This window comes from Streptomyces sp. NPDC044984 (assembly GCF_040646935.1).
Taxonomy (GTDB): Bacteria; Actinomycetota; Actinomycetes; order Streptomycetales; family Streptomycetaceae; genus Streptomyces.
In genome coordinates this window covers 1-51,095 of the sequence record NZ_JBEZBE010000045.1, presented here as the reverse complement: position 1 = coordinate 51,095, position 51,095 = coordinate 1, and the positions used below count along the sequence as shown (strand labels likewise).

At 72.1% G+C, this 51,095-nt stretch carries 41 protein-coding genes and 4 pseudogenes; 29 read left to right on the top strand and 16 right to left on the bottom strand.

Translation table 11 applies throughout. The features are described from left to right. The 8 genes and pseudogenes from AB0A94_RS33970 to AB0A94_RS33935 all read left to right on the top strand — a co-directional run. A pseudogene (locus tag AB0A94_RS33970) lies at positions 1 to 135 on the top strand (ABC transporter substrate-binding protein); the annotation flags it as partial. A gap of 69 nt (positions 136 to 204) precedes the next feature. Continuing rightward, a complete protein-coding gene (locus tag AB0A94_RS33965) occupies positions 205 to 1,404 on the top strand; it encodes an LLM class flavin-dependent oxidoreductase (protein ID WP_361750200.1) in 1,200 nt (399 codons plus the stop codon). A 20-nt stretch (positions 1,405 to 1,424) separates the two neighbouring features. Continuing rightward, on the top strand, positions 1,425 to 2,801 hold the full coding sequence (locus AB0A94_RS33960) for an NtaA/DmoA family FMN-dependent monooxygenase (protein ID WP_361750198.1): 1,377 nt from the start codon (positions 1,425 to 1,427) through the stop codon (positions 2,799 to 2,801). 153 nt (positions 2,802 to 2,954) lie between these two features. After that, a pseudogene (gene ssuE, locus AB0A94_RS33955) lies at positions 2,955 to 3,381 on the top strand (NADPH-dependent FMN reductase); the annotation flags it as partial. Then, positions 3,381 to 3,596 (top strand): annotated as a pseudogene (locus AB0A94_RS33950) (alkanesulfonate monooxygenase); the annotation flags it as partial. The pseudogenes ssuE and AB0A94_RS33950, both read left to right, overlap by 1 nt. 92 nt (positions 3,597 to 3,688) lie before the next feature. After that, positions 3,689 to 4,146: pseudogene (locus AB0A94_RS33945) on the top strand (TauD/TfdA family dioxygenase); the annotation flags it as partial. Positions 4,147 to 4,630: 484 nt separating this feature from the next. Beyond that, complete coding sequence (locus tag AB0A94_RS33940; protein ID WP_361750196.1) at positions 4,631 to 5,533, top strand: glutathione S-transferase C-terminal domain-containing protein; 903 nt, start codon at positions 4,631 to 4,633, stop codon at positions 5,531 to 5,533. A 922-nt stretch (positions 5,534 to 6,455) separates the two neighbouring features. Then, positions 6,456 to 7,895 (top strand): Yip1 family protein, encoded by a 1,440-nt coding sequence (locus tag AB0A94_RS33935; RefSeq protein WP_361750194.1) that lies wholly within the window; start codon positions 6,456 to 6,458, stop codon positions 7,893 to 7,895. Between the two features lie 13 nt (positions 7,896 to 7,908). Here AB0A94_RS33935 and AB0A94_RS33930 read toward each other — a convergent pair whose 3' ends face one another. Together AB0A94_RS33930 and AB0A94_RS33925 are read right to left on the bottom strand one after the other, a co-directional pair. Next, positions 7,909 to 9,045, bottom strand: a complete 1,137-nt coding sequence (locus AB0A94_RS33930) for a hypothetical protein (protein ID WP_361750192.1) — start codon at positions 9,043 to 9,045, stop codon at positions 7,909 to 7,911. A 745-nt stretch (positions 9,046 to 9,790) separates the two neighbouring features. After that, positions 9,791 to 10,873, bottom strand: a complete 1,083-nt coding sequence (locus tag AB0A94_RS33925) for a hypothetical protein (RefSeq protein ID WP_361750190.1) — start codon at positions 10,871 to 10,873, stop codon at positions 9,791 to 9,793. A 95-nt stretch (positions 10,874 to 10,968) separates the two neighbouring features. Between AB0A94_RS33925 and AB0A94_RS33920 the strand changes: the two genes are divergently transcribed. Then, positions 10,969 to 12,672, top strand: coding sequence for a LuxR family transcriptional regulator (locus AB0A94_RS33920; RefSeq protein WP_361750188.1), 1,704 nt, complete (start codon positions 10,969 to 10,971; stop codon positions 12,670 to 12,672). A gap of 30 nt (positions 12,673 to 12,702) precedes the next feature. On the opposite strand, the gene AB0A94_RS33915 is transcribed toward AB0A94_RS33920, so the two are convergent. Continuing rightward, positions 12,703 to 15,276, bottom strand: a complete 2,574-nt coding sequence (locus AB0A94_RS33915; protein ID WP_361750207.1) for a CHAT domain-containing tetratricopeptide repeat protein — start codon at positions 15,274 to 15,276, stop codon at positions 12,703 to 12,705. 166 nt (positions 15,277 to 15,442) lie between these two features. Between AB0A94_RS33915 and AB0A94_RS33910 the strand changes: the two genes are divergently transcribed. Genes AB0A94_RS33910 through AB0A94_RS33900 form a run of 3 tightly spaced genes read left to right on the top strand, consistent with a single transcriptional unit; the run spans position 15,443 to position 17,975 of the window. Beyond that, complete coding sequence (locus tag AB0A94_RS33910) at positions 15,443 to 16,873, top strand: S8/S53 family peptidase (RefSeq protein ID WP_361750186.1); 1,431 nt, start codon at positions 15,443 to 15,445, stop codon at positions 16,871 to 16,873. 59 nt (positions 16,874 to 16,932) lie between these two features. Further along, the gene (locus tag AB0A94_RS33905; protein WP_361750184.1) at positions 16,933 to 17,508 is read left to right on the top strand and encodes a sigma-70 family RNA polymerase sigma factor; all 576 of its coding nucleotides are present in this window, start codon (positions 16,933 to 16,935) and stop codon (positions 17,506 to 17,508) included. Positions 17,509 to 17,513: 5 nt separating this feature from the next. Then, positions 17,514 to 17,975 (top strand): hypothetical protein, encoded by a 462-nt coding sequence (locus AB0A94_RS33900; protein WP_361750182.1) that lies wholly within the window; start codon positions 17,514 to 17,516, stop codon positions 17,973 to 17,975. Positions 17,976 to 18,182: 207 nt separating this feature from the next. Here AB0A94_RS33900 and AB0A94_RS33895 read toward each other — a convergent pair whose 3' ends face one another. Next, positions 18,183 to 18,980: an N-formylglutamate amidohydrolase gene (locus AB0A94_RS33895; RefSeq protein ID WP_361750180.1), complete on the bottom strand. Its 798-nt coding sequence runs from the start codon at positions 18,978 to 18,980 to the stop codon at positions 18,183 to 18,185. Positions 18,981 to 19,076: 96 nt separating this feature from the next. Here AB0A94_RS33895 and AB0A94_RS33890 point away from each other — a divergent pair, with 96 nt between their 5' ends. Beyond that, positions 19,077 to 19,418 (top strand): DUF5713 family protein, encoded by a 342-nt coding sequence (locus tag AB0A94_RS33890; protein ID WP_361750178.1) that lies wholly within the window; start codon positions 19,077 to 19,079, stop codon positions 19,416 to 19,418. A gap of 78 nt (positions 19,419 to 19,496) precedes the next feature. Here AB0A94_RS33890 and AB0A94_RS33885 read toward each other — a convergent pair whose 3' ends face one another. From AB0A94_RS33885 to AB0A94_RS33875, 3 genes are all read right to left on the bottom strand, one after another. Beyond that, positions 19,497 to 21,716, bottom strand: a complete 2,220-nt coding sequence (locus AB0A94_RS33885; protein WP_361750176.1) for an NADP-dependent isocitrate dehydrogenase — start codon at positions 21,714 to 21,716, stop codon at positions 19,497 to 19,499. A gap of 146 nt (positions 21,717 to 21,862) precedes the next feature. Continuing rightward, entirely contained in the window at positions 21,863 to 22,972 is a 1,110-nt protein-coding gene (locus AB0A94_RS33880; protein WP_361750174.1) for a mechanosensitive ion channel domain-containing protein, read from the bottom strand. Between the two features lie 211 nt (positions 22,973 to 23,183). After that, positions 23,184 to 24,086: a YbhN family protein gene (locus AB0A94_RS33875; RefSeq protein ID WP_361750205.1), complete on the bottom strand. Its 903-nt coding sequence runs from the start codon at positions 24,084 to 24,086 to the stop codon at positions 23,184 to 23,186. Positions 24,087 to 24,257: 171 nt separating this feature from the next. Between AB0A94_RS33875 and AB0A94_RS33870 the strand changes: the two genes are divergently transcribed. Continuing rightward, positions 24,258 to 26,135 (top strand): ABC transporter ATP-binding protein, encoded by a 1,878-nt coding sequence (locus tag AB0A94_RS33870; RefSeq protein ID WP_361750204.1) that lies wholly within the window; start codon positions 24,258 to 24,260, stop codon positions 26,133 to 26,135. 86 nt (positions 26,136 to 26,221) lie between these two features. Here the strand turns inward: AB0A94_RS33870 and secD are convergent, their stop codons facing one another. From secD to AB0A94_RS33850, 4 genes are read right to left on the bottom strand one after another with little or no spacing between them, the layout of a single operon-like run. After that, the gene (gene secD, locus AB0A94_RS33865; protein ID WP_361750172.1) at positions 26,222 to 28,537 is read right to left on the bottom strand and encodes a protein translocase subunit SecD; all 2,316 of its coding nucleotides are present in this window, start codon (positions 28,535 to 28,537) and stop codon (positions 26,222 to 26,224) included. 43 nt (positions 28,538 to 28,580) lie between these two features. Further along, positions 28,581 to 28,976: a hypothetical protein gene (locus AB0A94_RS33860; RefSeq protein WP_361750170.1), complete on the bottom strand. Its 396-nt coding sequence runs from the start codon at positions 28,974 to 28,976 to the stop codon at positions 28,581 to 28,583. Continuing rightward, positions 28,973 to 29,659 carry a response regulator transcription factor gene (locus tag AB0A94_RS33855; RefSeq protein WP_361750168.1) on the bottom strand — a complete coding sequence of 229 codons (687 nt, stop codon included), beginning with the start codon at positions 29,657 to 29,659 and terminating at the stop codon, positions 28,973 to 28,975. Before AB0A94_RS33855 ends, AB0A94_RS33860 begins: the two co-directional genes overlap by 4 nt. Further along, a complete protein-coding gene (locus AB0A94_RS33850) occupies positions 29,656 to 30,633 on the bottom strand; it encodes a sensor histidine kinase (protein WP_361750167.1) in 978 nt (325 codons plus the stop codon). The genes AB0A94_RS33855 and AB0A94_RS33850 overlap by 4 nt, the downstream gene beginning before the upstream one ends. A gap of 270 nt (positions 30,634 to 30,903) precedes the next feature. Here AB0A94_RS33850 and AB0A94_RS33845 point away from each other — a divergent pair, with 270 nt between their 5' ends. The 6 genes from AB0A94_RS33845 (at position 30,904) to AB0A94_RS33820 (ending at position 35,522) form a co-directional block, all read left to right on the top strand. Continuing rightward, positions 30,904 to 31,227 carry a TraR/DksA C4-type zinc finger protein gene (locus tag AB0A94_RS33845; protein ID WP_361750165.1) on the top strand — a complete coding sequence of 108 codons (324 nt, stop codon included), beginning with the start codon at positions 30,904 to 30,906 and terminating at the stop codon, positions 31,225 to 31,227. A 43-nt stretch (positions 31,228 to 31,270) separates the two neighbouring features. Beyond that, the gene (locus AB0A94_RS33840; protein ID WP_361750163.1) at positions 31,271 to 31,639 is read left to right on the top strand and encodes a TraR/DksA C4-type zinc finger protein; all 369 of its coding nucleotides are present in this window, start codon (positions 31,271 to 31,273) and stop codon (positions 31,637 to 31,639) included. Then, on the top strand, positions 31,636 to 32,439 hold the full coding sequence (locus AB0A94_RS33835; RefSeq protein WP_361750161.1) for a hypothetical protein: 804 nt from the start codon (positions 31,636 to 31,638) through the stop codon (positions 32,437 to 32,439). The genes AB0A94_RS33840 and AB0A94_RS33835 overlap by 4 nt, the downstream gene beginning before the upstream one ends. Positions 32,440 to 32,483: 44 nt before the next feature. Beyond that, positions 32,484 to 33,107 carry a hypothetical protein gene (locus tag AB0A94_RS33830; RefSeq protein WP_361750159.1) on the top strand — a complete coding sequence of 208 codons (624 nt, stop codon included), beginning with the start codon at positions 32,484 to 32,486 and terminating at the stop codon, positions 33,105 to 33,107. 407 nt (positions 33,108 to 33,514) lie between these two features. Then, the gene (locus tag AB0A94_RS33825; protein WP_361750157.1) at positions 33,515 to 34,504 is read left to right on the top strand and encodes a glycoside hydrolase family 11 protein; all 990 of its coding nucleotides are present in this window, start codon (positions 33,515 to 33,517) and stop codon (positions 34,502 to 34,504) included. A gap of 25 nt (positions 34,505 to 34,529) precedes the next feature. Further along, positions 34,530 to 35,522 carry a polysaccharide deacetylase family protein gene (locus AB0A94_RS33820; RefSeq protein WP_361750155.1) on the top strand — a complete coding sequence of 331 codons (993 nt, stop codon included), beginning with the start codon at positions 34,530 to 34,532 and terminating at the stop codon, positions 35,520 to 35,522. Between the two features lie 47 nt (positions 35,523 to 35,569). On the opposite strand, the gene AB0A94_RS33815 is transcribed toward AB0A94_RS33820, so the two are convergent. Together AB0A94_RS33815 and AB0A94_RS33810 are read right to left on the bottom strand one after the other, a co-directional pair. After that, entirely contained in the window at positions 35,570 to 36,211 is a 642-nt protein-coding gene (locus tag AB0A94_RS33815; RefSeq protein WP_361750153.1) for a dienelactone hydrolase family protein, read from the bottom strand. Between the two features lie 14 nt (positions 36,212 to 36,225). Then, positions 36,226 to 36,621, bottom strand: a complete 396-nt coding sequence (locus AB0A94_RS33810) for a DUF2267 domain-containing protein (protein ID WP_361750151.1) — start codon at positions 36,619 to 36,621, stop codon at positions 36,226 to 36,228. 230 nt (positions 36,622 to 36,851) lie between these two features. Here AB0A94_RS33810 and AB0A94_RS33805 point away from each other — a divergent pair, with 230 nt between their 5' ends. Then, complete coding sequence (locus tag AB0A94_RS33805) at positions 36,852 to 37,130, top strand: DUF6343 family protein (RefSeq protein ID WP_361750202.1); 279 nt, start codon at positions 36,852 to 36,854, stop codon at positions 37,128 to 37,130. 321 nt (positions 37,131 to 37,451) lie between these two features. On the opposite strand, the gene AB0A94_RS33800 is transcribed toward AB0A94_RS33805, so the two are convergent. Both AB0A94_RS33800 and AB0A94_RS33795 read right to left on the bottom strand, forming a co-directional pair. Then, positions 37,452 to 37,772: a DUF2795 domain-containing protein gene (locus AB0A94_RS33800; RefSeq protein ID WP_361750149.1), complete on the bottom strand. Its 321-nt coding sequence runs from the start codon at positions 37,770 to 37,772 to the stop codon at positions 37,452 to 37,454. Between the two features lie 79 nt (positions 37,773 to 37,851). Further along, positions 37,852 to 38,865, bottom strand: a complete 1,014-nt coding sequence (locus AB0A94_RS33795) for a LacI family DNA-binding transcriptional regulator (RefSeq protein ID WP_361750147.1) — start codon at positions 38,863 to 38,865, stop codon at positions 37,852 to 37,854. Positions 38,866 to 39,167: 302 nt separating this feature from the next. On the opposite strand from AB0A94_RS33795, the gene AB0A94_RS33790 reads away from it, so the two are divergent. The 4 genes from AB0A94_RS33790 to AB0A94_RS33775 all read left to right on the top strand — a co-directional run bounded on the left by AB0A94_RS33790 (position 39,168) and on the right by AB0A94_RS33775 (position 44,012). After that, positions 39,168 to 40,475: an extracellular solute-binding protein gene (locus AB0A94_RS33790; RefSeq protein ID WP_361750145.1), complete on the top strand. Its 1,308-nt coding sequence runs from the start codon at positions 39,168 to 39,170 to the stop codon at positions 40,473 to 40,475. Between the two features lie 93 nt (positions 40,476 to 40,568). Then, on the top strand, positions 40,569 to 41,564 hold the full coding sequence (locus AB0A94_RS33785) for a sugar ABC transporter permease (protein WP_361750143.1): 996 nt from the start codon (positions 40,569 to 40,571) through the stop codon (positions 41,562 to 41,564). A gap of 12 nt (positions 41,565 to 41,576) precedes the next feature. Continuing rightward, positions 41,577 to 42,500, top strand: coding sequence for a carbohydrate ABC transporter permease (locus tag AB0A94_RS33780; RefSeq protein WP_361750141.1), 924 nt, complete (start codon positions 41,577 to 41,579; stop codon positions 42,498 to 42,500). 81 nt (positions 42,501 to 42,581) lie between these two features. Beyond that, entirely contained in the window at positions 42,582 to 44,012 is a 1,431-nt protein-coding gene (locus tag AB0A94_RS33775) for a GH1 family beta-glucosidase (RefSeq protein WP_361750139.1), read from the top strand. A 364-nt stretch (positions 44,013 to 44,376) separates the two neighbouring features. On the opposite strand, the gene AB0A94_RS33770 is transcribed toward AB0A94_RS33775, so the two are convergent. After that, positions 44,377 to 45,399, bottom strand: coding sequence for a LacI family DNA-binding transcriptional regulator (locus AB0A94_RS33770; protein WP_361750137.1), 1,023 nt, complete (start codon positions 45,397 to 45,399; stop codon positions 44,377 to 44,379). A gap of 138 nt (positions 45,400 to 45,537) precedes the next feature. Here AB0A94_RS33770 and AB0A94_RS33765 point away from each other — a divergent pair, with 138 nt between their 5' ends. Genes AB0A94_RS33765 through AB0A94_RS33750 form a run of 4 tightly spaced genes read left to right on the top strand, consistent with a single transcriptional unit; the run spans position 45,538 to position 50,993 of the window. After that, entirely contained in the window at positions 45,538 to 46,842 is a 1,305-nt protein-coding gene (locus AB0A94_RS33765; protein WP_361750135.1) for an extracellular solute-binding protein, read from the top strand. A 10-nt stretch (positions 46,843 to 46,852) separates the two neighbouring features. After that, positions 46,853 to 47,812 carry a sugar ABC transporter permease gene (locus tag AB0A94_RS33760; protein ID WP_361750133.1) on the top strand — a complete coding sequence of 320 codons (960 nt, stop codon included), beginning with the start codon at positions 46,853 to 46,855 and terminating at the stop codon, positions 47,810 to 47,812. Next, positions 47,809 to 48,627 (top strand): carbohydrate ABC transporter permease, encoded by an 819-nt coding sequence (locus AB0A94_RS33755; RefSeq protein ID WP_361750131.1) that lies wholly within the window; start codon positions 47,809 to 47,811, stop codon positions 48,625 to 48,627. The genes AB0A94_RS33760 and AB0A94_RS33755 overlap by 4 nt, the downstream gene beginning before the upstream one ends. Beyond that, positions 48,624 to 50,993, top strand: a complete 2,370-nt coding sequence (locus AB0A94_RS33750) for a glycoside hydrolase family 3 N-terminal domain-containing protein (protein WP_361750129.1) — start codon at positions 48,624 to 48,626, stop codon at positions 50,991 to 50,993. Before AB0A94_RS33755 ends, AB0A94_RS33750 begins: the two co-directional genes overlap by 4 nt. The last annotated feature ends 102 nt before the right edge of the window (positions 50,994 to 51,095 follow it).

Genomic DNA, 51,095 nt, shown 5'->3' with positions numbered 1-51,095 from the left:
CCGCTCGCCGACGCCCTCAACCACGTCATCGACAACGGCACCTACGCGAAGGTGCTCGAGCGCTGGGGCCTGACCGACGAGGCCGTGACCAAGTCCGAGATCAACCCGCCCGGCCTGCCCAGGACCGACGAGTAGCCCCGCCGGCGGTCGTCCGGCCGCCGCCCGTCCCCGCGCACCGGCCTCCTGCCAGGAAGGTACCCACTCGTGTCCTCAGCCGTTTCCACCCCGCTGCACCTCGCCGTCGCCCTGGACGGCACCGGCTGGCACCCGGCCTCCTGGCGAGAGCCCACCGCCCGCCCCCGGGAGCTCTTCACCGCCGGATACTGGGCCGATCTGGTCACCGAGGCCGAGCGCGGGCTGCTCGACTTCGTGACCATCGAGGACGGTCTCGGCCCGCAGTCCTCCCACTTCCTCGAACCGGACGACCGCACCGACCAGGTCCGCGGCCGCCTGGACGCCGTCCAGACAGCGGCCCGGGTCGCGCCCCTCACCCGGCACATCGGTCTGGTCCCGACCGCGGTCGTCACCCACACGGAACCCTTCCATCTCTCCAAGGCGATCGCCACGCTCGACCACGTCAGCAACGGCCGGGCCGGTGTGCGCGCGCAGATCACCGCGCGCCCGAACGAGGCCGCCCACTTCGGCCGCCGCACGATCCCCCGCATCGACGCCTACGACAGCCCGGCCGCGCGAGAGGTGATGACCGACCTCTTCGACGAGGCCGCCGACCACGTCGAGGTCGTACGTCGCCTCTGGGACAGCTGGGAGGAAGACGCGGAGATCCGGGACGTGGCCACCGGTCGGTTCGTCGACCGCGACAAGCTGCACCACATCGACTTCAAGGGGAGGCACTTCAGCGTCAGAGGTCCGTCCATCACCCCCCGCCCGCCGCAGGGCCAGCCCGTCGTCACCGCCCTCGCCCACCGGACCGTGCCGTACCGGCTGGTCGCCCGGCAGGCCGACGTCGGCTACGTCACCCCGCACGACACCGGGCAGGCCCGCGCGATCGTCGCGGAGATCCGTGCCGAGCAGGAAGCGGCCGGCCGCGCCGGACAGCCGCTGCACGTCTTCGCCGATCTCGTGGTCCTCCTCGACGACGACCCCGGTGCCGCGGCGGCCCGACGCGAGCGGCTCGATGCCCTCGCGGGTGAGTCGTACACGAGCGACGCCCGCGTCTTCACCGGCACGCCCGCCGCACTCGCCGATCTGCTCCTGGAGTGGCGGTCGGCCGGCCTCACCGGCTACCGGCTGCGTCCCGCCGTCCTGGGGCACGACCTTCCGGCGATCACCCGGAGCCTGGTCCCCGAACTCCAGCGCAGGGGAGCCTTCCGCCTCGCCTACGAGGCCGACACCCTGCGCGGGCTGCTGGGACTGGCCCGACCCGCCAACCGCTACGCCGCCTGAGCCGGAAGGACGCGACCGTCATGAGCAAGCCGCTGAAGCGGATCCACCTGGCCGCCCACTTCCCGGGCGTCAACAACACCACCGTGTGGAGCGACCCGGAGGCCGGCAGTCATATCGACTTCGGTTCGTTCGTGCACTTCGCGCAGACCGCCGAACGTGCCAAGTTCGACTTCCTGTTCCTGGCCGAGGGGCTCAGACTGCGCGAACAGGGCGGAAAGATCTACGACCTGGACGTCGTCGGCCGCCCCGACACCTTCACCGTCCTGGCCGCGCTCGCTGCCGTCACCGAGCGCCTCGGGCTGACCGGCACCATCAACTCCACCTTCAACGAGCCCTACGAGGTCGCCCGTCAGTTCGCCAGCCTCGACCACCTCTCCGGCGGCCGCGCGGCCTGGAACGTGGTCACCTCCTGGGACGCCTTCACCGGCGAGAACTTCCGTCGCGGCGGCTTCCTCCCGCAGGAGGAGCGCTACAGCCGCGCCAAGGAGTTCCTCGCCACGGCGAACGAACTCCTCGACTCCTGGCACGGCGACGAGATCGTCGCCGACCAGGCCACCGGCACCTTCCTGCGGGATGCGAAGGCCGGCTCCTTCGTCCACACGGGGCAGCACTTCGACATCCACGGCCGGTTCAACGTCCCGCGCTCCCCACAAGGGCGCCCGGTGATCTTCCAGGCGGGCGACTCCGACGAGGGCCGTGAGTTCGCCGCGGCGGGCGCCGACGCGATCTTCAGCCGGCACGCCACCCTGGAGGCGGGCCAGGCGTTCTACACCGACGTCAAGCACCGCCTCGCCACGTACGGCCGCCGCCCCGACGAGCTCCTCGTCCTGCCCGCCGCCACCTTCGTGCTCGGCGACACCGACGCGGAGGCGGAGGAACTGGCACAGGAGGTGCGCCGCCGGCAGGTCAGCGGTGCCACCGCCCTCAGGCACCTGGAGTTCGTCTGGAACCGGGACCTGTCGTCGTACGACCCGGAGGGGCCGCTTCCCGACATCGACCCGGACGTCGGCGACCACCACATCGCCGAGGGCCGTGCCCAGGTACGGATGTACCGCGACCCGCTGGCCACGGCCCGGGAATGGCGCGAGCTCGCCGCGGCCAACAACTGGTCCATCCGCGATCTCGTCATCAACACCGGCAACCGCCAGAACTTCGTGGGCTCCCCGGAGACCGTGGCCAGGAACATCAACCACTTCGTGCAGGCCGACGCTTCCGACGGCTTCATCCTCGTCCCCCACATCACACCGGGCGGCCTGGACGTCTTCGCGGACAAGGTGGTCCCCCTCCTCCAGGAACAGGGCGTCTTCCGCCCGGAGTACGAGGGCCCGACCCTGCGGCACCAGCTCGGCCTGGCCCACCCCGACGACGCACGCGGCGAGCGGCGGGCGGCGTCGTGAAGTCCGCCTGCCCGGCAGTGGCACCGCCGGGGCCGCTCCTCCCCGCCGCGGAAGGCATGACCTCCTCGCCCGACGAGCCCGACTGCCCGGCCGTCACCTCATCACCGGGCGAGCCGCCCACCCCGCCCGGTACTCCTGAAAGGTCCACCCACCATGGCCACCGTCCTCTCCGTCTCCGGAAGTCCCTCCGCCACCTCCCGCACCGCCCGGCTGCTGCGCCACCTGGACGAGCGGCTCATCGCGCAGGGGCACGAGGTGATCGCGCTCGACGTCCGCACCCTCCCCGCCGACGCGCTGCTCGGTGCCGATCTCCGGCACCCCGCGATCGTCGAGGCCACCGCCCTGTTCGACCGGGCGGACGGGGTCGTGGTCGGCACCCCGTCTACAAGGCCGCCCACTCCGGGCTGCTGAAGTCGCTGCTCGACCTGCTCCCGCAGTACGCGTTGGAGGGCAAGACCGTCCTCCCCTGGCCACCGGCGGCAGCACCGCCCACGTCCTGGCCATCGACTACGCCCTGCGCCCCGTGCTGAGCTCCATGGGCGCCTCGCACATCATCCCCGGCTGGTTCACGCTCGACAAGACCTGTGGGCCGGGATCGGGCTGGTGCGGGGTGGCGCGGGCACCGCGCTGGTCGGCAGCCACGACGAGGTCGCCGCACGGATCGCCGAATACCACCGACTCGGCATCGACGAGTTCGTCCTCTCCGGCTATCCGCATCTGGAGGAGGCGTACTGGTTCGACGAGGGCGTCCTGCCGAGGCTTCGGGCACAGGGCCTGTGGACCCACCCGTTCCGCCCCGGCGCGGTCGCGTCGTCGTCAGCGGCACAGGTGGCTTTCGCGGGCGTCGCGAGGCCGCGACGACCCACGCGGTGGGCGACTCGACGAGACGCCCGGACGCCCCCTCCAAGGCGCTGGAACAGCACCGCAAGGTCTTCACACCGACCAGGTTCCGCACCGAGTACCCCGTCGTGCGGGTCTGCCCCGAAACCGGTGAACGCAGCCTGATCCTCGGCGACTTCCTGCAGAAGCTCACCGGCTTCAGCGGCGCCGACCCCCGCGCGCTGATCGGCGTGTTCCAGTCGCACGTGGAGCGCCCGGAGAACACCGTGCGCCGGCAGTGGCGGGCCGGCGACGTCGCCATCTGGGACAGCCGCGCCATGCAGCATTACGGCGTGGACGGTTCCGACGACCACGAGCGCACCCCGCGCCGTGTCACCAGCGACGGCGACGCCCCGGCCGGCGTGGACGGCCGCCGCTCGGTGCTGCTCTCCCCGAGACGGTGCCCGAGCCCGTGTACGGCGTCGCCTCCGGCGCCTCGACGGACGGAGCTGTCGCGCGCGCGTGATCCGTCGACCGGTCCGATGCGTCTCCCACACGGACCGGTGGCCCGGGGGTCTGGTGGAACCGCCCGGTGCCGACGCGAACCCGGCGTCCGCACCGGGCGGTGGAGTGTCCGCGGTACGCGCTCTTGACGCGACGGGGGAGCAGCCGCACACTCCGGAGTGGAATCCCCAGTGAAAAGGTAGGGATGGTATGGGCCGTTCGGCGCGGGACCTCGACGAAGGTCTCCTCGCACCGGCATCCCTGCCTCTGCTGACCAGCCGCCGCCACATCGATCTGCTGCGCGTGTGCAGCGCGTCGACCGCACACCGCCGAACCGCCCACGCCCCGGCAGCCCACGGCGCCTGATTCCTTCTTCCACCGGACCCGGACCCGTGCCACGGGCCGGTGGCCGGCCCTCCGATGCTCCGCAGCTCCGGACACGCACCCGCCGACGCCGCCGGATGCTCCGGACCGGGCTACCGGACCGAGCGCTCCAGGGAGACGTAATGCCCGCCACCCACCCGACAGCCGTCCCTTCCCTCCGCGGCAGGATCGGTCGTGACGCCCGCAGCGGCTACCATGCTGCGCCCCGCCGCTACCGGCTCCACCTCGCACTCGCCTGCCCACACTGTCTCCGGATCGCGATCACACACAGCCTGCTCGGCCTGGACGACACCCTCCCCGTAGAGCCACTGCCGGCCGTGCCTGACGGGCCGGACGGCGGACACCTGGCTCTGCGCCCGCTGTACGAGGCGAGCGCGCATCGGTATCCCGGACCGGCAACGGCCCCGGTGCTCAGCGACGACTGGACGGGACGGATCGTCACTACGCACACCCCGGACATCCTCAGCGACCTGGTCCGGCACTTCGGCGGCAGCCTCGGCGTCGCCCTCCACCCGCCCGGTTCCCATGGCGCGATCCACGCCGTCGAGCGGCTCTGTGAGCGGGACATCGCCGCAGCCGCCCAGTTGGCCGGAAAGGCCGCCACCGACTGCGGCACACGCGACAGGGCACTGGGAACGCTTTTCCAGGGACTGGACTCGGTCGAACGAGCCCTGGTCCGCAGGCCCTACGTGCTGGGTGACCAGCTGACAGCCGCCGACGTCCAGCTGTGGGTGACGCTGCTGCAACTGGACACCGTCCACCGCTGGCACCTGGACGCCGGCGCGGTGCACCGCATCACCGACCACCCGCACCTGTGGGCATACGCCCGCCGTCTCGCGGAGCACCCCGCCTTCGCCGCGCATCTCGATCTGAACGGCATCGCGCTACGACACCACGCGCACTGCCGTGGCCGGGAAGCGGCGGGCGCGGCGGTGAGGATCCTGGACTGGGCACCGGAGCACACGGTGCAGGCCCCACGCGGACCCCTGGACCCGGTCCGGCAGACAGGCTGCCCCCAGGGATGAGGGCGAACTCCCACGCCGGCCGCGTGAGCGGCAGCGTTGCGCCGATGGTGTCCGGTTCAATCCCCTGGCTCCCGGGCCGGTGGTGACGCGAAAGTCGTAGTGCGGGTCCAGCGCGGCCAGGCGGTCGCACGCTTGTCGGAGCCGCGCGGCCGTGTCAATGGGCGGGACGTGGCTCCGTGCGATCTCCTGAAGCAGGCGTCCCAGCTCCGCGTGATGGTCGGCGAAACAGAACCGGCGCACAGCCGGGTGCTCGGCCGGTCGGGCCTTGATCCAGGTGGCCCCGCGCCGCGAAAGGGGAAACGAGAACCGCTGCTGAAGGCCGCTGAACCACTTCTCCCCGGTCGGGTCGAGATCGATCGGTACGAAGACGTGGAAGCCCGTCGGGGGCCGTGAGCCGTGCGTCTCTGCCGCCGTCGCCGCCTGATCCATCGACGCGCAGGAGCCGCGGGTGCATGCAGCTGACTAGGGCGGCGACGGCCTGTCCGTAGGCCCGTGGATCTCTCGGCCACTCCACGTCACCCACGCCTGCCACCCTCCGAGGCCACGAACCGATCTGGCTGATCTCTCACGGTGACGTCGGCCACTGACAGAGCCCTGGGAGCTGGCTGTGGGACTGGACCTGGCCTGCGTCACAGGGACCAGTTGGGGACCAAACGGCATGCGCGATGCCGAACTTGACACCGCGAAGCGCCCGGTATCCGCCCTGGAAATGGGCGGTTCATCCAGATAGTCCTTGTAGCCCGCACTCCTGGGGGCCGAGGGGTCGCAGGTTCACATCCTGTCGTCCCGACGTACAACGGGCCGCAGGCCCTGCTCGGGGCCCTGCCTCGCTTCGGCGAGGCAGGGCCCTCGGTCGTTCGAGGGGCCGCCGATCGGAGGAGCCCCGCATGCGGGGGGCCGGCCCGGGCGTGAGCCTAGGGCCATGAGTATCCGTCCATGGGTGATAGTCGAGGCTCCGGACCACCGGGGGCTCCGCCGGGTCGTCGTAGGCGGTAAGACGGTGGGCAGTGCCTGGTCACCGGCCCAGCTGCGGGACATACTCGGTCGCCTCGGTTATCCGGAGGACATGGACCTGGAGGATCCGGCGTCCGTGTACTGGCGCGGGGGAGACAGCGGAGAATGGCCCGACCGCGCCGGGCGAAGGCGCACGATCCTCGTGCTGATGGTGGCGGGAATGCTCGCTTCCATGGTCCTGAACATGGTGATCGGCTGGCCGGACGCCCTCGGCGCCCTCACTTTCGCGCAACGAATAACCGGGTCCCTGATTGTTCTGTCCGCTGTGGTGCAGGGAGCGGCGGTGATCGCGATGTTCGACTACTGGAGGAGGCGACAGCACAGAATTTCCGGGGCGGTCGCCCTGCTGGGGGTGCTTATCGCGTTCGCCACCGACGGTCTTCTGCTGTTGATATGGTTCGACGAAAAAGAATACACGCCTTATCTGCTGGTTTTCATGCCTCTTCTGGGATGGTCCCTGTGGGCGCTCTGGCTCCTCGTGCGGGAGAGGGCGTGGGAGGGGACCCCGCGACCGAAGACGTTTGCGGCCGGAGTGGTCGTCACAGCGGTTCTGACCGCCGTGAGCCTGGCGTACTCGACCATGTACCAGCCTGCGGCGGCACCTACACACTTCGTTCTGAAGGCAGAATTCGGCGAGCCGCAGGCCGACCACAGGAATCCGTTCGTACATGTCCCGCTGAAGTTCTACATGAAGAACGACGGAGGAATCCCGGTCTACATCATCAACAACAACTTCACCGTGTACGGCAGGGTCGCCGAGCCCTCTGGGGGCGAGGACCGGCTCAAGGAATGGAGAGCGAGTCTGGACGAGAAACACGAGGAGGACGCCGAACGCTACGTCAACCGGTTGAGATTCACCAAAGTGAGCAGTGGGCGTCTTTATCACCCGGGTTACTCGCTCGATGTCGGGCAAGAATATTCCATGGAGCGCGTGGTCCAGATACCGGTGAGCGCCGAGTTCGACACGGTGAACGTCGACCTGCAGATCACGTACATGAGGAAGGACCGTGGGAAAATCGACGTGGCTCAGTTCCGGCGCGCGCACCGTTCGTGGGACAAGAAGGAAGGCCGGTACTACTGCCGTCCGGAAAAATGTGGAGAAGAGCTCTACTACCACGGCAGGGTGCGGCACAACAACAACCTTGTCAATGTGACGCGCAAGCCGCGTTACGTGACGGCGGTCTGGTCCCCCGGAGGAACTCCCATGTACTCCATTTCGTCGTTCCACTTCGAGGGCTCGGTCGAGAGTTCGGAAGAGAGGAGGGACGTGGAAAGGTATGACGTCTCGACGGCTTACGCCGACACGGCGGTTCCCGTCGCGGAACTGCTGAGAGCGGTCGGAGACTGACCGGGGCGAGTTCCTACGCCTCCTCCTCGGCCATCTGGAGCCAGGTCCCGGCCTCCACCCCCTGCCGGTCGAGGTGCAGAGCCGACTGCAGGCAGTGAAGACCCGGAACGCCGAGGGTGCCGAACAGCTCGTCCGCCGGTACGACGTGGTCGAGCCCCGTGATGAGCCGTGCGACCTCGATCGGGGCGTTGTCGTACTTGTTGTTCTGCAACTGGGCCTGGACGTCGAGGGCGTCGGACCCGGATTCCTCGGCCTTCCAGTAGTCCTTCACCCCTTCGCTGTTCCAGCGTGCGGGAACCATTTCCTCGAGGCCCTGGGTGAGACTGCGCTCGGAGACGGATCCGAAGATGGCGTTGGTGCAGACTTCGGCCGACTCGCCGAGCGGCGCATCCGGCAGGCCCTGGGCCAGGGCGACCCTCTTCAGCTGCTCGTTCAACCGGGCGAGCTGTTCGTCCGCTTCCCTCCGGGCTTCTTCCCGGTCCTCGTCCGACACCGTGGGATCGCTGCTGTCCTGCAGTGAGGAACTGGCTTCGTCCGCGGTCTGCGCGAGACCGATCCGATTCCCCTCGGACGTCTCGGACCGGCCGGTGGTCTCCAGCGCGACGCCTATCGTCGCCGCGTCCTGGCGGGGCTGCTGCGCGGCGCCGCTCCCCCTCTTCGCCGAGCTCTCACCCGGCGCCGGGTACGAGTCTTCGTCCGGCACCAGGACCTGGTACACCTGGTTGATGCTGTTGACCAGATGCTCCCTCGGTTCCTGCGGCGTCCCGGAGGCGCCGATCAGGTCCAGGACAGAGGTGCACCTCCGCACGGTCAGGATGGTCACGGCCCGCTCCTCGGCCGGAACGCTCGGGTCGCTGACCGTGTCCAACGCGGAAACCATCCGTTTCACGACCCCAATCAGCTTTTCCCGCACCTCGGCGGGTGTCCCGGGGTCATTGATCACATCCAGTGCGGCGGCGATGTCCTGTGCGCTCTCGATGACTCCCTCCCTCTCCTGCGGTGGCACATCCGGGGCTCCCACCGTCTCCAGGACGTCAGTCAGTCGCGTCACGCTCGACGTCAGTTCTTCAGGAGCTTCCGCTATTTTCTGATTCAGTTCTTCAGTTACTTTTTCAATTTCTTTCTCCTGGTCCGTGACGGGATCGGGCATCGTCGGAGGCGAATCCTCTCCGGGGTCGGGTGACTGATCGGGGTCCGATGTTCCGTCCGTTCCCTGCGTATCACTCGGCGAGGTGTCGTCCGGCCCCGTCGGCCCCGTCGGCCCCGTCGGCCCCGTCGGCCCCGTCGGTTCTGTCGGCCCCGTCGGTTCCGTCGGCGGAGATTCCGTGGGTGTCGGCTCCACCGTCGGGGTGGCCGGAGAAGGCGTCGTCCGGGCGGGTATTCCCAGCGTGATTCCGTCGCCGGCGTGAGACGCGGCCGCGGCAGCCGTCAGACTTGCGGGAAACACGAGCGTCGCAGCCACGACGGATGCGCTGACAGCGCGTGATACATGTCGCCGAGTGGATGTGGCCATGAGGATTCCAGATGCGGTTGGCCTCGTACTGCGTCCCTCTCACGCGCTCTGTCCTTTTGCGGCGGCGCTGCGGAGAGATTGACAGGTGAATCGGGCGATATGGGGCCGATGTAATTCCACTCTTCACCCGCACGGCACGCCCCGCAACGCGGGGCCTCGCTGCCGCCGACACCCGCCGGAACCCGCCCGCCCACCCCGTCGTCGATGCCGTGCACCCCCGCCGCAGGGCTCGGCCGCGGTCATCACCGACCGCACGGACGCCGTGTGAACACCAGGCGTGGCGTGGGCCGGGAACGCCGCCCTCCCCCGAAGGCGACGTCCCCGGCCGCTCCCCCGGCGCCGGACTGTGGCTCGGATCTCCGCGGACGGCCGTCGCGTGCCGTCACCAGCACATGACCGCCGTCTCGCCCGGCCCCCACGCGGAGTACAGGCGGACACGGACGTAATAGCGGCGGCCCTTGACCAGCCGGGCCGCGATGGCCGCGTCGTGCGCGGTTCCCCCGTCGTCGTGGCCGGCGAGGAAGCGGGGCTCCCCGTCCCGCTCCTCGAAGAGCACGACGACCCGGTCGGCCTCGCCGAAGGTGCCCACCGTGTAGTCGCGGGTCTCCGGCGGATCGATACGGAAGTCCGCCTGCTCACCGGGGCCCAGACCCAACGGCACCGAACGGAACGGCACCAGCGGGGGCGGCCGCGGCGGATCGGCCGGCGGGTACCGGCGGAGCACGAACTCCTTGTCGGCGGGGGAGAGGGTGCCGGACGGGTACACACCCCCGTGGTACTGCTCCGGCTCCAGGATCAGCCCCGGCGGCAACGCGTACTGCATGATCGACTGCGGGTCCCAGACGGAGCTGTTGACCTCGTCCGGGCCGAGCCTGCGCAGGATGTTGTGGTAGGTCCTGTCCCGGCTCCAGTGGTTCGGCGGGCCCGCCAGCTCGGCGTACACGGCCTCGTCGTCCCAGTGGATGCCGGCGTACGGGCTCTGGTGCTCGTGCAGCATGCCCAGCACGTGCCCGATCTGGTGCAGGGCGGTGGCGCGTTCCCCCGGCGCGGTCAGGTCCCAGCCGAAGTTCATGGTGCGCTCGTGCACACCGACGCGGAGCGCGTCCCTGCCCACGGCCGACCAGGTGCCGTCACCGAGCTGGAACCCGATGCGCAGCTCCGCCTCGGTGCGGTCGCGGACCTCGGTGAACGTCAGGCCCAGCCCGAGCCCCCGCCACTCCTCGAAGCACTCGCGCACGACGTCCTGCTGCTCCTCGGCCCCGCCCCACGGAACCCACCGGGTCCGCCCGGTTCCGGGAACGGCGATCTCCGATCCCGCGGTGTCGCCGGAGAAGCAGTAGTGCAGCACGGTGCCGTTGACCCACAGCCGCCGCCCGCCGATCAGCGCGCCGAGCCGCTCGGCGGCCAGGCCCGGCGGATACGCGGGGGCCGGCTGCGGCGGCAGCGAGCAGTGGCGGACGGTCATGGATCACAGACTGCCGTGCGGTGCGGCCGGGCGCCTGAGTCGGGGTCTGCTCAAGTGGCCCTGTATCAGGCTTGAGTAGCCGTGCTCCTGTTCTCGTGACGACTTCGCGACGGGATGCCACCGGGCCGCACGAGCCGAACGGGAAGGAGGCGACGACCCTTCGGCCGCCCTGGCCGTTCACCGGCCGGGAGGGCGAACTCGACCTGGTACGACGCTCGCTGACCGGCGCGGGGCGCGGGCTCGTGGTGACCGGACCGGCGGGACGGGGCAAGACCCGGCTCGTCACCGAGGCGGTGCGGGGCACCGACTGCGCCCGCGTCACCGGGACGCCGGGGACCCGGCACCTGCCCTTCGCCGCCTTCGCCCCGCTGCTGCCCGAGCCCGCCACCCTGCACCACGCCCTGCGGCGGCTCTCCGGTGTGCGCACGCTGTTCGTCGACGACGCCCATCTGCTCGACGACGCCTCCGCCGCCCTGCTCCACCAGCTCGCCGTGCACGGACGCACCCGGCTGCTGGTCGTCGTCGCCGACGGCGAGCCGGTGCCCGCCGCCGTGTCCAGGCTGTGGACCGGGGAACTACTGCCCCGGCTCGCCCTGCCGCCGCTGCCCCGGGAGGACACCGCGCGACTGCTCGCGACGGGCACGGACCCCGCCCCGGAGCCGCTCACCGCGAACCGGCTGCACCGGATGTGCGACGGGGACCTGCGGCTGCTGCGGGACCTCCTGGACGCGGTACGCGAACACGGCCGGCCCACCGGGGCACCGGGCACCTGGCGATGGCGCGGTCCGCTGCCCCTGACCCCGGCCGTACGCGAACGCACCGCCCACCTCCTGGACCGCGCCCGCCCCGAGGAGCGCGAGACGCTCGACCGCCTCGCCTTCGCCGAACCCCTGCCGCTCGACGGCGACGACCTCGACCTCACCGTCCTGGAACACCTGGAGAGCGCGGGCCTGGTCCGCGTCGACGACCAGGGCGGTGTCCGCCTCGCCCACCCCCTGCACGGCCCGCTCCTGAGAGCCGCCGCCGGCCGGCTGCGCGCCCGCCGGCTCGCCCGCACACCCGGGGACTGCGCCCCCGCCCTGGAGGCCGAGTCGGCGGAACTGACCCGGCGGATCGAACGGGCCGACGTGGCGGCGGTCCCGGCCCCCGTCGGAGACTGGCTCGTGGGCGAGGGGGCACCGGTCCCGGCCGGGTACGCGGCCCTGCGCGCCCGGTACGCGCGGCTGCGCGGCGCACTGCGGGAGGCGGCCGCATGGGCGCGCGAGGGCCTGCGCACCGCCCCCGCCGACCCGGCCTGCCGCACCGAACTCACCCTCGCGGAGGGGACCCCGGAGGCGTACGGCGACCCGTACGACGCCGTACGCCTCGGCACCCCCGAACGGGCCGCCGGCCGGCTCACCGGCGTCTTCGCCGACCACGCCGACGCCCTCGCGCGGGCCGACGGGCCCGCACTGGACCGGGTGGGCGAGGAGTTCGAGCGGCGGGGCTTCCTGCTGTTCGCCGCGGAGACGCACGCGCAGGCCGTCTCCGCCCACCGGGAACCGCACGCCGCCCGCACCGCGCGCACGCGTGCGGCCGCTCTCGCCCGCCGCTGCGAGGACGCCCGCACGCCCGCGCTCGCGGGACTGGTTCTCGGTGACCTCACCGCACGTCAACGGCAGATCGTCACGCTGGCCGCGGAGGGGCTGAGCAACCGGCAGATCGCGGAACGCCTCACCCTTTCCGTTCGCACGGTCGGAAATCACCTGTACGGGGCGTACACCCGGCTGGGCACCGTCTTGCCTCGTCAGACCGCCTGACGGCGCGGGGATCATTCTTCGTCGGCGGGATCACGCCGCCCCGAACGCGGTGAAGGCCCACCCCGTGGCCCGGTGCAGCGCGTCGGCCGGAAGGCCGGCACGGGCGTCACGCAAGGCCTCCGCCAAGGACAGGCCGGTGTCGAGGGCCTTGTGGAGGGCCACCATGAGGGGGACCACCGCCGCGTCGTTGACGGGGGCGCTGCACGCCACCACCCCCGCCGTGCCCAGCGGCAGCAACGCCGTGACCAGACCGAGAAGTTCGTCGGCGCCCACCGTGGCGAACCGCGCGGTGTCGCAGCAGGACAGGATGATGCGGTACGGGCTGCGGTCCAGCCGCTCGAAGTCGTGCACGATCAGCGGGCCGTCGGCCATCCGCAAGGAGGAGAACAGCGGGCCGTCCGCACGGAACGTGCCGTGCGCGGCGATGTGCGCCAGCCCCGCCCCGTCCAGCTCACGCAGCACGCGCGGCACCGTCGCGTCGTCGTACTCCAGGACGGTCGCACCGCCGTAGCGGCCGGCCAGCTCGGGCACCTCCGCGCCGCCCGTCGCGAGACCCGGACCGCGCACCAGCACCTGGCGCTCCCCGGGCGGCGGCACCGTCTCCTTCGCGCGCAGCCAGCTGCTCGCCGACGGCGACACGCTCAGCACCCGCTCCCGCAGCGAGGGCAGCAGCGCCCACGGCACCCGGTGCAGCCGTCCCGGCGGCACGATCACCACCGGGCCGTCACCGAGATGTGCCGCGGCCGGACCGAGCAGCAGCTCCTCCAGCCGGCGGCCCGCCGCCTCCACCACCGGCAGCCGCGCCTGCGCCCCCGGATGGGCCAGCCGCCGCAGCCCCGCCTGCACGTGCTCGGCCTCGGTCTCCGCCGCCGCCAGCAGCCCGGCCTCGAACCGCCGCACCCTGCCCTGCCCGCACAGCAGCACCTGCACCCGTCCGTCGAGCACGGCCAGTTCCACCAGCTGTCCGTCGTCGCTGTCGCCCAGCCGCGCGAGCAGCCGGCCGACGTCGAAGCCGTCCTCGTCGCCGGGGGCCTCGCCGCGCATGTGCAGCGTCCGGGAACGGATCTCCCGCTCCAGCCGCCGCTGTTCCCGCTCCAGCGCCGGCACGGGCCTGCCCTCCATGCGGGCCTCCTCCGCGCGGGCGGCGATCTCCCGGTAGGCGGTCATGCCGGTGAGCAGCGCCGGGTCGGCGGGCGGCCGGGTGGGCGGTGCGGACAGCGCGGTGGCCCGCCAGCGTTCGTTCCACACCAGCAGCCGCCGCGGCCCGCCCGAGACCAGACTGGCCTTCTGCGCGAGCGCGGCCAGCTCCGCGCCCTGCGCGGTGGCGCGGGCCCGCAGCTCCGAGGCGCCCAGCGTCATCCGGTGGTCGTCGAGCACGTCGAGACCGCGCCGGCAGGCCTCAAGGACGCCCCGCGCGGAACCGGCGGCCCGGGCCCGCAGCGCCTGCGCCGCCCAGCCCGTCATCCGCGCGAGCGGCGGCCCGCCGTGTCTGCTCCGCGCGGCGACCGCGAGATGCCGCTCCGCGTCCGCCGTCCAGCCCAGCTCCAGCGCGATCCGGCCGGCGAGCAGGGACGCCTCCGGGGCGGCCGGGGCACCGAGCGCGGCCAGCTTCTCCGCCACCGCCGCCGCGTCCGCGACCAGCCGGCCCGAACCGCGCCCGGCCGCGTGCCGGGCCCCGATCAGCACCAGCCGCGCGTGCGCCTCCCACCAGGTGCGCCGCTGCCCCGAGAACAGCCGCACCGCGAGCGCCGCGCGGGCGATCGCGGTCCCCGGCTCATCGGCCAGCCGGGCCGCCCGCGCGGCGGCCAGCAGCAGTTCCGCCCTGCGCGTGGACTGCCCGCCGATCCCGTCCAGCGCCCGCAGCGCCGCGTCCGCCTCGGCCAGCGCCTCCGCGGCGAGACCGGCCGCCATCAGCACCTCGCAGCGCCGGATGTTCAGCATGAACGTCGGCGTGCCGAGCTTGGCGTACCGCTCCTCCGCCTCGTCGAGCAGCCGCAGCGCCGCCGGGACGTCGCCCGCGCGGAACGCGGCCAGCCCCCTGCTCTCCACCGCGTCCGCCTTGTCGTGCTCCTGCCCTGTGGTGTCCCACAGCGCCTCGGCCGCCGTGAAGTCGGCGTTCGCCCGCTCCACCGAACCCAGCGCCAGGTGCACCGTCGCCCGCAGGGTCAGCGCCCGCGCCGTCCAGATCACGTCGTCGGCCTGCCGCAGCACGGGAATGGCCCGCCGTACGTCCTCCAGCGCCTCCTTGTGATGGCCCAGCACCCACCACGAGTACGCCCGGCGGAACAGCACCCGCGCGCGGGTGTGCCCGGTGCCGCGCTCGACGCCGCGCCCCAGCGCGTCCATGCCCTGCCGGGTGCGCCCCGCGTGCACCAGTGCGACCCCGAGCGTGGCGAGGACGTCCGCCTCCCGCTCGGCCGAGTCCGCGCGCGCCGCCCAGGCCCGGGCCCGGCGCAGATGCGCCAGGGCCAGCCGCATGTCGCCGAAGTCCCGCTGCCAGATGCCGATCACCTGATGGGCGACGGAGGCGTGCAGGGGCGGTGGACGGTCGCCCAGCACCTCTTCCGCCCTCGCCAGCGCCTCACCCGGGGCGGCGAACACCATCGGCAGCAGTTCCAGCACCGTGTCGCTTCCGGCTGTCACCCCACGATGGTAGTGGTCCGCAACCACGCCTCACAGACATGACGTTGTATCAAGCGCCCGCTCCCCGGCTCTGCATACACGACAGCTCCGCGGCACCGGCCGCCGTCGCACCAGTGGAGGACACGCCATGGCACCACAGCGATTCCGCGAGCAGTTCGCACAGATCCAGCGCTCGATGCCCGACGTGCCCCTGGCGGTGGGGCCGGACGACGCGGGCGAGTTCCTCTACGAGAAGGGCGTCGTCCTCGCCCGCGACGGCGAAGAGGCCCGCGTCGTCGAGGACACCGTGCGGCAGCACTTCACCACGTTCGCCGGCCTCACCCCGGACCAGGTGCGCCGGACGAGCCCGCGGACCAACCGCTCCGGCATCACCCGCATCCGGGTCGCCGACCCCGGCCAGGGCGACGGCAGCGGTGACCCGGCGGTCGCGGGAGCGCTGCGCGCGCTGTCGGCGGCCGAGGGCCGTGCCGGACGCCGGCTGATCAGCCGCAACCACGTGGTGTCGATCGCGGTCAACGCCTGCCCGGGCGACGAGCCCGTGCCCGTACCGCGCGGCGAGCGGCCCAACCCGGCCGCCGCCGACGCCGCGCACGACCCGGACACCGCCGTCGGCGTGCTCGTCATCGACACCGGCCTCATGCACGACCACCGCTCCTACCCGCCGCTCGCCCACACCCACGGCGACGCCCAGGTCGAGGAGTGCGGGGAGGACGGCGTCCTGAAGCAGTACTGCGGGCACGGCACGTTCATCGCCGGACTCGTCGCCGCCGTCGCCCCCAACACCGACATCACCGTCCGGGGCACGCTCAACGACGCGGGCGCCGTCCTGGAGTCCGAGTTCGGCGAGAAGCTCTTCGAGGCCGTCGACCAGGGCGGCTGGCCCGACGTCATCAGCCTCTCCGCCGGCACCTCCAACGGCCGCACCGACGGACTCCTCGGCGTCGACGCCTTCATGCGGGAGCTGCGCGAGCGGCCCACCCTGCTGGTCGCCGCCGCCGGCAACAACGCCAGCGCGACGCCCTTCTGGCCCGCCGCCTACGCCGATCTGCCCGGCTACGAGAACGCCGTGCTGTCCGTCGGCGCGCTGCGCGGGGACGGCGAGTTCGGCGCCTGCTTCAGCAACCACGGCGGCTGGGTGAAGGCCTACGCCCCCGGCGAGCGTCTCACCGGCGCCCTCACCGGCTTCGACGCGCCCGTCCCGTACGTGTACCAGCACTCCACCTACGACGCCTGCCGCTACGGCTTCAGGTACACCTGCACGTGTCACCACCCGCGCCACACCGGCGTGTTGAGCGAGGACGGCGGCTCCGGCAAGCCGGACCAGGTGATGTTCGAAGGACTCGCCCAGTGGAGCGGGACCTCGTTCGCCACCCCCGTCGCCGTCGGCATGGTCGCCGCCCACATGACCGCGCAGGGGGAGACCGACCCGCGCAAGGCCCGCCGGCAACTGCTCGACGCCACCACCGAGTACGCGCAAGTGCGCGGGGCGCACGTCCCGGCGCTCCTCCCGCCCACTTGGCGCCCCGTGCGGGTCTCACCACCCTCGGCACGGGCATGAGGACCGGAGTACTCCCCTCCACGGCGTACGATGACGTGCCGTACACGAGGGGTGGGGCCGTGGAGCGTAGTGAAGTCGGCGCGTTGGTCCGGTCCGCTGTCGACGGCGACGCGGCGGCCTGGAAGGCGATCGTGGAAGGGCTGGGCCCGCTGGTGTGGTCCGTGGTGCGCGCGCACCGGCTCTCCGACGCCGACGCGCACGAGGTCTACCAGACCGTGTGGTTCCGTTTCGCCCAGCACCTGGGGCGGATCCGGGAACCGGACAAGACGGGCTCCTGGCTGGCCAGTACCGCGCGGCACGAGTGTCTGAAGGTGCACAGGAACGCGCGACGGCTGATGCTGACGGACGATCCGCAGCTGCTGGACCAGGTCAGCGAGGACGGTGCGCCGGAGCAGTCGCTGCTGGAGGCGGAGGAGGCCGCGGCGCAGAGCGAACGCGTGCGGCGGCTGTGGCAGGAGTTCGAGGAACTGGGCGAGCGGTGCAGGCAGTTGCTGCGGGTGCTGATCGCCTCGCCGCCGCCCAGTTATCAGGAGGTGTCCGCCGCGCTCGACATCGCGGTGGGCAGCATCGGGCCGCTGCGCCAGCGCTGTCTGCGTCGGCTGCGGGCCCGGCTCGAGGCACGGGGGACGATGTGAACGACATGACCGACGACGCGGGATCCGACGCGGACTTCGACGACGGGCTGCTGGAGGAGGAACTCCGGCAGGCGGCAGCCGTCCTGGACCCGCTGCCTCCCGCCCTGCTGCAGATCGCCGTCGACGCCTACGCGCTGCACGACCTCGACGCCCGGGTGGCCGAGCTGACCTTCGACTCGCTGGTCGACGCCATCCCGGTCAGGGGCGCCACGGACGTGCCGCGCATGCTCACCTTCACCGCCGGCGAGGTGACGCTGGACGTCGAGGTGACCGCGGAGGGCCTGATGGGCCAGGTGCTGCCGCCCCGGCCGGCCCGCGTGGAGGTGCTCGGCGGCCCGCAGACCACCGTCCCGCTCACCACCGACGACCTGGGCCGCTTCACCACCGCCACCCCGCCCTCCGGCCCCTTCGCCCTGCGCCTGCGCACCGACGACGACGTGGTCGTCACGGAGTGGCTCCGCGCATGACCCCGCCGGGCCCGGAGCCGGGGGTTCGACCGGGCCGCCCCACGGGCTCCCGGCCCTTCGAGGGCACTGCGCGGCGGGCGGGCAGCCGCTGTCGCGCGGAGGGCCGGGTTCACCGCCCCCGCGGCCCCTTCCCGTTCCCGTCCTCCCGGGGGCGCCGCCCCCGGACCCCCGCCCCTCGAACGCCGGAGGGGCTCATATGCGCCGGTGTCAGCGGGAGGCCGCGTCGATCAGGGTGGCGAGTGCCGAGGCGAGGCGGGACAGGCCCTCTCCCGCGGGGCCGCCCGGCTCGGTCATGTAGGTGTCCCGGCGGATCTCCACCATCAGGGCGGACACCTCCGCCCGCTTGCCGTAGAACTCCAGCGGTACGTACGTCCCGGCGAACGGGCTGTCCAGCCCCGTCTCCCCGCACGGCGCGAACGCCTCCCGGGCGGCGGCGAGCAGCCCGGGCGGGGTGTGGAAGGAGTCGGTGCCCAGGCAGACCTCCGGCCGCGGACCGTCGCCGTGCAGCTCGTAGGGCAGCGGGGCGCTCGGGTACGAGTGCACGTCGATGATCACGGCCCGGCCGGTCGCCGCGAGCCGGCCGGCGACGGCCTCCGTCATCGCCCGCGCGTACGGGCGGAAGTACCGCTCGATCAGCGGCCCGGCGTCGAACCCGTCGGGCCGCAGCACGTCCTCGTGCGTGGTCCGCGTGTAGACCGCGCCCATGCCGACGGCCAGCATCTCCTCCCGCTCGTCCGGGAACCGCTCGGGATCGACGACCAGCCGCGACAACCGGTTCACGAACCGCCACGGCGCGACCCCGGCCGCCCGGGCCGCCGCCTCGGCGATCGCCGCGGTGTGCGAGTCGGTGATGTGATCGAGCTCCCGCTCGAGACCGGCAGCGTCCAGCACGATCCCGGACCGCACATCCTCCGGTATCTCCCGCGCGGAATGCGGCACGTGCAGGATCACGGGGGAGTCCGGATCACCGGAAAGGAACGCGAAGGACGACGACACATCGGTCATGCAGTTGCTCCAAAGGCATGGTCAGTGGTTCACGACATGATCGACCGTGCCATACGGCACTGACAACGCCCACCGCCGAAGGACCCGAGGACCGCCATGCCGATCAGCAACGAGCAGGTGACCGCCCACCCGTTCCTGCGCGCCCTGTACCGGGACGCCTACTACCCCGACCACGTCGTGGACCGGGGCCGGGCCGTCCTGCTCGCCCTCTGCGAGCGCGTCGAGGCGGAGCGCCCCGCCGACCTCACCGCGCTCTACGCCCTGACCCATGCCGCCACCGAGGAGTTCAACGACCTGCAGGCCGTCTTCGAGGAGGCGGGCAGCGAGATCGAGACGGTGGCCCGGGAGGAGATAGCCGAGGAGTTCCGGTTCGTCGCCCGGGCCTACGGCTTCGCGGACGCCGACGTCGAGGAGCTGATCGCCCCGCGCGATTGGTGAGCCGACCCGCGGCGAGGACGGCTCCGCCCCGGCCGGGCGCATGGCCGGCCGGGGCGGAGCACCAAGGGGTTGTTCGCGTCAGCTCAGGGACGCCAGCGCCTCGTTCCACGTGGTGGACGGACGCATGACCTCGGCGGCCTTGGCCGGGTCGGGCTGGTAGTAGCCGCCGATCTCGACCGGCTTGCCCTGGACGGCGTTCAGCTCCTCGACGATCGTCGCCTCGTTGGCGGTGAGCGTCTCGGCGAGCGGCGCGAACGCCTTCGCCAGGTCCGCGTCGTCGCTCTGCGCGGCCAGCTCCTGCGCCCAGTACAGGGACAGGTAGAAGTGGCTGCCGCGGTTGTCGATGCCGCCGACGCGACGGGTCGGGGACTTGTCCTCGTTGAGGAAGGTCGCCGTGGCGCGGTCCAGGGTGTCGGCGAGGACCTTGGCGCGGGCGTTGCCCGTGGCCTCGGCGTACTGCTCCAGGGACGGCACCAGCGCGAAGAACTCACCGAGCGAGTCCCAGCGCAGGTAGTTCTCCTTGACCAGCTGCTGCACGTGCTTCGGCGCGGAGCCGCCGGCGCCCGTCTCGAACAGGCCGCCGCCCGCCATCAGCGGGACGACCGACAGCATCTTGGCGCTGGTGCCCAGCTCCAGGATGGGGAAGAGGTCGGTCAGGTAGTCGCGCAGCACGTTGCCGGTGACGGAGATCGTGTTCTCGCCGCGGCGGATGCGCTCCACCGACAGCTTGGTCGCCTCGACCGGGGACAGGACGCGGATGTCCAGACCCTCGGTGTCGTGCTCCGGCAGGTACTGCTCGACCTTGGCGATCAGGTTGGCGTCGTGGGCGCGGGTGGCGTCCAGCCAGAACACCGCCGGGTCGCCGGTGGCCCGGGCGCGGGTGACGGCCAGCTTCACCCAGTCGCGGATCGGGGCGTCCTTGGTCTGGCAGGCGCGGAAGATGTCACCGGCGGACACGGCCTGCTCGATGAGGACGTCGCCGTCGCCGTCGACCAGGCGGACCGTGCCCGTGGTGGGGATCTCGAAGGTCTTGTCGTGGCTGCCGTACTCCTCGGCCTTCTGCGCCATCAGACCGACGTTCGGGACCGAGCCCATGGTGGACGGGTCGTAGGCGCCGTTGGCGCGGCAGTCCTCGATCACGGCCTGGTACACGCCGGCGTAGCTGGAGTCCGGCAGCACCGCGAGGGTGTCGGCCTCCTGGCCGTCCGGGCCCCACATGTGGCCGGAGGTGCGGATCATGGCCGGCATGGAGGCGTCGACGATGACGTCCGAGGGGACGTGCAGGTTGGTGATGCCCTTGTCGGAGTCGACCATCGCCAGCGCCGGGCCCTCGGCGAGCTCGGCGTCGAAGGACGCCTTGATCTCGGCGCCCTCGGGCAGGGCCTCCAGACCCTTGTAGATGCCGCCCAGGCCGTCGTTCGGGGTCAGGCCGGCCGCGGCGAGCTTGTCGCCGTACTGCGCGAAGGTCTTCGGGAAGAAGGCGCGCACCACGTGGCCGAAGACGATCGGGTCGGAGACCTTCATCATCGTGGCCTTCAGGTGCACGGAGAACAGCACGCCCTCCTGCTTGGCGCGGGCGACCTGCGCGGTCAGGAACTCGCGCAGCGCGGCGACGCGCATCACGGAGGCGTCGACGACCTCGCCCTTCAGGACGGGCACGGACTCGCGCAGCACGGTGGTGGAGCCGTCGTCGCCCTTGAGCTCGATGCGCAGCGCGCCGTCCTCGGCGATCACGACGGACTTCTCGGTGGAGCGGAAGTCGTCGACGCCCATGGTCGCGACGTTCGTCTTCGACTCGGGGCTCCAGGCGCCCATGCGGTGCGGGTGGGTCTTGGCGTAGTTCTTCACCGAGGCGGGGGCGCGGCGGTCGGAGTTGCCCTCGCGCAGCACCGGGTTGACGGCCGAGCCCTTGACCTTGTCGTAGCGGGCGCGGATGTCGCGCTCCTCGTCGGTCTTCGGGTCGTCCGGGTAGGCCGGAAGCGCGTAGCCCTGGCCCTGCAGCTCGGCGATCGCGGCCTTGAGCTGCGGGATCGACGCCGAGATGTTCGGCAGCTTGATGATGTTGGCCGCCGGCGTCTTTGCCAGCTCACCGAGCTCCGAGAGGGCGTCCGGGATGCGCTGGTCCTCGGCCAGGTACTCCGGGAACAGGGCGATGATGCGCCCGGCCAGCGAGATGTCACGCGTCTCCACGGTGACACCCGCCTGCGAGGCGTACGCCTGGACCACCGGCAGGAAGGAATACGTTGCCAGGGCCGGGGCCTCGTCAGTGTGCGTGTAGATGATGGTCGAGTCAGTCACCGGGTGCTCCGCTCCACGTCTGCAACATTGCTCGACATCAAGATATCTCGTGATCGACCGGGGCTCGACAGGGGTCCGCGCCGACTTCCGGCCGACCTCCCGCCACGGCCCTTCGGCGCGGCGGGAGATCGCCCGGGACGGTGGGTTCAGATCGGCCGGGCGGTGGTCATGTCGTCCGGCGCGGAGTCCGTCACGGAGTCCGCGCCGCGCTGCTGGGGGAAGACTACGGAGCCCTGCTGGAGCGCCACCGTCCGCGCCGGCGACGGGATGCGGATGCCCTCCTCGCGGTAGCGGCGGTGCAGGCGCTTGATGAACTCGTGCTTGATCCGGTACTGGTCGCTGAACTCGCCGACGCCCAGGATGACGGTGAAGCCGATGCGGGAGTCCCCGAAGGTGTGGAAACGCACCGCGGGCTCGTGCTCCGGCACGGCGCCGGTGATCTCCGTCATCACCTCGGCGACGACCTCCTTCGTCACCTCCTCCACCTGCTCCAGGTCGCTGTCGTACGACACCCCGGCCTGCACCAGGATGGTCAGCTGCTGCTCGGGACGCATGAAGTTGGTCATGTTCGTCTTGGCGAGCTGCGCGTTCGGGATGACCACCAGGTTGTTGGACAGGTTGCGGACGGTCGTCTGGCGCCAGTTGATGTCCTCGACGTAGCCCTCCTCGCCGCTGCTCAGCTGGATGTAGTCCCCGGGCTGCACGGTCTTGGAGGCGAGGATGTGGATGCCCGCGAACAGGTTGGCGAGCGTGTCCTGCAGCGCCAGCGCGACCGCCAGACCGCCGACGCCGAGGGCGGTGAGCATCGGGGCGATCGAGATGCCCAGCGTCTGCAGCCCCACCAGGAAACCGATCGCCAGGACCAGGATCCGGGTGATGTTCATGAAGATGGTCGCCGACCCGGCGACACCGGAGCGGGACTGGGTGACCGAGCGCACCAGCCCCGCCACCACCCGGGCCGCCGAGATCGTCGCGGCGAAGATGACCAGCAGGGTCAGCACCTGGTTGACGTTGTGCTGCACGGTCCGGGTCAGCGGCAGCGCCGCCGCCGCGGAGGCCGCGCCGCCCGCGATCGCCGCCCACGGCGCGATCATGCGCAGCGCGTCCACGAGGACGTCGTCCCCGCGCCAGCGGGTGCGGTCCGCGTGCCGGCCCAACCAGCGCAGCAGCATCCGCAGCAGGAACGCCGCCAGCAGGCCGGCCGCGAGGGCGATGCCGGCGTACAGCAGGTCGTGGCCGGTGAGCGCGCGGGTCACCGCTCACCCCCGGCGAACGCCCTGGCCGACGGCCGTATGTGAAGTCGTGTCACGTGTCGTCACCTGCTCGATCTCTACGGGATGTACATCGCGCCGGCCGTCCCTGACCCGCGGCCGGCGCGATCGCTCATCCTGCCGTATTCCGCAGGGCAGTTCGTACCACGCCCGGACGCGCGGGCCCGTGCACGGGCCGAGGCCCGGAACCCGCTGGTCAGATCACCTTCAGCCGCACCAGCGCGCCCAGGGTCAACGCCCCCGGCAGCAGCGGCAGCCACACCGTGATGATCCGGAAGACCAGCACCACCGCCGTGGCCACCGCGGCGGCCCCGCCCACCGCCACCAGCGCCACGATCAGCACCGCCTCCACCGAGCCGATCCCGCCCGGAGTGGGCACCAGCGCCACCGCGACCGTCGCCGCCAGATACGCCACCGCCATGTGGGCCGGCGGCACCGCCAGCCCGAACGCCAGCCCCACCAGCACCAGCGCGGCCGCCTGCAGCGCGGGGAAGGCCAGCGCCCCGCCCCACAGCGCCAGCGCCCGGGAGGGCAGGGCGTGCACCGACCGCGCCTCGCCCAGCGCCGTCCGCAGGAACGACCGCACCACCGACCGCAGCCGCCGTACGGCGGCGAGCACGACCGCCGCGACGGCCACCACCGCACCGGCCGCGAGCAGCAGCGGGCCGAACCACCCCGCGGGCAGCAGGGAGCCGAACCGCAGCGCGCCGGGGAACGCCACGAGCAGGGCGGCCAGCAGCCCCACCCGGCCGACGGACTCCGCCAGCAGATACAGCGCCAGGGCGGCCGAGGAGCGGGCCGCCGGCAGCCCGCACACCGTCATGAACCGCAGATTGACCGCGCTCGCGCCCAGCCCGGTCGGCAGCAGGTGGTTCGCGGCGCCCGCCGCGAACTGGGTGGCCAGCAGCCGCCGCGCGGGCAGCCGTTCGGGGACCGCGCCCTGCCGGGTGCACGCGGCCGCCACCCAGGTCAGACAGGTGGCGCCGGCCGCGGCGAGCAGCCAGGGCCACCGGGCGGTCCCCAGCTGACCGAACCCCTCGGCCAGCACCGACCGGTGCCGCACCGCGACCACGGTCACGAGCAGCAGCGGCAACACCATCAGGATCCGGCGGATCGTCCCCGTCACAGCCACCGAGCCTGACCGCCGCGCACCAACGGCGGGTTGCCCCGGCCCGGACGTCCGCTTACGGCCGGGCAGCGGCCGGGGGAGCGGGACCGGGCCGCCCTTGACCTCAATCATGCTTGAGGTTCTACCTTCGGGTGCATGAGCATGGAGACCACAGCGTGGACACAGCTGCGCGGCGTCATGACCGCGGAGGACGAGCACCGCCCCCTCACCAGGGCGACACTGCACCGGATCGGCGCCTTCGCCCGCCCCCACCGCCGCCGACTGACCCTGGTCGTGCTCCTCGGCACGGCGACCGCGGCGCTCGCCGTCGCCACCCCCGTGCTCGCCGGGCGCGTCATGGACACCATCGTCTCGGGCGGCGACGGGGGCACGGTGGTCCGCCTGGCCCTGCTCATCGCGCTGATCGCGGTCGTGGAGGCGGCGCTCGGCGTGCTCGGCCGCAGACTCTCGGCGGCCCTCGGGGAGGAACTCATCCTCGACCTGCGGACCGCGGTCTTCGACCACGTGCAGCGGATGCCGGTCGCGTTCTTCACCCGCACGCGTACGGGGGCGCTCGTCTCCCGTCTCAACAACGACGTCATCGGCGCCCAGCAGGCCTTCAGCACCGTCCTGTCGACCGTGGTCGGCAACCTGGTCACCCTCGTGCTCGCCCTCGCCGTGATGCTCACCCTGTCCTGGCAGATCACCCTGCTCGCGCTGGTCCTGCTGCCGGTGTTCGTGGTCCCGGCCCGCCGCATGGGCCGCCGCATGGCCGGGATGCAGCGCGAGGCCGCCGCCCTGAACGCGGCCATGGGCACCCGTATGACCGAGCGGTTCTCCGCACCCGGCGCCACCCTGGTCAAGCTGTTCGGACGCCCCGAGGAGGAGTCCGCCCAGTTCGCGCTGCGCGCCCGCCGGGTGCGGGACATCGGCGTCCGCACGGCCACGGCGCAGACGGTGTTCATCACCGCGCTGACCCTCGTCTCCGCCCTCGCCCTCGCCCTGGTCTACGGCCTCGGCGGCCGGCTCGCCCTCGGCGGCACCCTGGAGCCGGGCGCCGTCGTGGCGCTGGCGCTGCTGCTGACCCGGCTGTACGCGCCGCTCACCTCGCTCGCCGGGGCACGGGTGGAGGTGATGAGCGCGCTGGTCAGCTTCGAGCGGGTCTTCGAGGTCCTGGACCTCGAGCCGCTCATCAGGGAGAGGCCGGACGCGCGCGAGGTGCCCGAGGGTCCGGTCTCCGTCGAGTTCGACGACGTCCGCTTCGGCTACCCGTCCGCCGACAAGGTCTCCCTGGCCTCCCTGGAGGAGGTCGCGTCCCTCGACCCGCGCGGGGGCGACGAAGTCCTGCACGGCATCTCCTTCCGCGCCGAACCCGGGCGGACCGTCGCCCTCGTCGGCTCCTCCGGCGCGGGCAAGTCGACCATCGCCCAGCTGCTGCCACGGCTGTACGACGTCGACGCCGGCGCCGTGCGCGTGGGCGGCGTCGACGTCCGCGACCTGACCGCCGCCTCCCTGCGCGCCACGCTCGGCATGGTCACCCAGGACGGTCATCTCTTCCACGACACGGTCCGCGCCAATCTGCTGCTGGCCCGGCCGGACGCGGGCGAGCCCGAGCTGTGGGACGCCCTGCGCCGCGCCCGCCTCGACGACCTGGTACGGGCCCTGCCCGACGGCCTGGACACGGTGGTCGGCGAACGCGGCTACCGGCTCTCCGGCGGCGAACGCCAGCGCCTGACCATTGCGCGGCTGCTGCTGGCCCGTCAGCGCGTCGTCATCCTCGACGAGGCCACCGCCCACCTGGACAACACCTCCGAGGCGGCCGTGCAGGAGGCGCTCACGGAGGCGCTGGAGGGCAGGACGGCGGTGGTGATCGCCCACCGGCTGTCCACCGTCCGCGCCGCCGACCTCATCCTGGTCGTCGAGGCCGGCCGGATCGTGGAACGCGGCACGCACGAGCGGCTGCTGGCCGCCGACGGCCGCTACGCCGAGTTGTACCGCACCCAGTTCGAACGGCAGTCGGAGGAGACGGTGGCGGCGTAGAGGCGGTGTCGGGCGGAGGGTGCGGACCACCCCCGGGTGGCCCGCACCCTTCGCCCGCACCCTCCGGCCGTCCCTCCCGCCCGCTCCTACCGTGCCCGCGTGGCGGCCCCGGCCCGGTCCGGGCGCTCCGTGGCGCCGGACTCCGTCCGCCCGGAACCGCCCCGGCCGCGACCCCGGCCGCCCCTGCCGCCGGCGGTGTGCGCGCCGAGCTCGACGGCGAGCGGCGAGGCGGTCAGGACCGACGAGTACGTGCCCACGAGCATGCCGATGAGCAGCGCGAGCGCGAAGTCGGTGAGCGAGTCGCCGCCCAGCAGGGCCAGCGCGGCCAGGATGAAGATCACACCGATACCGGTGTTGACCGTGCGGGGCACCGTCTGCAGGATCGCCCGGTTGGTGACCTGGGCCAGCGGCGCCCTGCCGTCCTTGCGCCACAGCTCGCGGATCCGGTCGAACACCACCACCGAGTCGTTCACCGAGTAACCGATCACGGTGAGCAGCGCGGCCAGGAACACACCGTCGATCGGTTTGCCCAGCCAGGCGAAGACGCCGGCCAGGATCACCACGTCGTGCGCCAGGGCGGCCACCGCGCCCGCACCGAACATCCAGCGGAACCGGAAGGCCAGGTACAGCAGCTGGGCGCCGAGCGCCAGACCGAGCGCGATCAGCGCGTTGCGCCGCAGCTCGTCACCGAGGCTCGGGCCGATCAGCTCGTCGCGGACCTTCTCCGCCCCGCCGCCGACCTCCGCGACGGCGTCGGCCACCTCGACCGCCTCCGCGTTGGTCAGCTCCTCGGTGCGCACCGTCAGCCTGTCGTCACCGGAGGACTGCACGACCGCCTGCGGGAAACCGGCGTCGGCCAGCGCCTCCCGGGCCCGGTCCGGGTCGACGGCCTCACTGGTGGAGTACTCGATCAGCCGGCCACCGGTGAACTCCACACCGAAGTTCAGCCCGCGCACCGCGATGCCCGCGCCGGCGACGGCGAGCACCACGGCGGACACCGCCAGCCAGCGGCGCGGACGCCGCATCAGCTGCGGGTCGCGGCGAGTGAGGTACGTACGGACCCGGCCGATCGAGGCCAGACCGGTGACCCCGGGACGGCGGTGCACCCAGCGGCGGGCCACCGCGAACTCCGCGAGCACCCGCGTGATCACCAGGGCGCTGACCATGGACGCGAGCACACCGATGCCCAGCGTGACACCGAAGCCCTTCACCGGGCCGGACGCGAGCAGGAACAGCAGTACCGCCGCGATCAGCGTGGTGACGTTGGAGTCGGCGATGGCGCTGAACGCGCCCTTGAAACCGGCGGTCAGGGCCGAGCGGCCGCTGGGCCGGTTGCGCTTGCCGTACTCCTCCCGGGCCCGTTCGAAGACCAGCACGTTGGCGTCCACCGCCATACCGATGGCCAGCACGAAACCGGCGAGACCGGGCAGGGTCAGCGTCGCCCCGAGGGCCGCCAGACCGGCGTAGGAGATCAGGCCGTAGCAGAGCAGGGCCAGCGTGGCCAGGACGCCCATCAGCCGGTAGACCACGATGATGAAGAGCGCGGTCAGCGCGGTGCCGACGACGGCCGCCCAGGCGCTCGCCTCGATGGCCTCGGCGCCCAGCGTCGGGCCTACGGTCCGCTGCTCCACCGTCTCGACCGGCACCGGCAGGGCGCCGCCCTTGACCAGCAGGGCGAGCTCCTTGGCCTCGTCACTGGTGAAGGAACCGGTGATCTGGGTGGACCCGCCGGTGATGCCCGCGCCGCAGGCGACGGACGGGTCGACCTGCGGCGAGGAGATGATCTTGTCGTCGAGCACGATCGCGACCCGGCGCTTCGGGTCACCCGCCGGGTTGCAGGCGGCCTCACCGGTCAGCTTCGCCCAGCCCTCGCCGTCCTCGAAGTCCACGGTGACGTGCCAGCCGGCACCGCTCTGCGGGTCGAAGAGGGCCTCGGCGTCCTTCACGTCCTGGCCGGTCAGCGACGCGGCGGCCAGCCGGAGCCGTTCACCGGACTGCTCGTCGGGCAGGACGCGCTCACCCTTCTCCCCGGCCTTGCCGGACTCGGTCGCGGCACCGAGCACCGCGTGCACGGAGAGCTGCGCGGTACGGCCGAGGACGTCGGCCGCCTTGCGCGGGTCCTGCACACCGGGCAGCTCGACGATGATCCGGTTGTCCCCGGAGCGGACGATGCTCGGTTCGGCGACGCCGAGCGCGTCGACGCGGCCGCGCAGCACCTCCAGGGTGCGGTCGGTGGCCGCCCCGTCGGCCTTCACGGTTTCGGTGGAACGGGTCTCCAGCACGATCTGGGTGCCGCCCCGCAGATCCAGGCCCAGACGGACCGGAACGGTGACGGCGACGAACACGGACAGGGCGATCACGGCGAGCGCGAACAACGCCCTGACGCGGGCGGGACGTTTCACAGATGCCTCCAGCAGGCACGCGGAAGAAGGAGAAGAGGGGATCTCAGGTGCTGGAGGCCGGGGGCGGCGCGCGCCCCAGGTCCGACGGCGTGTGCGCGGCGGCGGGCGGCGCGTGCCCGGCCGCCGGCGCGGGCCGGGCCGGCCGGGGCGGGACCGGCGGCGTGTGCGCCGCGGTGAAGAGGGGATGGCCGGCGGGCACCGTCCGCTCACCGGCGTCCCGCTCCGGTCTGGTGAGCAGGGCGCGGGCACCGACGTAGGCGTCGTCGCCGTACGGACGGGTGTCGGACTCGTACGCCGACGGGGCGGGCGGGGCGGCGGGGACGGGTACCGTGCCGCCGGTGACCCCGAGGGCCAGCAGCACGGCCGCGAACGCGGCGAGGGCCGCCGCGGCGGCCCGGTACGGAAGGCGGGCGGAGCGTCCCCGCCGGGCGGCGGTCAAGGCTCGACGAGCCCGGCGCGGATGGCGTAACGGGTCAGCTCGAGGCGGTCCCGCAGCCCCAGCTTGTGCAGCAGGTTCTCGCGGTGCCGCTGCACCGTCTTGACGCTGATGAACAGCAGCTCGGCGATCTCCTTCGACGAGTGGCCCTCGGCGACGAGCTTGAGCACCTCCTCCTCGCGCGGGGTCAGCAGCTGCTCCGGCGCCTCCTCCCCGTGCCGCACCCGGTCGAGGTAGTTGCGGATCAGGGCGGTCACCGCCCCCGGGTACAGGAACGGCTCGTCCCGCATCGCGGCCCGGCAGGCGGCGACCAGGTCCCGGTCCGCGACGGACTTCAGCACGTAACCGCCGGCCCCGGCCTTGAGCGCCTGGAACAGGTACTGCTCGTTGTCGTGCATCGTCAGCATCAGGATGCGCAGTCCCGGCTTCAGCGCGGTCAGCTCGCGGGCCGCCTGCAGGCCGGTCAGCCGCGGCATGGCGATGTCCAGGACGGCCAGGTCGACGTCGTGGGTGCGGGCCATGGCGATCGCCTCCGCGCCGTCCCCCGCCTCGGCGACCACTTCCAGGTCCGGCTCCCGGTCGAGGATGAGCCGGACGCCGCGCCGCACCAGCGCGTGGTCGTCGGCGAGCAGGATCCGGATCGTGGCGTCCGTCCGGCGGCCGTCGTGGGTGTCCTGGTGGTTCATGACTGCTTCCTGGCGGTGGGCACGGTCAGCCGGATCCGGGTGCCGGCCGGCGGCGCGGAGGTCCCGTCGGGGCTCGAGATGTCCAGCACGGCCCCGATCAGCAGGGCCCGTTCCCGCATCCCGCGCAGCCCGGCGCCCTCGCGTGCGGCCCCGATGCCGCGGCCGTCGTCGGCCACCTCGAGGACGACGCGCCCGTCGGCACCGCGCAGGCTCAACTCCACGCACCGCGCCTCGGCGTGCCGGGCGGCGTTGGTCAGGCCCTCCTGCGCCACACGGTAGATCACCAGCTCCGTCTCGTGGTCGAGAACGGGCAGATCGGAGTCGAAGCGGCGCAGCACGCGCAGCCCGGTGTGCGTGGCGAACTCGGTGGCCAGCGAGGTGACCGCACTGACCAGGCCCAGATCGTCCAGGACGCCCGGACGCAGCCGGCGCACCAGCCGGCGCACCTCGTCGAGGCTCTCCCGGGTGATCTCCTGTGCCTGCTGGAGCTCACCGCGCAGCGGCTGGGACGCCTCGTCGGCCGCCCGCTTCAGGGCCAGCAGCACGGCGGTCATGCTCTGCCCGACCTCGTCGTGCAGCTCCTGGGCGATACGGCGCCGCTCGCCCTCCTGGGCGAGGATGGCGCGAGCGCTGCTCGCGACGCGTTCCCCCTCCAGCCGCTCCAGCATCGAGTTGAACGTGCTGACCAGTTCGGCGACCTCACCGCCACCGTGCACGGGCAGCCGCTGACCGGGACGCAGCAGGTCGACGGTGGTCATCAGCCGCGTCACCCGGTCCAGCGGGGCGAGGCCGATGCGCAGCAGGGCCGCGTTGGCGACGAGCATGACGCCGAGACCGCCCACCAGGATCACCGCCTCGGTCAGCAGCACCGGGACGGACACGGTCACCGGAGCCCACAGCAGCAGCGCGGTGGCGCTGCCCAGCACCACCGCGTTGAGCCCGAAGATCCGCCAGTACAGGGACACGGAGGTCACGCCTTCCTCTTTCTCGTCTGCCTCTACTGTCGGTCACCGTGCCCGCTGACGCGGCAGTGGCCCCTCGTCCCGGCGGACACCGGCCAGCGTGCACCAGGGCCGGGCTCCGGTCGATGGGCCCCGCGCCCCATTTCCCGCGGCCCGCCCGACCCATGCCGCGCGGGGTGGGTCCTCGGACCCCGCGCAGATGGGTACCGCGCCCGATGGGCGCCCGGGCGGAAACGGGCGAGGGTGAGGACATCACCCGTACGTCACCGAGGAGGACCGTCCGTGTCGCTCGACATGCCCCGCACCGAACCCCGTACCGCCCACCCGGCCGCCGACGAGGTCCGCCGGCGCCTCGAACACGCCCGCACGACCCGGCTGGCGCAGCTCAAGGCCCTCGACGAAACCGGGCAGAGTCCCGGTGACCACCTGGTGTCCAACCAGAAGGACGCCATCAAGCGTGTCCTGACGGAGATCGACGAGGCGTTCGCGCGCGTCGAGGACGGCACCTACGGCACCTGCCTGGGCTGTTCCAAGGCCGTACCGCCGGAGCGGCTGGAGATCCTCCCGCACACCCGGTACTGCGTCGGCTGCCAGGGCCGCGCCTGATCCCGTCCGTCCTCCTCTCCCGCTCTGCCCAAGGGGTGCAGTGGTGACCCACCAGACCATCGGCGAGCGCGACACGGTCCTCACCCCCGAGGACCTCGCCGCGCTGCGCGAGAACCTGTACGAGCAGCGGCTGTTCCGGCAGGAACAGCTGCGGCAGTTCGCCGTCCACTCCTCGAACCGTGCCGACGACCGGCGTCAGACGGACGCCGCGCAGGTCGAGGTGGGCGTCAAGCTCGCGGCGTCCGCCCGCATGGTGCTCGCCGACGTCGAGGCGGCGCTCGCCCGGATGGACTCCGGGCAGTACGGCACCTGCCACCTGTGCCGCCGCGCCGTCGAACGCCACCGCCTGCTGATCGTCCCCCAGGCCCGCTACTGCGGGCGCTGCCAGCAGGTGAGGGAGGCCGGCCGGTGACCGTGATCCGGCGTTCCTCTCCGGCACCGGTACGGCATCGGCACCGGCCGCTGTGCCGGCGCTGCTCAGGTATCGCTCTCGACCTGGGCAGCGCCCGCACACGCGCGTGGATCGCCGGGCGGGGCGTGGTCCTCGACGTGCCCACCGTGACCTTCCCGGGCACCGGCGCGGTCCATCCCGTCCAGCGCGGCACCATCGTCGACATCCCGGGCACGGCCCGGATGCTGGAGCGGCTGCTCGGGCACCGGCTGCCCCGGCTCGGCCGCCCGCTGGTCGTCGTCACGGCGCCGGTCCTGGACGGGCTCGCCTTCCGGACCGCCGCCCGCACGGCCGTCGAGGTCCTCCGCCCGCGCGCCGTGCTGACCGTCCCGGGCGCCCGCGCGGTGGCCCTGGCGGCGGGCGCCGACCACATCCGGCCGCTGCTCGTCGTCGACCTCGGCGCCCACCTCACCGAGGTGGTGCTGCTCGTGGACGGCGCGGTCACCGACGCCCGCCGCACCGCGCTGGGCACCGCCGACCTGGCCGACGGCACGCCGCCCGGCGACATCACCGCGGCGGTGGCCGGCATGGTGACCGCGATGCTGCGCCAGGACCGCACCGCGCTCACCCGTACCGCCCTGCGCCGGGGCGTCCTCCTGGCCGGCGGCGGCGCGCTGCGCCCCGACATCACCCACGGCCTCCCCGCCGGCCTCGGCTGCGCGGTGCGGCAGGTCCCGTCGCCGCACACCGCCGCCGTCCGGGGCGCCGCCGGGCTGCTCGCCTCGGCGCACCACCACCCCTCGGTCACCGGAGCCGTCTGACCGACCCGACCGCCCGCGCCCCGCCATTGGAAGGAGCCCCTGACGTGGCCGGCGAGACACCTCCGGCACAGCCGTCCCCGGGCCCGCCCCCGCGCCCCCTGCTGTGGCGCTGGCGGCGCAACCCCCTGCGCCGCCGCACCGACACGCTCCAGGCCTGGTTCGGCCTCGGGGCGCTGATCGCCGTACTGGCCGTGGCCCCCGTGGCCGCCGTCCTCGTCGGCGACGCCGCCCGACGGCATTACGAGGACACCGCCCGCCACCAGCACCTGACCCGGTACGAGACGGACGCGGCCCTCGTCCGGGACGCCCCGCGCCACCCCGAACCGGGCTCGGACGAGGAGAAGAGGACCCGTTACCCGGTCGAGGTCCGCGTGGTCACCCGTGAGGGGCGGACCCGCACCACACGGGCGGAGGTCCGGCCGGGGCTGACCGCCGGCAGCACCGTGCGCGTCTGGGTCACCGTCGACGGTGAGGCGACGGACCGGCCGCTGACCCGCAAGGAGGTCCGCAGCCGCACCCTGGGCTGGGCCCTCCTCGCCGCCATCGGCGTCGCCCTCACCGGTGCCGCCGCCCACGCCCTGACCGGTCTGGCCGTGCGCCGCCGCAACCTCGCCGACTGGGACACGGCCTGGGCGGAGACGGCCCCGCGCTGGACGACACCGACCTGAACCGGTGAACTGCCGGAGTCCGGCGGACTCGCCCGGCGCGGTACGCCGACGGCTCCCGCTTCCGTCGAGCCCGGCAACGGGAAGGCCGACGTCACCGGCTGACGGGCCCCTCCCGCGCTCGGAGCCCGGACGTCGAACAGGCGTCCGAGCTCCGCCGTATCCGGACACTTGACGCTCGAAAGTTTCGCTGGCTTCGTGTCGAGGATCGGAGGGTGCCCGGCGTTCATTGCGGTGCTATCCGTCTCAACCGGTTCAGTATGGGTTTTGAACTGGGGGATCGTGAATCCATGCGCCTCTTCGGCTGGGCGAAGATTTCGAAACATTCACCGAAACTGTTGACGGTTGACGCGTGCAGATCAACACTGTCCGGCATCGAGCCCCACCGAGCCGCACAGGAGGCGCACCGCATGCACGTGTCCGTCCGACCGAGAGGCCGCAGACGCGGCCGCCTGCTGCTGAGCGTCAGAAGCGTCTGGACCATCGCGCTGGCCGCCGTCACCGCACTGCTCCTGACCGCCACCACCGCCACCGCCGCCGTCACCACGAACCAGACCGGCACCAACAACGGCTGGTGGTACTCGTTCTGGACCGACTCCCAGGGAACCGTCTCCATGGACCTGGGCTCCGGCGGCAACTACAGCACCCGGTGGAGCAACACCGGCAACTTCGTCGCCGGCAAGGGCTGGAGCACGGGTGGCCGCAAGACCGTCAACTACTCCGGTTCCTTCAACCCGTCCGGCAACGCGTACCTGACGCTCTACGGATGGACCACCGGCCCGCTCATCGAGTACTACATCGTCGACAACTGGGGCACCTACCGGCCCACCGGCGAGTACAAGGGCACCGTCACCAGCGACGGCGGCACGTACGACATCTACAAGACCACTCGGTACAACGCCCCCTCCATCGAAGGCACCAGGACGTTCGACCAGTACTGGAGCGTCCGCCAGTCGAAGCGCACCGGCGGCACCATCACCAGCGGCAACCACTTCGACGCGTGGGCCGGCAAGGGGATGAACCTGGGCAGCCACAACTACATGATCATGGCCACCGAGGGCTACCAGAGCAGCGGAAGCTCCAACATCACGGTGAGTGAAGGCAGTTCCGGTGGTGGCGGTGGCGGTGGCGGCGGTGGCTGCAACGCGACGCTGTCGGCGGGTGAGAAGTTCGGCGACCGCTACAACCTCAACGTCTCGGTGAGCGGCTCCAGCGACTGGACCGTGACGATGAAGGTGCCGTCCCCGGCGAAGGTCTCCTCGACCTGGAACGTCAGCACCTCCTACCCCGACAGCCAGACCCTCGTCGCCAAGCCCAACGGCAGCGGCAACAACTGGGGCACGACGATCATGGCCAACGGCAACTGGACCTGGCCGACGGTCTCCTGCAGCGCAGGCTGACCCCTCACGAGGAGGACCACCGCAGATGACCACCGGAAAAATCCCCCGGTCCCTGGTGTCGGGACTGGCCGTCGCCGCGCTGACCCTGGCGGGCACCGCCACCGCGACGCTCGACGCCGCACCGGCGCAGGCCGCCGCCTGCAACGGCTACGTCGGACTCACCTTCGACGACGGCCCGTCCACCAGCACCACCATGAGCCTGCTCAACGCGCTCAGGCAGAACGGGCTGCGGGCCACGATGTTCAACCAGGGCCAGTACGCCGCCGCCAACCCCTCCCTGGTCAAGGCCCAGGTCGACGCCGGCATGTGGGTCGCCAACCACAGCTACACCCACCCGCACATGACCCAGCTGAGCCAGGCGCAGATGGACTCGGAGATCTCCCGCACCCAGCAGGCGATCGCGAACGCCGGCGGCGGCACGCCCAAGCTGTTCCGTCCGCCGTACGGCGAGACCAACTCGACGCTGCGCGCGGTCGAGGCCAAGTACGGCCTGACCGAGATCATCTGGGACGTCGACTCGCAGGACTGGAACAACGCGAGCACCGACGCCATCGTGCAGGCCGCCTCCCGGCTCACCAACGGGCAGGTCATCCTGATGCACGACTGGCCGGCCAACACCATCGCCGCGATCCCGCGCATCGCGCAGAACCTGGCCTCCCGGGGCCTGTGCGCCGGCATGATCTCCCCGCAGACCGGCCGCGCCGTCGCCCCCGACGGTTCCGGCGGCGGGGGAGGAGGCGGCGGTGGCGGCACCGCGTGCACCGCGACCCTGTCCGCGGGCACCCGCTGGGGGGACCGCTACAACCTCAACGTCTCGGTGAGCGGCTCCAGCGACTGGACCGTGACGATGAAGGTGCCGTCCCCGGCGAAGGTCTCCGCGACCTGGAACGTCAGCGCGTCCTACCCCGACGGCCAGACCCTCGTCGCCAAACCCAACGGCAGCGGGAACAACTGGGGGGTGACGATCCAGACCAACGGCAACTGGAACTGGCCGACCGTCTCCTGCAGCACGGGCTGAGCCACGAGGGCGGGCCGCGGCATGCCGCGGCCCGCCCTCACGCTCCGTCAAAGATGCTCGCGGAACCAGTTGGCGGCGAGCCCGGCGACCTGCTCCAGCGCGCCGGGCTCGGGAAAGAGGTGGGTCGCGCCGGGCACCACGTGGACGTGGTGCGCCGCGGACAGCCGGCCGGCGGCCTCACGGTTGAGGTCGAGGACCGTCTCGTCGTCGCCGCCCACGACGAGCAGCACCGGGCACGCGACCAGGCCGAGCGCGTCGCCCGCCAGGTCCGGGCGCCCGCCCCGCGACACGACCGCCGAGACCCGCTCGGGGCGCTCGGTGGCGGCCACCAGTGCCGCCGCCGCTCCCGTACTGGCCCCGAACAGGCCCACGGGAAGGTCCATGCTGTCCGGGCGTCGCTCCAGCCAGTCGACGGCGTGCGCCAGCCGCCGGGCCAGCAGGCCGATGTCGAAGCGGTGCCGGCCCGTGGCGTCGTCCTCGAGCTCCTCCTCCCGGGTCAGCAGATCCAGCAGCAGCGTGCCGAACCCCGCCCCCTGCAAGGCGTCGGCGACCGCCCGGTTGCGGGGGCTGAGCCGTGAGCTGCCGCTGCCGTGCGCGAACAGCACCATTCCGCGCGCCCCGGCGGGGACGACCAGGTCCCCGGACAGGGCTGCCGCACCCGAGGGGACCGTCACGGACTCGGAGACCATGCCCGGTCACCTCCTCAGTCGGTGTCGTCGGCGGCACGCCCGGCGGGCAGCAGGGTGCCGATGTCCCTGGGCAGCGCGGCGACCAGCTTCTCCGTCAGCTCCGGAGTGAGGGCCGCGTCGAGCACCTCCAGTACGGCGGCGGCCTCGCGCACGGCCGCGTCCTCGTCCGTCTCCGCGCGGCCGGCGATCCGGCCGGCGAACGTCGTCAGGTCGAAGCGCTCGCCCGAAGTGGTCTGCCGCATGGGCGCGGCCAGGGTCGGCGGCAGCTGGGCGGCCACATGGCCCACCAGCCCGGACGGCAGCCGCTCGGCCAGCGTGCTCAGCACCGCCCGGGTCGCCCGCTCGGACGTTCCCCGGTCCGGCAGCCGGGTGAGAGCCTGCACTTTCCCGATGAACTCGTCGTGCTGCATGAGGCGCTGTCCTTCCTCATGGTGCGGTCACCCGCGTGGTGCGGTCACCCGCGGTGGTCGATGGTCGGGCGACGGGCGAGTACCCGGAACGGGCACGCACCAACGAACGCCGGTTTGCCACCGGCGGTGGCGGCCACCCGGCCGGCACGACCACGGTGGAGGAGGTGTCCGACGTGCGCGACCCACATGTCGATCCCACCCGCGAGCCGGTCTCCCGGGCCCGCTCCGGAATGATCGGCCGCCGCTTCCCGCGGACCGGCACCGAGCCGGTCACCGCGCGGAGCCCGCTGCGGCTGCGCCTGCTGCTTGCCGCGGTCTTCCTGCCCCTCTTCCTCGCCGGCACCGCGCTGTTCGGCACCTGGGCCGCGCGCTCCGACGCCGGCGACAGCCCCGGCCGGGGCCCGCTGGTCCTGCTCGCCGTCGTCTGCGGCGTGCTCGCGCTGACGGCCCTCCTGGACCTGATGGCCGTACTGCGCCGTCTGCGACGGGAACGGGGCACCGCCCGCTGAGCCCACCGAGCCCACGGAGCCCGCCGACCGGTTCCCGGTGACGCCCCGCGGTGCCGCGGACACCGGCTGTGGACGGTCGTGGACGCGCCGGACCGGTCTCATGTCCCGGATCCGGGACGAAGGGACTCGGAAGGGGACCCGGCCGTCCGCGACAGGGCCGTCACCGGCCGGCGGCGTACCGGCCGCGAGTGACCGAGTCGCGGGGAGATCGCGTGGCCGCCGAGAGGCCGCGTGGCCGCGGGTGAGCCGCGCGGGCACCCGTCCCGGGGCCCCGCTCCCGGGACGGCCACCGGCGCGGCCCACCCGCGTCGCCCGCCGGGATCAGCGGTCCAGTTCGTCCTCCACCGGCGGCTTCGGCACGTCACGCAGGTGCTGGGACTGTCCCTGCTTGCCGCCCGCACGGGCCTGCTCCGCCTGCTGCGCGGGACTGAGGCCGAGGTCGGAATCGGGGTCCACGCGCACCGACCGGGCCACCTCCTCACGATTGGCGTACTGCTCGGCCGGAATGCCGCGCAGCGCCTTGACCACGTCCGGCGAGGCCCCCGACCTGCTGGCCGCCTGGACCAGGTCGTCCTTGCCGGCCGGGAAACCGACGTCCTTGATGGCGTTCACCACGTCCCGGGCGCTCGTCCTGTGGGCCATGGCTCCTTCTCCCTCATCGCGGTACTGGGACCTCCCGGGTAACCGCCATCGCCCCTCCCTCACCTCCGCGCGGGCCCCGCTACGACGACTCCCGCACCACCAGCTCCGTGGGCAGCGTCCGCTGCTGCCGGGGTTCGCCCCGCTGGGTGATGCCGGTGAGGATCAGGGCCATGGTGCGGCCGATCTCCTCCACCGGCTGGCGCACCGTCGTCAGGGGCGGGGCGGTGTGGCGGGCCAGGACGGAGTCCTCGTAGCCGACGACGGCGACATCGCCGGGCACCCGCCGTCCCCGCCGGCGCAATTCGGCCAGGGCGCCGACCGCCATGAGGTCGGAGGCGGCGAAGACGGCGTCCAGGTCCGGGGCGCGTTCAAGTAGCGAACGCATGGCCCGGCAGGCGCCCTCCTCCGTGAAGTCGCCCTCCTCGACGAGGAGTTCGTCCGCGGGTACCCCCGCCTCCCGGTGCGCGGTGCGCCAGCCGGCGAGCCGGCTGCGGCCGACGTCCATGTCCAGCGGGCCGGTGATCGTGGCGATCCGGGTCCGGCCGCGGTGCAGCAGGTGCCGTACCGCCGCGGTCGCGCCCCCGGCGTTGTCGGAGTCGACGTAGCTCAGCCGTTCGCCCGCGTCGCGGCGGCCGGCCAGCACGGTGGGCAGGCCCATCTCCTCCAGCATGCCCGGCAGCCGGTCGTCGGCGTGCACGGAGACCAGCAGCACGCCGTCCACGCGGTGCGCGGCCACCGTCTCGGTGAGCCGGTCGCGCTCGGCCTGGTCGCGGACGAGCATCAGCTGCAGCTGGGTCCGGCTCTCCGCGAGGGCGCCGCTGACGCCGCGGATCAGCGCGGCGAAGAACGGTTCCGAACCGAGCCGGCTCTCCGACTCCGGGATCACCAGGGCCACCGCGTTGGTGCGGTTGGTCACCAGGCCGCGGGCGACCGAGTTGGGGACGTAGTTCAGCTCCTTGATCGCGGCCAGGACCCTGGCACGGGCGTCGGCACTGACCAGGTCCGAGCCGTTGACGACGCGGGAGACCGTGGTACGGCCGACGCCGGCGCGGGCCGCGACCGTTTTGATGGTCGGACGGCGGTTGCCGCTCATGTGCTCCCCCCTGGGCGGCCGCGGGGGCGTTGCCCGCCGCGGAGGTGACCTGCGGCAATTCTTGCAGACGCCGCCGTCGGCGCAGCACCCCCCGGGGGCGGGACGGCGGCCGCGGGGCCCGGTGCGGGACGACGAGTTGGTTTCAAGTTATTGACAGACCTAACTGCCAGCCGTGAGTCTTCGTTGCGCGGTGGGAACGTGCCCACCCCGGAATGGGCACGTTCCCATCCTTATCAGAGCCGCTGTAGTCATCGCAGAACTCGTCACTCCGGTGTGTCAGCGCCGTCGCTAGGAGGAGATCCATGGGCACTTACGGTTCGTTGCGCAGGAAGGCGGTGGCGACAGCCGCGACCGCCGGCGCGCTGGCACTGGTCGTCGGCTGCGGCGGCAGCGACGACTCGGTCACCGGCGGTGGCAAGAAGGACGGCAAGGTCACCATCACCATGGGCCTGTACGGCGTGATGGGCCTCAAGGAGACCGGCCTCCTCGAGCAGTACGAGAAGGAGAACCCCGAGGTCGACATCAAGGCCGAGATCGCCGGTGACGAGCAGACGTACTACACCGCGCTGCAGACCAGGCTCGCCGCCGGCAACGGCCTGAAGGACATCCAGGGCATCGAGATCGGCCGGGCCAAGGAGATCACCGAGACCCAGGCGGACAAGTTCGCGGACTTCGCCGGCATGGCGGGCACCGACCACTTCCTGCCCTGGAAGGAGTCCCAGATCAGCACCGCGGACGGCAAGGTGCTGGGCCTGGGCACCGACATCGGCCCGATGGCCGTCTGCTACCGCAAGGACTACTTCGAGCAGGCCGGCCTGCCCACCGACCGCGAAGAGGTCGGCAAGCTGTGGGAGGGCGACTGGAAGAAGTACGTCGAGGTCGGCCGCACCTTCAAGAAGGACTTCAAGGGCGACAAGGTGGCGTTCACGGACTCGGCCAGCGGCCTGTTCAACGCCATGGTCTACGGCTACCCCGAGCAGTACTACGACGAGAAGGGTGAGCTGATCTACGACAAGAACCCGGCCGTCAAGGAGGCATGGGGCCTTGCCGCCGACGCCGCGGAGGAGGGGCTGACCGCCAAGCTCCGCCAGTTCCAGCCGGGTTGGGACCCCGGCCTGGCCAACGGCACGTTCGCGACCGCCGTGTGCCCGGCCTGGATGCTCAGCCACATCAGCGAGAAGGCCGGTGCGGCCAACAAGGGCAAGTGGGACGTCGCCAGGGCGCCCAAGGGCGCCAACTGGGGCGGGTCCTTCCTCGGCGTGATCGAGAAGAGCCCGGTGAAGGAGGAGGCCAAGAAGCTCGTCGCCTGGCTGACCGCGCCGGAGCAGCAGGCCCACATCTTCAAGGAGATCGGCAACATCCCGTCCTCCGAGAAGGCCCTGGAGAACGCCGATGTGAAGGACGCCAAGTCGGAGTACTTCGACAACGCCCCGATCGGCCAGATCTTCGGTGCCGCCGCGCAGGAGATCCCGGACAAGCAGGTCCTCGGCCGCAAGGACGGCACGATCAAGGACACCTTCTCCCAGGGCCTGGCCCTGGTCGAGCAGGGCACCGCGCGCGACGAGGCGTGGAAGACCACCACGGAGCGCATCGAGAAGGCGGTCGGCTGACCCGACGCCCGCCGCGGCCGCCCGGGCCCGTTCGGCATCCCGCCGACGGGCCCGGGCCCCGGCTCACCCATCCGCTCTCAGGAAGGAAGTCCGGTGGCCACCTCCACCACCAAAGCCCTGACCGGCGAGGAGCCGCCGGCCCCGCCCGGCACGTCGGGCGGCGGGAAGACCGCCCGGCGGCGCAGCGCGCTGCTGCACCGGCTGGACGTCAAGGGCGCGCCGTTCGCGTTCGTCGCCCCCTTCTTCATCGTCTTCGCCGCGTTCAGCTTCTACCCCCTCGTCTACACCTCGTGGATCTCCCTGCACGACGTGGAACTGGCCACCCTCGACGTCATGGAGTGGGTGGCGTTCGACAACTACGTCGAGCTCTGGAGCGACTCACGGTTCTGGAACGCGCTGCAGAACACCATCACCATCGGGATCATCTCCACGGTGCCGCAGCTGATGATGGCGCTCGGCCTGGCGCACCTGCTCAACTACCGCATGCGCGCCTCGCTGTTCTTCCGCGTCGCCTCGCTGGTCCCGTACGCCACCTCGGTCGCCGCCGCCGCGCTCGTCTTCACCATGATCTTCGAGCGTGACTTCGGCATGATCAACTGGGCGCTCGGCTCGGTCGGCATCGACCCGGTGGACTGGGAGGCCGACAAGTGGCCCGCCCAGGTGGCGATCTCCACCATCGTCATCTGGCGCTGGACCGGCTACAACGCGCTGCTCTACCTGGCCGCCATGCAGGCCATCCCGGCCGAGCGGTACGAGGCGGCGTCCATCGACGGAGCGTCCCGGTGGAAGCAGTTCACCCACGTCACCGTCCCCGGCATCCGCTCCACGATCGTCTTCACCATCGTGCTCTCCACCATCGGCGCCACCCAGCTGTTCGGTGAGCCGCTGATCTTCGGCCAGGGACCCAACGGCATCACCGGCGGCGCCGACAACCAGTACCAGACGCTGGGCCTGCTGCTGTACGAGGAGGGCTGGAAGAACTACCAGATGGGCCGCTCGGCGACCGTCGCCTGGGCGATGTTCATGCTGCTCGTCCTCGCCTTCGTGGCGCAGCGCCTGATCAAGCGCCTGCGTTCCCGTACGTCCTGACCTGGAGTCACGATGACCACCAACAGCCTCCCGGTCCGGACGGAGACCCCGGTCCGGACCCCCGTCGAGAAGCCGGCCGGCCGCGCCGGCCGCCGGCTGCTGCGCCAGGGCGCCGGCCGCCAGCACCACGCCGGCCCGCTCGCCTACGTCCTGCTCGTCGTCATGGCGGTGCTGTCGATCTTCCCGCTGTACTGGACGATGGTGGCGGCCTCCACCGACAACACCCGGGTCAGCCAGACACCACCGCCGTTCCTGCCCGGCCCGAACCTGTTCAGCAACCTCGCCCGGGCCTGGGACGAGGCGGCGATGGGCAAGGCCATGATCAACAGCCTGATCGTGGCCGGCGTGATCGCCCTGTCCACGGTGATGTTCGCGACGCTGGCCGGATTCGCCTTCGCCAAACTGCGGTTCAAGGGACGCAACATCCTGCTCATGCTGGTGATCGGCACCATGATGGTGCCGCCGCAGCTCGGCGTCGTACCGCTGTTCATGATGATGTCCGAGCTGGGCTGGTCGCAGCAGCTGCCCGCCGTCATCTTCCCCACGCTGGTGAGCGCGGTCGGCGTGTTCTTCATGCGGCAGTACCTGTCCGAGGCCCTGCCCGACGAACTCGTCGAGGCCGGACGCGTCGACGGGGCGCACTCGCTGCGGATCTTCTGGAGCATCGTGCTGCCCGTGGCGCGGCCCGCGATGGCCGTCCTGTTCATGATCACGTTCGTGCACGCGTGGAACGACTTCTTCTGGCCGTTCGTGGTGCTCGACATGACCAACCCGACCGTCCCCGTCGCCCTCACCCAGCTCAGCGCGGGCTACGTCCGCGACCAGTCGCTGATCATGGCGGGCGCGCTGCTCGGCACGCTGCCGCTGCTGGCGATGTTCGTCGTCTTCGGCCGCCAGATCGTCAGCGGCATCATGGCCGGCGCCGTCAAGGGCTGACCCGCCGCACCCGGGCCCGCACCCCGTCCCGCCCCCCACCAGGCACCCGCCTGCGAACCCCCTTACCCCGAAAGGACTCACGTGGTCACCGCACAGCAGACCGCGTCCGCCCCGGACGCCGCCCGCACCTTCCCCAAGGGCTTCCTCTGGGGCTCCGCGACCGCCTCCTACCAGATCGAGGGGGCCGCCGCCGAGGACGGACGCACGCCGTCCATCTGGGACACCTACGCCCGCACCCCGGGCCGGGTCCGCAATGGAGACACCGGCGACATCGCCACCGACCACTACCACCGCTGGCGCGAGGACATCGCCCTCATGGCCGAACTCGGCCTGGGCGCCTACCGGTTCTCCCTGGCCTGGCCCCGGATCCAGCCCACCGGGCGCGGCCCCGCCGTGCAGAAGGGCCTGGACTTCTACCGGCGCCTCGTCGACGGCCTGCTGGACAAGGGCATCCAGCCCGTCGCCACCCTCTACCACTGGGACCTGCCGCAGGAACTGGAGGACGCCGGTGGCTGGCCCGAGCGCGCCACGGCCGAACGGTTCGCCGAGTACGCGGCCCTCGCCGCGGACGCCCTCGGCGACCGGGTGAAGACCTGGACCACCCTCAACGAGCCCTGGTGCAGCTCCTTCCTCGGCTACGGCTCCGGCGTGCACGCCCCCGGCCGCACCGACCCGGTCGCCGCGTTGCGCGCCGCCCACCACCTCAACCTGGGCCACGGCCTGGCCGTCCAGGCGCTGCGCGACCGCCTGCCCGCCGCCGCCCAGTGCTCGGTCACCCTCAACATCCACCACGTCCGCCCGCTCACCGGCAGCGACGCCGACGCGGTCCGCCGGATCGACGCGCTCGCCAACCGGGTCTTCACCGGCCCGATGCTGCAGGGCGCCTACCCGGAGGACCTGCTCAAGGACACCGCCGCGCTCACCGATTGGTCCTTCGTGCGCGACGGCGACCTCGAGCGGATCCACCAGCCGCTGGACTTCCTCGGCGTCAACTACTACTCGCCCACCGTCGTCTCCGAGGCCGACGGCACCGGCACCCACACCTCCGACGGACACGGCAACAGCACCCACAGCCCCTGGCCGGGCGCCGACAAGGTCGCCTTCCACCAGCCGCCCGGCGACACCACCGCCATGGGCTGGGCCGTCGACCCCACCGGCCTGTACGACCTGCTGCGCCGGCTGTCGTCCGACTTCCCGAAGCTGCCGCTGGTCATCACCGAGAACGGCGCCGCCTTCGACGACTACGCCGACCCCTCCGGGAACGTCAACGACCCCGCGCGGATCGCCTATGTGCGCGGCCACCTGGCCGCCGTCCACCGGGCCATCGTCGACGGCGCGGACGTGCGCGGCTACTTCCTGTGGTCGCTGCTGGACAACTTCGAGTGGGCCCACGGCTACGGCAAGCGCTTCGGCGCCGTCTACGTGGACTACCCGACCGGCACCCGCATCCCCAAGGCCAGCGCCCGCTGGTACTCCGAGGTGGCCCGCACCGGCGTCCTGCCCGCCGCCTGACCGGACGGGCGCGGCGGTGCGCGCCGCGCCCATGCCCCTGCGCCGTGTGCCGAGGACCAAGTGGCCCCGGTACGGCCCCGTGGGCGGGCGGCGCCCCGGCGGCGAGGAGAACCCGGTGGCGCCGCCGGAACGGGGGACCGGTCCACGCGCCGGTTCCCCGGGGGTGAGCCGATTCCTCAGGCGGTCGTACCGATCAGGAGGCGGCAGCGGACGATCGGCGGGACCGCCTCCGCCGGGGCTTCCGTCACCCCGCCGGCCGCGCGGAGCGGTGGGCGGCACGCACGGGCGCCGCGTCCCCCGCCCGGCCTCGCGCCGACGCGGCGCCGCACGCCGGGCCGCCCTCCAGCGGCCGGCCCGGCGTCCCTCACGCCTTCTTGGGCGGAGCCGTGCTCTGCCGTACCACCAGGTGCGTCGCCAGCTCTATGCGCTGGGCGGCCGTGCCGGGGTCGTCCGGGCGGAGCAGCATCCGGGCGGCCTCCTCGGCCATGTGCCGCAGCGGCTGGTGGACCGTGGTGAGCGGTGGGCTCGACCACTGCGCCAGCGGCACGTCGTCGTAGCCGACCACCGACAGGTCCTCGGGCACGCGCAGGCCCTTGACCCGGGCCGCCTCCAGTACGCCGAGCGCCTGGAGGTCGCTGCCCGCGAAGACCGCCGTGGGCCGGTCCGGCCCCTCCAGCAGGTCCATGGCGTGCTCGAAGCCGCCCTGCACGTGGAAGTCGCCGAAGCGCATCAGCCGCGGATCGGCCTCCAGACCCGCCATCGCCATGGCCGAGCGGTAGCCGTCGAGGCGCGCCAGTGAGCACAGCACGTCCTCGGGCCCGGTGATGATCGCGACCCGTTCGTGCCCCTGCTCGGTGAGATGGCGGGTGGCGGCGAGACCACCGGCCCAGTTCGCCGAGCCGACCGAGGGCACGTCCGGGTCGGGGTCACCCGCCGGGTCGATGACGACGAAGGGGATGGCCGCCGCCCTGAGCCGCCGCTTGACGTCCTCCGGGAGCGCGGAGAAGACCAGCACGACACCCAGCGGCCTGCGCTGCAGCACGCCCGGGAGCCATTCCGGCGCGGGCGTGTGCCGGGTGCCGCTCTCGGTGAGCACCACCGTCGCGCGGTTCTCCCTGGCGACGTTCTCCACGCCCCTGATCAGCTCCATCGCCCAGATGCTGTCCAGTTCGTGGAAGACGAGCTCGATGAGCGGGGAGCGGGACGCCGCCTGGGCGCGCCTGCGGTAGCCGTGGACCTCCAGCAACCGCTCCACCTTGGCCCGGGTCGCGCGGGAGACGTCCGAACGGCCGTTGAGGACCTTCGAAACTGTCGGCATCGAAACACCGGCCTCTTTCGCGACCGCGGCCAGGGTCACTCTGCCGCTTGCCTCGTCATCATCGTGCATACCCGCAGGATAGGGCACCGCGCGTCGATAACGGTTTGGGTGAGTACGGTTCCGACCGTTGACCGAAACACGGGTCTGACCTACTGTCCCACGGCATGGACTTTCGGTGATGATGCCGAAACTTTCGAAAGGCGAACGATGAAGACACGTGCGCGCTTGCCCCGACTGGTCGCCTGCGGTGCGACGCTCTCCCTCGCACTGACCCTCTCGGCCTGCGGTGACGGGAACGGCGGGGCGTCGGCGGACGACGGCAAGATCCATGTCCTGGTCTACGGGGACGCCGCCAACAAGGTCGAGAAGCGGATCGTCGACACGTTCAACAAGACGTCCGACGTCAAGGTCGTCCTCGACACCATCCCCGGTGCGGACTACCAGAAGAAGCTGCAGACGATCATCAACACCCCGCAGGCCCCGGACGTCTTCTTCAACTGGGGCGGCGGCAGCATCAAGCCGTTCGTCAAGGCCGACCTGCTGATGCCGCTCGACGACTTCATCAAGAAGAACCCGGACCTGGAGAACAAGTTCCTGCCGTCCGTCTTCAACAACGCCGTCGTCGACGGCAAGCCGTACGGCATCCCGATGCGCGGCACCCAGCCGGTCCTGCTCTTCCACAACAAGAAGGTCCTCGACGAGGCGGGCGTCAAGCCGCCGAAGACCTGGGACGAACTGCTCGACGCGGTCGAGAAGCTCAAGGACGAGGGCGTCACCCCGATCTCGCTCGGCGGCGGCGACATCTGGCCGACGCAGATGTGGTTCCAGTACCTCTTCGACCGCATCGCCGGTCCGGAGCTGTTCGCGAAGGCCGTCGGGGGCGACAAGAGCGCCTGGGAGAGCGCGGACAGCAAGAAGGCCCTGGACATGATCAGGGAGCTCGTCGACACCGGCGCCTTCGGCAAGAACTACGACTCCGTCAAGTACACCAACGGCGGCTCGGTCCAGCTGGTGGCCTCCGGCAAGGCCGGCTTCGAGCTGATGGGCTCCTGGTACTACTCCCAGCAGCTGACGGACCACCCGGAGTTCGCCGAGAAGAGCCTCGGCTACACCGCCTTCCCGACCGTCGAGGGCGGCAAGGGCGACCCGGCCAACATCGCCGGCAACACCAACAACTACTACTCGGTCATGAAGAAGACCAAGCACCCCGAGGCCGTCGCCGAGTTCCTGAAGCTCATGTACTCCGACGACTTCGTCAAGGCGCAGCTGGACATCGGCAACCTGCCGACCACGACCAACACCGACAAGTTCATCGGCGGCTCGGGCAACCCCGAATACTCGCGCTTCCAGTACGACCTGGTCGCCGACGCCCCGTCGTTCCAGCTCTCCTGGGACCAGGCGTACCCGCAGAAGGCGAGCTCGGACATGCACAAGGCCGTCCAGCAGTTCTTCAACGGACAGCTCGACACGGACGGCTTCATCAAGGCCATGCAGGCCCTCCCGACCGAGTGACGAACGGCTCATGACCACAAAGATCACGAGCGCCCGGCCCGCCGCCGGACCCCGCGAGGGGTCCCGGCGGCGGCCGCCCGCCTCCTCCTCCGCAACGAAGGTGGGCCGCCCCGGCTTCGCCTGGGCGCTGCCCGCCGCAGTGTTCTTCACCCTCTTCGCGATCGTCCCGCTGGTCATGGTGGCGGTGCTGTCCTTCATGACCTGGGACGGGCTCAGCTCGCCCGAGTTCGTCGGCATGGACAACTGGTCGCGCCTGATGGACGACCCGGTGATGCTCAAGAGCATCTGGCTGACCCTGCTGCTGACCGTGCTCGGCGTGGTCCTCCAGACCCCGCTGAGCATCCTGCTCGGCGTCTGGGCCGCCGGCCACCAGCGCAACCGGGCCGTGCTGTCCGTCATCTACTTCATCCCGCTGCTGCTGTCCGCGACGGCCGTCTCCGTGCTCTGGCGGGCGCTGCTCGACCCGAACTTCGGCATCCCGGCCGAGGCCACCTGGCTCTTCGGCGACGGCAACCTGTTCGGCGAACAGGCCACCGCCATCGGCGTGCTGGCGTTCGTCAGCACCTGGCAGTTCACCCCGTTCCACACCCTGATCTACCAGGGCGCCGCCCGCGCGATCCCCCACGTGCTCTATCAGGCGGCGGAGATCGACGGAGCGGGCCGCTACCGGCAGTTCTTCCACATCACGCTGCCGCAGCTGCGCAACTCGATGATCACCTCGATGATCCTGATGATCGTCGGCGGCCTGACCACCTTCGAGACGGTCCTCATCCTGACCCAGGGCGGCCCCGGCACCGACACCACCATCAGCGCCTACTACATGTACGACAAGGCGTTCAAGAGCTTCGACTACGGCACCGGCTCCGCGATCGCCCTGGCCCTGGTCGTCGCGTCCACGATCATCTCGCTGATCGTCGTCCGGGTCTCCGGCTACGACAAGATGCGCAGCTCCATGGAGGGTGTGTCATGAGGCGCCGACCGAACTACGTGGCCGGCGTCGGCTCGCTCTTCTGGCTGTTCCTGGTCGGCCTGCCGCTGTACGTGATGCTCGCCGCGACCCTGCGCACCCGCCAGGACTACGCCGAGAACGGCCCGGTCTCCGTCCCGGACAGCTTCACCCTGGACAACTTCACCGGAGCCTTCGACTCCGGCTTCGGCCAGTACTTCTTCAACACGCTCGTCGTCACCGCCTGCGTGATCGGCATCGTGCTGCTGCTGGTCCCGCCGCTCGCCTACGCGATCGTCCGCAGCCGCGGCCGGACCACGTCGGCGATCTTCCGGCTGTTCCTGCTCGGCCTCGCCATCCCGGCCCAGGCCGTCATCGTGCCGATGTTCTACCTGATCAGCGAGGCCGGGCTGTACGACAACCTCCTCGGTGTCATCCTGCCCACGGCCGCGTTCTGCCTGCCGATGTCGGCGCTGATCCTCAGCGGCGCGATGCGCGACATCTCCCCGGAGCTGTACGAGGCCATGGCCATGGACGGAGCCACCCCGCGGCGCATGTTCCTCCAGCTCGTGCTGCCGCTGTCGAGGGGCGGACTGTCCACGATCGTGGTCTTCTCCGCGCTCCAGGCCTGGAACGGCTTCCTGTTCCCGCTCGTCCTGACCCAGTCCGAGTCCACCAAGGTCGTCACCCTCGGCCTGTACAACTTCCAGACCGAACACGGCATCGACATCCCCGGTCTGCTGGGAGCCGTGGTGCTGTCCATGGTGCCCATCCTGCTCGTCTACCTGTTCGCCCGTCGCGCCCTGGTCCAGGGTCTGATGGGCGTCGGAGGAAAGTGACTGCCGACGTGGCCGTAGAGACCACCCCCGAAATCCCCCTCTGGAACGACCCCTCCCACCCCGTCGCCGCCAGAGTCGACGCGCTGATCGGCGCGATGACCCTTCAGGAGAAGATCGCCCAGCTGTACGGCGTGTGGGTCGGCGCGTCCGCCAACGGCGGCGAAGTGGCCCCGCACCAGCACGACATGGAGGAGGCCGTCGACCTCGACGCGCTCCTTCCCACCGGACTGGGCCAGCTGACCCGCCCCTTCGGCACCGCACCCGTCGACCCGGCGCTCGGCGCGCTCTCCCTGCTGCGCACCCAGTCCCGCATCACCTCGGCGAACCGCTTCGGCATCCCCGCCGTCGCGCACGAGGAGTGCCTGGCCGGCTTCGCCGCCTGGGGCGCCACCGCCTACCCCGTCCCGTTGTCCTGGGGCGCCACCTTCGACCCCGACGCGGTACGCCGGATGGCCGCCGCCATCGGCCGCGACATGCGGTCCGTCGGCATCCACCAGGGCCTCGCCCCCGTCCTCGACGTGGTCCGCGACGCCCGCTGGGGCCGGGTGGAGGAGACCATCGGCGAGGACCCCTACCTCGTCGGCACCATCGGCACCGCGTACGTCCAGGGCCTGGAGTCCGCCGGGATCGTCGCCACCCTCAAGCACTTCGTCGGCTACTCGGCCTCCCGCGCCGGACGCAACCTCGCCCCCGCGCCCATGGGCGCCCGCGAACGGGCCGACGTCCTGCTGCCGCCGTTCGAGATGGCGATCCGCGAGGGCGGGGCCCGCTCCGTGATGCACTCCTACACGGACACCGACGGCGTCCCCGCCGCGGCCGACGAGAGCCTGCTGACCGGACTGCTCCGCGACACCTGGGGCTTCGACGGCACCGTCGTCGCCGACTACTTCGGCATCGCCTTCCTCAAGATCCTGCACGGCATCGCCGCCGACTTCGCCGACGCCGCGGGCGCCGCGCTCAAGGCGGGCGTCGACATCGAACTGCCCACCGTCAAGACGTTCGGCGCGCCGCTCGTCGAGGCCGTCACCGCCGGCCGCGTCCCCGAGGCGCTCATCGACCGCGCCCTGCGCCGCGTCCTCGGCCAGAAGGCGGCGCTCGGCCTGCTCGACGCGGACTGGAGCCCGGTGCCGCCCGCGCTCGACGGCGTGGACCTGGACGACCCGGACGCCCTGCGCGGCAAGATCGACCTGGACCGGCCCGAGAACCGGGAACTGGCCCGTGAGATCGCCGAGAAGGCGGTCGTCCTGCTCACCAACGACGGCACCCTGCCGCTCGCCGCGCCCCGCCGCATCGCCCTGGTCGGTCCCAACGCGGCCGAGGCCACCGCCGTACTGGGCTGCTACTCCTTCCCCCAGCACGTGGGCGTGCAGCACCCGGACGTCCCGGTCGGCATCGACCTGCCCACCCTGCGCGACACCCTGGCTGCCGAGTTCCCCGACGCGGAGATCACGGCCGTGCGCGGCACCGGCGTCGACGACGGGGACCTCTCCGGCATCGGCGAGGCGGTGGACGCGGCCAGGGACGCGGACATCGTCATCGCCGTCCTCGGCGACCGCGCGGGCCTGTTCGGCCGCGGCACCAGCGGCGAGGGCTGCGACGCGGAGTCCCTCGCCCTGCCCGGCACCCAGCAGCACCTGCTCGACGCGCTGCTCGACTCCGGCACGCCGGTGGTGACCGTCCTGCTCGCCGGCCGGCCGTACGCGCTCGGCCGCGCCACCGCCGGCTCCGCGGCGATCGTGCAGTCCTTCTTCCCCGGAGTCGCGGGCACCCACGCGATCGCCGGTGTGCTCAGCGGCCGCACCAACCCCTCCGGACGGCTCCCGGTCAGCGTGCCGCGCGGCCCGGGCTCCCAGCCGACCACCTACCTCGGCGCGCGCCTCGCCCAGCTCAGCGAGGTGTCCAACATCGACCCGACCCCGGCGTTCGGCTTCGGCCACGGTCTGACGTACACGAGCTTCGCCTGGAGCGACCTCGCTGTGGACACGCGGGAGGCGGGCACGGACGGAGAGTTCACCCTCGCCCTCACGGTCCGCAACACCGGCGAACGGTCCGGCACCGAGGTCGTCCAGCTGTACCTGCACGACCCGGTCGCCTCCGTCGTCCAGCCGGTGCAGCGGCTCGTCGGTTACGCCCGGGTGGAGCTGGAGCCGGGGGAGTCCCGCCGCGTCGGCGTCACGGTCCCGGCCGACGTGGCGTCCTTCACCGGCCGTGACGGCCGCCGGATCGTCGAACCCGGCGACCTGGAACTCCGCCTGGCCGCCTCGAGCACCGACGTGCGCCTGACGGCGACGGTCACCCTGACCGGCCCGGAACGCCGGGTGGACCACACCCGCCGCTTCCACGCGTCCTTCACCCAGGAGGCGTGACCCGGAATCGCCCCGAACCACGGCCGGCCCGGACCGCACACGCGGTCAAACAAGCCGAGTTTAGGGACTGCCGACACGGCTCTTCGACCCGTCCCCACTGGT

Excerpts from the sequence above, each read along its gene's own strand:
- AB0A94_RS33960 (WP_361750198.1), top strand. The coding sequence starts at position 1,425 with ATGAGCAAGCCGCTGAAGCGGATCCACCTGGCCGCCCACTTCCCGGGC.
- AB0A94_RS33940 (WP_361750196.1), top strand. The coding sequence starts at position 4,631 with ATGCCCGCCACCCACCCGACAGCCGTCCCTTCCCTCCGCGGCAGGATC.
- AB0A94_RS33935 (WP_361750194.1), top strand. The coding sequence starts at position 6,456 with ATGAGTATCCGTCCATGGGTGATAGTCGAGGCTCCGGACCACCGGGGG.
- AB0A94_RS33930 (WP_361750192.1), bottom strand. The coding sequence starts at position 9,045 with ATGCCCGATCCCGTCACGGACCAGGAGAAAGAAATTGAAAAAGTAACT.
- AB0A94_RS33925 (WP_361750190.1), bottom strand. The coding sequence starts at position 10,873 with ATGACCGTCCGCCACTGCTCGCTGCCGCCGCAGCCGGCCCCCGCGTAT.
- AB0A94_RS33915 (WP_361750207.1), bottom strand. The coding sequence starts at position 15,276 with ATGGTGTTCGCCGCCCCGGGTGAGGCGCTGGCGAGGGCGGAAGAGGTG.
- AB0A94_RS33910 (WP_361750186.1), top strand. The coding sequence starts at position 15,443 with ATGGCACCACAGCGATTCCGCGAGCAGTTCGCACAGATCCAGCGCTCG.
- AB0A94_RS33900 (WP_361750182.1), top strand. The coding sequence starts at position 17,514 with ATGACCGACGACGCGGGATCCGACGCGGACTTCGACGACGGGCTGCTG.
- AB0A94_RS33895 (WP_361750180.1), bottom strand. The coding sequence starts at position 18,980 with ATGACCGATGTGTCGTCGTCCTTCGCGTTCCTTTCCGGTGATCCGGAC.
- AB0A94_RS33890 (WP_361750178.1), top strand. The coding sequence starts at position 19,077 with ATGCCGATCAGCAACGAGCAGGTGACCGCCCACCCGTTCCTGCGCGCC.
- AB0A94_RS33875 (WP_361750205.1), bottom strand. The coding sequence starts at position 24,086 with ATGGTGTTGCCGCTGCTGCTCGTGACCGTGGTCGCGGTGCGGCACCGG.
- AB0A94_RS33870 (WP_361750204.1), top strand. The coding sequence starts at position 24,258 with ATGGAGACCACAGCGTGGACACAGCTGCGCGGCGTCATGACCGCGGAG.
- AB0A94_RS33855 (WP_361750168.1), bottom strand. The coding sequence starts at position 29,659 with ATGAACCACCAGGACACCCACGACGGCCGCCGGACGGACGCCACGATC.
- AB0A94_RS33825 (WP_361750157.1), top strand. The coding sequence starts at position 33,515 with ATGCACGTGTCCGTCCGACCGAGAGGCCGCAGACGCGGCCGCCTGCTG.
- AB0A94_RS33820 (WP_361750155.1), top strand. The coding sequence starts at position 34,530 with ATGACCACCGGAAAAATCCCCCGGTCCCTGGTGTCGGGACTGGCCGTC.
- AB0A94_RS33815 (WP_361750153.1), bottom strand. The coding sequence starts at position 36,211 with ATGGTCTCCGAGTCCGTGACGGTCCCCTCGGGTGCGGCAGCCCTGTCC.
- AB0A94_RS33810 (WP_361750151.1), bottom strand. The coding sequence starts at position 36,621 with ATGCAGCACGACGAGTTCATCGGGAAAGTGCAGGCTCTCACCCGGCTG.
- AB0A94_RS33805 (WP_361750202.1), top strand. The coding sequence starts at position 36,852 with ATGATCGGCCGCCGCTTCCCGCGGACCGGCACCGAGCCGGTCACCGCG.
- AB0A94_RS33800 (WP_361750149.1), bottom strand. The coding sequence starts at position 37,772 with ATGGCCCACAGGACGAGCGCCCGGGACGTGGTGAACGCCATCAAGGAC.
- AB0A94_RS33795 (WP_361750147.1), bottom strand. The coding sequence starts at position 38,865 with ATGAGCGGCAACCGCCGTCCGACCATCAAAACGGTCGCGGCCCGCGCC.
- AB0A94_RS33790 (WP_361750145.1), top strand. The coding sequence starts at position 39,168 with ATGGGCACTTACGGTTCGTTGCGCAGGAAGGCGGTGGCGACAGCCGCG.
- AB0A94_RS33780 (WP_361750141.1), top strand. The coding sequence starts at position 41,577 with ATGACCACCAACAGCCTCCCGGTCCGGACGGAGACCCCGGTCCGGACC.
- AB0A94_RS33770 (WP_361750137.1), bottom strand. The coding sequence starts at position 45,399 with ATGCACGATGATGACGAGGCAAGCGGCAGAGTGACCCTGGCCGCGGTC.
- AB0A94_RS33765 (WP_361750135.1), top strand. The coding sequence starts at position 45,538 with ATGAAGACACGTGCGCGCTTGCCCCGACTGGTCGCCTGCGGTGCGACG.
- AB0A94_RS33760 (WP_361750133.1), top strand. The coding sequence starts at position 46,853 with ATGACCACAAAGATCACGAGCGCCCGGCCCGCCGCCGGACCCCGCGAG.
- AB0A94_RS33755 (WP_361750131.1), top strand. The coding sequence starts at position 47,809 with ATGAGGCGCCGACCGAACTACGTGGCCGGCGTCGGCTCGCTCTTCTGG.